A 57671-nucleotide genomic window follows, 5' to 3' on the forward strand; every position below is an offset into this window, starting at 1 on the left:
CGGAAGGAAAAAGTCTTCCGCTTTATTTATGAAGGCAATGACAGAAGTCCTTTGATTAGAAGTGACAAAAGTGGCTCTTGGAAAATTATAGATAGTTTTTGGGATTTGTCTGCAAATTCATGAAAATAAAAACAGTACCTAACCACACCTAAAATATGGCTTAGCCAAGTATCTTACTTTCCAATGTCTCGCAAATATCAAATCATGGTCTCGCAGCAGCTGTATAAAAAACCTACAAGCCTTCCATACTTTCTTTAAGAAGCGTTAAATCATACTTAGGCCCAAAAAAAGGGCCGCTACTGATGCAGTTGCGGCCCTATTCTGTGAATAATCTTGACCTTACGCGGTCACATCCTGTTTTTGGATTTGCAAATGCGACAGGATCACATCAAACACCTCTACCGCCTGTAGCTCCTGAGGCAGCGCCTGTTTGTTTTTAGTGAGCAGCACCGGCCATTCGGTTTTGTCTTCCTGAATGCGGCCGTGCGAACCTTTGATGAGCGTGGCGTCCAGCGGGATAATGTCCATCACCATCCGGAAGCCCAGTTTCTTCTTTAGCACCTTTCCGATCACTTTCGGCATCAGGAATTTGATCTTGGGGTCGGCAAACATTTCCACCGGGTCGTAGCCTGGCTTTTTATGGATATCCACCATGCGTGCGTAGTCCGGGGCGCGGCTGTCGTCGAGCCAGAAGTAGTAGGTAAACCACGATTTGGCATCGGCCATCACTACCAATTCCCCGCAACGTTCATGGGCTAGGTGGTACTTGTCGCGCTCCGCTCCAGCCAGCACTTCCTGCACACCAGGCACTTGCTGTAACAGCTTTTGTACCGCCGGTATATCGGCTGGGTTCTGGATGTAGACATGCGCGATCTGGTGGTCAGCAACGGCGAAGGCTTTGCTCATGGCCGTGTCAAGCAATTCGGTGCCGCGCTCCTCACGCACGGCAATGTAGCCACTGGTGCGCAGCACGCGGTTCAGGTGCACCGGCTGGCTCACCTCGCTGATGCCATACTCCGACAGCACGATCACCTCGGCGCCTTTGGCCTCATAAAACGTGATCAGGTCGCCCACCACGGCATCTATTTCCCGGAGGTCTTTGGCCACGCGCGCATCATTGGGGCCGTGGCGCTGCAGGTTATAGTCCAGGTGCGGCAGGTAGATAAGCGTGAGCGTCGGGTTATACAGGTCGTCGGCTATCTTGCTGGCATCTGCTATCCATTTGCTCGACTTGATGGAGGTTTTCGGGCCCCAGTAATTGAACAGCGGAAACGTGCCCAATTTAGCCTGCAGCGTGTCGCGCAGGTCGGCGGGCTGGGTATAGCAGTCAGGCATTTTGCGGCCGTCGGCCAGGTATTGCGGGCGTGGGGTGAGGGTATAATCGGCGGTGGTGTTCATGTTATACCACCAGCCCATGTTGGCCACCGTAAAGTTCGGGTCTTTGGCTTTCGCAACCTCCCATACCTTCTGCGCCTGCACCAGCTTGTTCGACTGCCGCCAGAGCTTCACCTCGTCCTCGTCGCGGAAGTACCAGCCGTTGCCCACGATGCCGTGTTCCTCAGGCCACTTTCCGGTGAGGTAGGTGGACTGCGCCGTACAGGTAACGGCAGGCACCACCGGGCGAATAATGCTTTGGTTTGCCTCAGCGGCCCATTTTGAAAGGAACGGTGTGTTTTTGCCGAGAAGGGATTGGGTGAGTCCCACCACGTCCAGCACGACTGTTTTACGCATGTTGCCTGTCGTTTATAGTGGTCAGAACCCACTCCAGCTCGCGCTGAATGGACTCCGAAAGGTCTTTTTTCATGTCTTCGGGCAGCATATCCCAGGTATAGGTTTCTACTTCGAGGTGGGCCGTGTGCGGCGTGTCCCGCACCAGTTGCAGCACGTCCACAATGTCCTGCTGGGTCGATTCGAGTCCGTTGTAGGTTTGCGTAAACAGCGGCACATGGAAGTGCGTGCGCCATTCCACCGCGTTCGGCTTCCGGATGTGCTGCAGCGCAAAGGTCAGGTCGGGGTACTGTGTCAGGGTGCCGTCATCGCCGCGCTCCACCACCTGATGCAAATAAGTATCCTCAGCAAATCCGGCAAGTGCCTCGGCCAGTTCGCCGCGCGTCTCCACATCTTTAGGCAGTTCGGTTTTAAGCGCTGCGCTCAGCTGTATCTTCCCGATCTTGATGCCGACATGCTTGAGTTTGGCGAAAGCTTCGGAAGGTTTTTCGTAGGCCAGCGCAAAGTGGCAGACATCGTAGCAAAGCTGAACGTGCTGTAGTATGGTGGCGCGGGCTTCCTCTTTCTCCATCCCCCGCGACTCCCGCAGCGCCTTTATACCTTCCGGCAGCAGCCATTCCTGGAAGTAGTTAATAACCTCCTTGCTATTCTCCAGCAACCCGTCCGGCTCCGGCTCAATGTCGATGTGGATGGTTTTGCCCGTTTCCGCTTTCAAGGTAACCAGTGCCTCCGCCAGCTTAACAAGGCGTTTGGTGGCGCTGTTAAATACCGATTTTAGCTTCAAGTCGTCTTCCCCCATAAACCAGGGCTTGTAGGAGAGGGGCGAGGTGGATATGCCGCCTTCCATACCGGCTGGCAGCAGTTCCGCCAGGATGCGCGCTAGGCGCAGGGTATAGGCCAGGCGGGCATCCGTTGTCCAATCTGGTTTGTGCACGTTGTCCTTTACCGACTGATGGTGGAAGCCGCCGTAGGGGAAACCGTTCATGGTAAACACATACAGGTCCTGCTCCTGCAGCCACTGCTTAAACTCCTGCAACTGGTTGCCTTCCAGCATTTCTTCGCTGGCCAGGTTAGAGAGGCGCAGCCCAATGCCAAACGGCTTGGAAGGGGAAAGTTTCTGTTTGAGGGGCGGGAAGTAGGCTTTGAGTTGCTGAAAAACCTCGGCCCACGATTCGCCGGGATGAATGTTGGTGCAATAGGTAAGATGATGTCCTGTGTCCAGATACATGTGTCGTTTGTTTTGGTATGAAACAGCGGCCAGCGCTTCGCTGGCCCGGCTGCCTTATAAGTTCGTTGCGGGTTGGCGCTGGTGTCGCTTTTGTAAGAGGTTTACGGCCTCCAGCACAAGCGGTTCCTCCATGTGGTGCACTTCCACGCCCGCCCCGATTCTGGTCAGCAGCATGATGGTGAGTTGCCCCCCGAGGTGCTCCCGGAATTCCTGCAGGCCTTTCCACACACTCAGTTGTTCGGTGCCAGCTTCTGTCTGCGATAGTTCCGGCACATACAGTGCGAAGCCCAGGTCCTCCAAGAGTTCAAGGATGTCCTTATACTCTGCCTCCGAGAGCATTCCTTTCAGGTAAGAGTAAGTCACATCCAGGGCCATGCCGATAGCAACTGCCTCGCCGTGACGGAGGTCATAGTCCGTGAGTTGCTCTAGTTTGTGCGCCGCCCAGTGCCCAAAATCCAGCGGGCGCGACGAGCCTGACTCAAAGGGGTCAGCACCACCAATGTGGTCCACGTGCATTTCGGCGCAGCGGTGTATGAGTTGCTGCATGGCGGGCAAATCACGCTGTGCCAGCTTCGCCGCATCCTGTTTGATCTGCTTGTAAAAGGCGGCATCCTTGATCAGGGCCACTTTGATGGCCTCGGAGATACCGGCGCGCCAGTCGCGGTCGTCCAGCGTCAGCAGGAAATCGCTGTCGTTGATGACGGCAAAGGGCGGGGTAAACGTGCCGAGGAAGTTCTTCTTGCCGAAAAAGTTGAAGCTGTTTTTCACGCCCACCGCCGAGTCGTCCTGCGACAGCACCGTAGTCGGGATGCGGATATGGCGGATGCCCCGATGCGCAATGGCGGCGGCAAAACCGGCCATGTCCAGCACAGCGCCGCCGCCAATAGCCACAAAGTAGGCATGGCGGTCGATGCCGTGGATGTTCACCGCCTCCAGCAGTTGCTGCAGGAGTTCGAGGCTATTCTTCACCTCCTCGCCACCGGTAATGATCATCGGTTCGGCGAGCAGCTTCATCATGCCCTGGTTGGCAGCAGCGTAGTCCTTTATCTCATCAGCCAGGTGCGGGTGTGCCGCAGCCACGCCGCTATCAATCACAAAGAACACCCTGCGTGGCGCAGTGCCCTTGTCCTGTTGCAGTACATCCAGCAGCAGGGTATTGCCGGCCTTGAACAAGCCAGCTGTAAAATAGATACCGTACTGAAACTGCACTGAAAACGACTGCTCAATTGGCTTCATATCAAACTAAAAAAGTAATGCTTTTATAAGGGTATAGGCTGACGCGTTAACCGAAGCAGCCTGTAAGGGTAACAGCGCAAAAGGTGCAACAATTCTCAGGTAACAGCAAATTTGCGGGCAATGTAAATCGAAACCGGTAGCAGCAACAGCACCACCAGGCCATACTGCCAGCCCGCGAACCCGGCGGCCATACTGGCGTTCATCACAATCAGCGCTAAAATGCCCGCCTTCACCGCCTTGATGATGAGCCGGGGCTCTTTAGTGGGCATGGCTTTAAACAGCGGCGGAAAGATGAGGTAGGCGAACAGCAGCAAAAAAGGCAGGCTATACAACAGGTTAAACTGCGGCAAAAAAGCCAGGCTGATGATGCCGCCAAACACCAGCGCATACATCAGCACGGCACCGCGCAGGGCCGCCATGTTGCCGCCGTGCACCTCGCCCCGGCTCACCATCGTGATGGCGGCGATGTAGACAATGGGGATGAGGGCCATGAACCAGAGTTGCTCTATGGCAGCCGGAACGGCACTCATACCCAGCAGCAGATTGCCGCCACGGCACGAGCCCATGTTGATCGGGCCCAGGAAATTATGATGCTTGCCTTTCCAGTCGTACAGCACGGCCAACCCGGCAACCGCCAGTGCAATCAGAGCGCTGATGCCTGATACCTGCCAGGCCGCCAGCACGCCCAACAGCAGCAGGCTTATCCCCAGCGTGGCCGCCCCTGTTACTGTCGCCTTCCCGCTTGGGATGGGCCGCTCGGGGCGCTCCACGCGGTCTAGGTCAGCGTCGAACACATCGTTGAACACCACGCCGCCGCCATACAGGCCAATGGTGGCCAGCACCAGCCAGCCCAGCGGCTGCAGTGTTTCGGCACGCAGGCCGTTTTCCCAGAAGGGTGTAGCCAGCAGCATCCCGGAGGCGGCAAAACCCATCAGGATGTCGGCAATGGCGGTAATGATATTGGCAGGGCGCATCAAGCGCAGGTAAGCTCCGAATCGGGTCATTAACGTACGATGTTTGAGCCCATCTCGCCTTCATCCGCATCCAGGTCGCCGACCACAGGGGTCTGGCCACCGCGCAGGATGGAATTGTCAGAGAACTTCTCGCGCTGGTCTATCGCCTTGTTGTCGAGCCAGTCGGACTCGTGCATCTGGCCGCTCTTACCGAAGGCATCCAGGGCATTCTGGTAGCACACCTTGCGCACGTCCTCCAGCGGAATGCCGCGCTCCAGCATGAGGGAGGCTGTTTTCGGTACAGAAAGCGGGTCGCTGATACCCCAGTCTGCGGCGCTGTTCACGATGATGCGCTCCGAGCCATACTGCTTCACGATCTCCACCATGCGCTCGTTACCCATCTTGGAGTGCGGGTAAATGGTGAAGGCCGTCCAGAAGCCGCGGTCCAGCACGTCCTTCACGGTTTCCTCGTTGTTGTGGTCCACAATCACCATATCCGGCGCGATGCCATGCTCCAGGCTCACTTCCATACTACGGAGGGTACCGGATTTCTTGTCGCGGTGGGGGGTATGGATCTGCACGGGCATGTTGGTTTCCTTGGCCAGCTCCAGTTGCAGGCGGTAGTACTTGTCCTCGGCTGCGGTCTGGTCGTCATACCCGATCTCGCCAACGCCAACCACGCCTTCCTTATATATAAACAGGGGCAAAAGCTCCATGACCTGCTCGGCCAACGCCTCGTTGTTTGCCTCTTTCGAGTTCAGGCCGATGGTGCAGTAGTGCTTGATGCCGAACTGGCTGGCCCGGAAACGCTCCCAACCCACCAGGCTGCTGTAATAGTCCTTGAAAGAGCCGACCTCGGTGCGGGGCTGGCCCAGCCAGAAAGCAGGCTCAATGATGGCCACGATCCCGGCTTTCCGCATGCGCTCGTAATCGTCGGTGGTGCGCGAGGTCATGTGAATGTGCGGGTCGATCAGCATCAGGTTTTGCGTATTCATAGAGTCTTATTTTCAGTGATGTAAGGTATGTGATTTCGTTTGTTGTTTAGGAGATGGCTTTGCTACCGATCATTTCCCAGCTGATCTCTCCGCTTACTGCTTTCTGCTTCAGGTCGGGGTGCGCTGCCAACAGTTCCTGCGCCGGCTGGTAGGTGCTCATGGTGCAGGCCAGGGCAGCAGCCTCGCGCTCGGTTTCATCCGGCTGAGAGAATAGCTTTTGGATATCTGGCAAAATGTGCTCGTCGATAAAAGGGCCCACCGGGCGCCACAGTTCCGGCGACACCGGCCGACCGGCTGCCCAGCGCTCGTGGGCGTAGTCGGTGAGCATGTGGGTCAGATGCTGGTTGCTGCGCTCCTCGATGCCATAGATGCGGTAGAGCGGCTTTCCCACAAACAGGGTTTTCAGCACCATCTGGTTCCATTGGTCCTCTTCCATGTAATCGGTAGGGTAGGGGTTATCCAGCGCCACTGCCTCATACACGTCGCCCATGTTGGTGCGCACGCCCTCAGCGGCCCGTTTCACGAAGCGCTCGGGGTATGGCAATAAAGGAAGGCTGCCGTACAAAGCCACTTGCTCGCCCATGTCGGCGGTGCCAAAAAGTGTTTCTATTTGCTTCACAAAAGCGTCGGCATCCTGGGTTGGCAGCGAAAGCAGCAGCAGCGTGCGTGCGGCTTGGTCTGCCGTCCAGCGGCGGGGGTTAAAACCAGCCCGTAAGCTGTTGGCCTGCGCTACCTCGGCATCGGTCAGCTGAAGTTTCTCCTTCCCGACAAAGCGGGGTGCGGCGCTGAAAGCAAGGTAGAGGTCTTTGGCCTTTGCATCGCTGCCGCTAACCTGCTCCATCTTTTGCCGGAGCCACGTGAAGCCTTGCGGGGTGGTGCTGCGCTGTAAAACGCTGGTCAGAAAAGCGCTGGTTTCGGAAATGTCTGCCTGGTACACAATCACAATTAGGGTATAGTTTAAAGATAATCAAAATCAGTCTGCTACACTATTTTTGGTACTGCTACCAAAGCTTCGCTGTGCGAAGGGCTATTAAGAAGTTTAAACACCTATAAACAAGGCCGCAGCAAAAACATGCCATGGCAAGGTGCAGTGTGTTGCATCCCTTATGGCTCATTTAGGCAATAGGCCCACAGGTAAAGGTAAAAATAATGATGAATATATATAAACCTTGGTCATAGGAAATGTTCTGGGGCTATCCCCTTTTTGATTCGCCATTGCGAACTAAGTAGTCGGGTACCTTGCTTCACAAAGGCTTTATATTTTTAGTATTTGCACGCGCCGGAATTGACCTGTTTACAGAAGAGATAATTGCACTCATAAAATGTATAACTGATCCTGAGGCTGCAGTAGCGATTTCACTTGCTCCAACTGGCTAAGTACTCTCTTAGGCTAATCGTGAATTAAAAAATGGCGCAAATAGAGGAAAAGAGCATTTTAAGAAAAATATTTCATCACTAACGAAACCCTGCAAATGATCCAGCAGTAGATACAAAAAAAGCTTAATATATAAATAGATATATGTCATGATCTTTAACAAGGAACCCTGATAAATTTCACTCAGCAATCACTGTAAATTACGTGTTGTGACATATAATTTATATTTACCCTTAAAATAGTGCCTTTTACTTATTAACGTGCTGCTATAGAAGTAATTTGCTAAATACTTGAACTATATTTGCACATCAGTTGTCAACTTGATATCACTGTAAAAAACCAAAAATTCACTATGAAGGAGTTAGAAAGAATCGAGAGCGGATTAAACAAAAGTAAAACCCTATTGTACAAGCCTGAGCAACAAGGACTAGCCTGTTCTTTTGTGAATGGAGGTTTGGTGATTGATTCTTTCGTGATAGAAGACAACATTCTGGCAGACGCACTCTCCAGAAAAGGTATGAATGGCATTGTGGAAGGAGCAAACTTCGAAATGCTGAAAACGAACTATTCGTGGTTTTCTGTTCATGTAAAAACAAAGAAGCTTTTTCTGGAATTGGAAAGCCAGGTAGTTCAATAATGATCATGTAGATTTTATACTAGTGCCTCCCGGCTTGCCTGCTCTGGCGGCTGAGCTTTGAAATTTTCCACTTCAACCAAAAAGGCCTCCTCTGTACAGAGGAGGCCTTTTTGGTTGCCTCTTTTACTGATGCATGAGCACAAATCCAGGTTCGGTACCCAATAAATTAGAGAAAAGCCCCTTGGTAAGCCGTGCCAAGCACAGGTAATTGATTGCTATACCTAAACATCTTCCTGCATGAGCCGTTGCTTTTAGAACAGCCAGGGATCAAGACTGTGAAGTAGAGGCCTGAACATGATTTTTTCAAATCATAAGTGATACGCAGGCTTTTATTAAATACTTAAACGAAAATACGACATGAAAATATTAGTTGCGGGTGCCCATGGCACTACCGGAAAACAAATTATTGAGATCTTAGCCCGATCAGAGGAGCATGAAGCTTATGCAATGGTTCGAGAAGCCGGGCAGGCAGATGAAATGAAGAAGATTGGCGCAGACCAGGTGGTCGTCGCAGATTTAGAGAAAGATGTGTCTGATACCGCTAAAGGAATGGATGCCGTAATATTTGCAGCAGGGTCGAAAGGCAAAAACGTGATAGGAGTTGACCAGAAAGGTGCTGAGAAGATGGTGGATGCCGCCAAGGCCGCAGGTGTTAACCGGTTTGTGATGCTTAGCTCTTACGGCGCGGATAACCCCCAAGGCGAACTGAAAGAATACCTGATCGCGAAGGGCAAAGCCGACGAACACCTTCTGGAAAGTGGCCTTGCCTATACCATTGTGCGCCCAGGACACTTAGGGAATGATGCCCCTACAGGCAAAGTGAAGACCGCCTCGCATTTCGAGAGTTCCGGCAATACTAAAATCCCCAGGGCAGATGTGGCTGAGGTGCTGGTAAAAGTACTGGAGACGGATCGCGCCAAAAATAAAACATTTGAAGTACTGACCGGAGACACGCCTATAGGCGAAGCCATAGAAAAACTGTAAATGACTTCAAACACCCGGCAGCGGAAAATCCGGCCTACGATCTGTAAGCCGGATTTTCCGCTGCCGGGTTATAACCTATTTTGAGCGGCTGCATAGTAAGCGGCATATGCACCTTAATACTTTTCAGACAGAGCAGCATTTTATATCCCTGGTATCACTCTCTTGTATGGTGTTTATTATAAAGTGAAGCGGTTGGATGCTAAAGGGAAGTAATAGAAGTTGAAAATTCCTATTAATTTATTAGAGAATATTGAATCTGTTTGCTACTTTTGCAAAGAATACTATTGCTGCTGCAAGAAATTTATAGACGAAGAGGCGAGAGAACAGGCTCTGTAACCCTCTGGCAACCATCCGAACGGAAAGGTGCCAAATCCTGCCCAACGTTGGGGAAATATAAATTATTAGAACCATGACCAAACCATCAGGCATAGCTAGTTTTACCGGGATTTTACCCCACCACCTCGTTGCCAAGGCACCTTTATTCCGAGGTTGCTGTTGTTGCTGTTAAGTGCACTCATCTGTTTGCCGGTAGCGTTTTAGCGCAAATCCATTAGTTAAGCCACCTCACCGGTTTCCTTTATCCTTATTTTAATTCAGGCAGAAGCAATATGACACAGCGTATGGTGCAATTGCATACTGTAAAGCAATAACTCATGGCTATACTAGCTTACCACCTTCAGCAGCAACATACCCTGGCCTTGGCCGCCTTTTTTTGGCGCGTAGTAGTTAGGTATCGCCTTCAAACGGCACCGACGCTTGTCTGTTGCTAGCGCCCTACTCTATGCCGGAGCAGCCTGCTGCCATACGGTCCGTTACTTGTTCATCCTAGAAAACACACAATACACAGGCTTTAAACAGCTTGCCCATAAACAAAATTGTATGCATAGCTTCAGAACCGAACTTGAGAACCCTATCGTCGAAAGAGATATAATTGAACTGGAAAAGAAAATCCGGCTTTACCGCGAGGGAAAATTACAGGAAGATAAATTTAAGAGCCTGCGCCTGGCCCGTGGCGTATATGGCCAGCGCCAATTAGGCGTGCAGATGGTGCGCATCAAGTTGCCATTTGGCAGATTAACGACACAGCAGTTGCTGCGTATTGCCGCCATCTCGGATGAGTACTCAACCGGAAACCTGCACCTGACCACGCGCCAGGACATACAAATCCATTACGTAAGCCTGGACCGCACCCCGGAGTTGTGGGCAAAATTAGAGCAGGACGATATTACGCTGCGTGAAGCCTGTGGAAATACCGTGCGTAACGTAACGGCATCGCCGGAGGCGGGTATAGACCCGGATGAGCCGTTTGATGTGTCGCCGTACGCCGATGCTACTTTCCGCTACTTCTTGCGCAACCCGATTTGCCAGGACATGGGGCGCAAGTTCAAGATGTCGTTCTCGTCAAGCGAATCCGATACAGCCTTGTCCTACATGCATGACCTAGGATTTATACCTAAGGTAAAGGAAGAGAACGGTGAAACTGTGCGCGGCTTCAAAGTGATGATTGGCGGCGGCTTGGGTGCGCAGCCAGCCCTTGCGCATACTGCCTACGAGTTTTTGCCCGAAAATCAGGTAATCCCTTTCATTGAGGGAGTGCTGCGCATTTTCGACCGCCATGGCGAGCGCAACAACCGTAACAAGGCACGCTTTAAATACCTCATCGCGAAGCTTGGCTTTGAGGAAGTGATGCGCCTGGTAGCCGAGGAGCACACAGCGTTAAAGTCAAAGTCATTTGAGATAGACAAAACAGTGCTGGAAGCGCCTGTTATACCGGCAGCGAAGGAAGTGCCGGATTACGTCATCGAAGACACCGACAAGTACAATACCTGGCTGAAGACCAACGTGTTCCAGCAGAAGCAGCAGGGCTTCTACGGTGTGTACATCAAGGTGCAGATCGGTGACATTAGCTCAGACACAGCCAGAGCGCTGGCACCGCTGGTGCGCGACTTTTCCGCAGACGACCTGCGCGTGACCCAGGGACAAAACCTGTTGATGAAGTACGTGCGCGAAGAGGCATTGCCATACGTGTTCGCAACCCTGGACGAGCTGGGACTGGCAGAGCCGGGCTACAACAGCGTAGCCGATATCACGACTTGCCCTGGCACGGATACTTGTAACCTGGGTATCTCAAACAGCATGACGACTGCCAAGGTATTGGAAAACGTAATCGTTACAGAGTATCCGGAGCTGCTGTTCAACCGAGATATCAAGATTAAGATCAGTGGGTGTATGAACTCTTGCGGACAGCACGGAATGGCCAACCTCGGCTTTCATGGTTCCTCGCTGAAGAGCGGCAAGAGCGTGGTGCCAGCCTTGCAGGTGTTGCTGGGAGGTGGCACGGTGTCGAACGGCGAAGGCCGCATTGCACAGAAAGTACTAAAGGTGCCTAGCAAGCGCGGTCCGGAGGTGGTGCGCTACGTCATCAACGACTTCCAGGCGAACAAGCAGGAGGGAGAGCACTTCAACCAGTACTTCGACAGAAATGGCAAAGACCATTTTTACCAGTTGCTGAAGCCGCTGGCCGACCTGACCAACCTGACGCCTGATGATTATATTGACTGGGGGCACCAGGACCAGTTTGAGACGGCAATTGGTGTAGGGGAGTGTGCCGGTGTGATGATAGACCTGGTCGCCACGCTTTTGTATGAGGCGGACGAGAAGCTGGAGTGGGCCGGAGAGGCACTGGAGGCAAACCGCTATGCCGATGCTGTATACTATGGCTATAGTGCCTATGTAAGCACAGCCAAGGCCCTGTTGCTGGACAAAGATGTGAAATGCAACACGCAGGCCGGCATTATCCAGGACTTTGATACGCATTATGTAGCTACGGGCATCTTTAACTTCGAGCCTGATTTTAAGGCGGAGGTGCTGCAACTGAATGAGCAGGAGCCTACCAAGGAGTTTGCCGAAGCGTACTTGGAAAAGGCGCTGTTGTTCCTGCAACAAGCTACTACCTACCGTCAGCAGCAGCGTGAAAAGCCTTCTGTGGAAGCGATAAAATAATTGTGAAGACCGCAGGGGGTATACACCCAGTCGAAATAAGGACGGGTGCATACTTCCAGGTATACGTCACATATTCTGAATACCGGCTTCCGGTTATTCATACATTAAAAACTGAGAGAGATGGCAGCACGAAACAAAACAACAAAGTCTACTGTGAAGGGAGAGATAGTAGAGAAGCAGCCTCGGTTGACGCTTGTTGGCGCTGGACCGGGGGATGTGGAACTGATCACACTGAAAGCCATTAAGGCCCTGCAGCAGGCTGATGTGATCTTGTACGATGCGCTCGTGAACCCGGAGTTGCTGGAGCATGCCGCTGCGGATACCCCCAAATTATTCGTGGGCAAGCGCAGCGGCGCGCATAGCCTGACGCAGGACGAAATCAACGAGCTGATCGTAACCTCTGCCCAAACCTATGGCCATGTGGTCCGCCTCAAAGGCGGCGACCCTTTTGTGTTCGGGCGTGGGTATGAGGAGCTGGCATACGCCGATAAGTTTGGCATCAGCACACAGGTGGTGCCAGGCATCTCCAGCGCCATCGCCGTACCGGAGCTGCAGCAGATCCCGCTGACGATCCGTGGCGTGAGTGAAAGCTTTTGGGTGATCACGGGCACTACCAGGTCCGGGGAGATCTCCCGCGACATTCCGTTGGCGGCGCAGTCCGGTGCCAGTGTCATCATTTTGATGGGACTTGGCAAACTGCATCAGATTGTGGAGGTGTTCATGGCCGCCGGTAAAGCAGAAACACCTGTGGCAGTGATACAGAACGGCTCATTGCCGGACGAGAAAATCGTGCTGGGCAATGTGCACAACATCCTGGAGCGTGCCGAAACCAAAGGGGTTCGTGCCCCAGCCATCATCATGATCGGGGAGGTAGTAGCATACCATCCTTCACTGCGCTACAGCCTGCGCCTGAACAAGGTAGAGGAGCTGGCGCAAGCCTAGCCAACGGATAGCGTATAAAATCCAAAGCATGAGTAGTCTCCAGAGCACAACTTTAAACTCGCCGTCATCCGCTGCGCAGCCAGTTATCAATCCCCTGTTTCCGGTTTTCCTGAAGCTGGAGCAGTTGCAGACACTGGTTGTAGGGGGAGGGGCCGTAGGGCTAGAAAAGCTCTCGGCCATACTAGCCAACAGTCCGCAGGCGCAGGTGCTGCTGGTTGCCCCCCAGATACTGCCCGAGCTGGTGGATCTTGCTAAAAAACACACGTTCGTGAAGCTAGTGGAGCGGGAGTTTGAGGAAAGCGACCTAGACGACCGTGACCTGGTGCTGGTGGCTACCGACGACCATGTGCTGAACGTGACGATCCGTGACCTGGCCAAATCAAGAAAAATACTGACGAATGTGGCGGACACGCCGCTGCAATGTGATTTTTACCTGGGTTCTATTGTGCAGAAGGGGAGCCTGAAACTGGCCATTTCCACAAACGGTAAATCCCCCACCATCGCCAAGCGCCTCAAGCAGGTGCTCAACGAGTCGTTGCCCGACGAAATGGAGCAGGTGCTGGACAAGATGACGCGCCTCCGGGCGCAGCTTACCGGCGATTTTGCCTACAAGGTAAAGCGCCTGAACGAGGCAACGGAGGTGCTGGTGGAACCGACCCCGGCGAATGTGGCCGTGCAAAAGCAGTCGAAATACAGCCTGAAGTATGTGCTGATGCTGGGCTTCGCGGCCCTCTCGTTGATGGTAACAGGCCACATTCTTTTCAGCTATATTCCCTTTGCCACAATCGGCAACCTGGCGCTGGATGTAGCCTCACAGGTAGACTCCGAGATCCTGATCTTTATACTGGCGGGCTTTGTCGCGCAGCTCATTGACGGAGCCCTGGGGATGGCCTATGGCGTGAGCGCCACCACGTTTCTGCTCAGCTTCGGAGTAACGCCGCTGGCGGCAAGTGCCAGCGTGCACGCCTCCGAGATTTTTACGTCCGGCGTATCCGGCTGGATGCATCTGAAGTTCGGGAACGTAAACAGCAAGCTGTTTAAAACCATTGTGGTGCCGGGCGTGTTGGGAGCCATTGCCGGGGCCTACCTGCTGTTCACCCTGGAGGATTATGTTTACCTGATCAAGCCGGTTGTGGCATTCTATACCCTCTTCCTTGGTATTCTCATCATCCGGAAAGTACTGAAGAAGCATGTGAAGAAAAGCCCGGTAAAGCGGCTAGGGATGCTGGGTGCCATGGGCGGCTTTCTGGATGCGATTGGCGGCGGCGGTTGGGGACCCATCGTGTCGTCCACGCTGATTGCCAAAGGGCGCCACCCGATGTATACGATTGGCTCGGTGAACCTGGCAGAGTTCTTTGTTTCCTTTGCCAGTTCGGCGGCCTTCATTTCGCTGGCAGGTATCTCGCATTGGCAGATCATTATCGGGCTGATACTGGGAGGGACAATCTCTGCTCCTCTGGGAGCTTTCCTGGCGCGCAAACTGCCTGTTAAAACTATGATGATCATTGTCGGGATCGTGGTGATCATTGTCAGCCTGCGCCTGATTTATATGGCTTTCGTATAAAGCGCACATACCGAATACCCGTTGATAACCTGAGGGAAGGCACCCTTTTGCTGCTTTACCCTCAGGTTATTTTGTTAACTTGTGGGATGATTGTGGCACAGGCGGCTGCTTGTGCCGAAGCATTTATAATTACCTGCGATCACACGTTTACTATGTCCGAAAAAGAAACCAACGCCATACGGCTGCAGGCGAAACGCAGCCATAACCGGGAGCACTCGGTACCATTATACCTTACCTCCAGCTTCACTTTCGAGAATGCCGAGCAGGCCCGCGCCGTGTTTGCCGACGAAGAAGCTGGCAGTATCTATTCCCGTTTCTCTAACCCGAATGTAGATGAACTGGTGGAGAAAATGTGTTACCTGGAGAATGCGGAGGATGGCTTTGCCTTTGCCACCGGTATGTCGGCGGTGTTTACCAGCATGGCCTCATTGCTGAAGTCCGGTGACCATATCCTGGCGGGCCGCGCTGTTTTTGGCTCCACGCACCAGCTGCTTACCAGCATCCTGCCGCGTTGGGGCATCACCCATTCATATGCCGATGCCAGCAGCCCCGAGGAGTGGGAGAGCCTGATCACGCCGCAGACGAAAATGATATTGGTGGAAACGCCATCTAACCCCGGCCTCGAACTCATCGACCTGGAGTGGCTGGGCGAGCTGAAGCGCAAGCACAACCTGCTGCTGGTGGTGGACAACTGCTTTGCCACGCCAATTCTGCAAAATCCCATCGATTTCGGTGCTGACCTGGTGGTGCACTCCGCCACGAAGTACACCGATGGCCAAGGGCGTGTGCTGGGTGGCCTGATCGTGGGCAGGGCGGATCTGATCAAGGAAGTACGCTTTTTCTCGCGCCATACCGGCCCGGCCATGTCGCCGTTCAACGCCTGGGTGCTTTCCAAGAGTCTGGAAACCCTCTCGCTCCGCATCGACAAGCACTGCGCCAATGCCCTGAAGCTGGCGGAGACGCTGGAGCAAAACCCAAAGCTGGAAGTAGTAAACTATCCGTTCCTGCCTTCCTTTAAGCAGTATGAATTAGCCAAAAAGCAAATGCGCCAAGGCGGTGGTATTGTTACCTTTGAGGTAAAGGGGGGGTATGATGCGGCCAAGCGCTTTATGGATAACCTACAAATGGCCACGATCAGCGCCAACCTGGGAGATACCCGCACCATTGCCACGCATCCGGCCTCTACCACGCACTCCAAACTGTCTGCGGAGGAAAAAGCGGCTACGGGCATCACCGATGGCCTGATCCGGGCTTCGGTTGGTCTGGAGGGAATCGAGGACATTATCGGCGATATTGAGCAAGCACTGGCGAAGGTATAGCGCTATGCCTCTAATGTCATTTCGACCATCGGGAGAAATCTGTAGTATTTCAGACAAAGTATTTCAATCCAGATTTCTCACGCTGTTCGAAATGACAAATTTTATAGCCGAGTAGCATTTAAAAAGCAAAACGGAGCACTTTAAACAGAAGCAGTAAAAATAGATATGGAAGTTAATTTAACACGCGTAGACCAGGATTTTCATTTCACGGGGGTAGGTGCCTCTGGAGTAGAGGTACACATCGACGGCTCTCCCGAGATTGGGGGACATAATGCCGGTGCCCGCCCGATGGAGTTGCTGTTAATGGGCTTGGGTGGCTGCAGTGCCATCGACATCATCCAGATCTTAAAGAAGCAGCGCCAGCAGATAGATGCCTATAGCATTAAGGTGACGGCAGAGCGGGAGGCTGGAGCAGTGCCTTCGCTTTTCAAGTCCATACATGTGCACTTTGAGTTTCGCGGACCTCTGGAAAAGGAAAAAGTAGGCAAAGCCATTAACCTGTCGATGGACAAGTATTGTTCTGTGGCGGCTATCCTGTATAAAACCACCACCATTACGAACAGTTTTGACGTAGTGGCTGGCTAAATAAAATTAAGCCAAAGGCAAAAAGGCCGCTGCGGGGTATACCTGCAGCGGCCTTTTGTATGCATGGCCCTGCACGCGGTATGGTAACCGGTGCAGGGTGGGTATGCCCTAATGCTTAAATCATGTAGTTCAGCTCACTCTCATGCGACACAGTGGCTACCATACCGGCGCCCACCGTGGTGAAGGAAGTCTCGTCGATGAGGATGAAGCCGCCGTTGGCCCGGTTCTTTAGGTAAGGGTCCACCAGCAGCGGAGTTGCCACACGCACCTGCACACGGCAGATGTCGTTTAGCTGCACCTGGTCTACATCTTCTATTTTGTCGAGCGAGTTTACATCTACTTTGTACTGTATCTCACGGATCACGGCACGGGTTTCGGTGGAGTTATGGCGGAGCAACAGTTTAGCGCCCGGCTTCAGGGCCTTGCTGTTCATCCAGCATACCAGCGCCTCAAACTCTTTGGTTACATCCAGGTCTTCTTCCTGCTTCACAATCACGTCGCCACGGCTGATGTCCACGTCGTCCTCGAGCTGCAGTACCACCGATTGCGGCGCAAAAGCTTCCTCGATCTCCTTGCCCCCCAGTTCAACAGATTTCACCGTAGAGGTCTGGCCTGAAGGCAATACCACCACTTTGTCGCCTTTGCGGTAGATGCCGCTGATCACTTTGCCCGCATAGCCACGGTAGTCGTGGTGCTCGTGGGTATGAGGCCGGATAACGTACTGTACCGGGAAGCGGGAATCCTCCAGGTTAAAGTCCTGCGACACGGGCACCTGCTCCAGGTGCTCCAGCAGGCTCGGGCCCTGGTACCAGTCCATCGAGCCGGAACGGTCCACGATGTTGTCGCCTTTCAGGGCGCTCACCGGTATAAACGTGATGTCCTTAGACGTCAGCTTCTTCGAGAACTGCTTATAATCCTCTACAATGCGGTTGTATACTTCCTCATCAAAGCCCACCAGGTCCATTTTATTGATGCAGATCACCAGGTGCGGGATGCCCAGCAGCGAGGAGATGATGGAGTGGCGGCGCGTCTGCTCCTGCACCCCGTGGCGGGCATCCACCAGAATGATGGCCAGGTTGGAGTTGGAGGCACCTGTCACCATGTTGCGGGTATACTGGATATGGCCCGGCGCGTCCGCGATGATGAACTTGCGCTTCGGCGTGTTGAAGTACTTGTACGCTACGTCAATCGTGATGCCCTGCTCGCGCTCGGCCTTCAGGCCATCCGTCAGCAGCGACAGGTCCACCTGCCCGTCCTCGTTCACGCGGCCCGAGCTCTCGATTGCCTCGAGCTGGTCGATGTAAATCTGCTTGGTGTCGTACAGCAAACGGCCTATCAGCGTGCTCTTTCCATCATCTACGCTACCTGCAGTAATAAATCTTAATATATCCATCTTAAAAGTATCCTCCTTTTTTACGGTCTTCCATAGCGGTTTCCGATAGTTTATCATCAATGCGGGTAGCGCCGCGCTCACTTATCTTTGATTCCACGATCTCAGCGATCACACTGTCGATGTCGTAAGCCACCGACTCTACGGCAGCAGTACAGGTCATGTCGCCCACGGTGCGGAAACGTACCTGACGGGTGACAATCTCCTCTTCCGGGTCGCGGTGAATGAAACTGGAGGTAGCCATTAGCTTTCCGTCGCGCACCAGGCACTCGCGCTCGTGCGTGAAGTAGATGTTGGGCAACTCTATTTCTTCGCGCTTGATGTAGTTCCATACATCCAGCTCCGTCCAGTTACTGATCGGGAAGGCGCGTACGTTCTCGCCCAAAGAGATGCGGCCGTTATAGATGTTCCACAGTTCCGGGCGCTGGCGTTTGGGGTCCCACTGGCCAAACTCGTCACGCACCGAGAAGATGCGCTCCTTGGCACGGGCTTTCTCCTCGTCACGGCGTGCGCCACCAATGCAGCAGTCAAAGCCAAACTCCTCGATCGTTTCGAGCAGGGTATAGGTTTGCAGGCCGTTACGGCTGGCATAGCGGCCGGTTGGCTCCGAGAGGTTCTGCTTTTTGATGGTGTCCTCCACGTGGCGCACCACCAGTTTTTCACCCAATTTCTCAGCCAACTGGTCACGGTAACTGATTGCCTCCGGAAAGTTGTGCCCCGTATCGATGTGCACGAGCGGGAATGGGAACTTGCCAGGGCGGAATGCCTTCTCGGCCAGGCGCACCAGGGTAATCGAGTCTTTTCCGCCTGAAAAAAGGAGTGCCGGTTTCTGAAACTGGCCAGCTACCTCGCGCATGATGTGGATGGCTTCTGCCTCCAACTGGTCGAGGTAATCTAGATATCTCTTTGTCATCTTTATAAGTTAGAGAGTTAGAAGGTTAAAGAGTGAACATGCTTCAACTCCTGATTCGTAACTCGGAATTCGTAATTCATAATTATCGTGCGTGCAAGCCGCACTCTTTCTTGCTGTTGCTTTCCCACCACCAGCGGCCAGCCCGGAAGTCCTCGCCCGGGGCCACAGCGCGTGTGCAGGGCGCGCAGCCGATGCTCACAAAGCCTTTGTCGTGCAAGGGGTTATAAGGGATGTGCAGTTCCTTTACCGCTTCGCGCACACCTTCAAAAGTCCAGTCGAGGAGCGGGTTGTATTTAATCATCTGGAAGCCCGGATCATACTCCAGCAGCTTCAGGTCCTGGCGGGCATCAGACTGCTCTGCCCGGATGCCCGTGATCCAAAGCTTTACGCCCTGCAAAGCCCGCTTCAGGGGTTCTACCTTCCGGATGTAGCAGCACTCTTTGCGGTTCTCGACGGAGTTGTAAAAGCTGAGCGTGCCTTTCTCTGATACCAGTTGCTCAACCGCCTCGTGGCGCGGGAAGAAAACCTCAATCTTCTTGCCGTAGTGCTCGTTGGTTTTGTGCAGCAGGTTATACGTCTCGTTGAATAGGCGCCCTGTGTCCAGCGAGAAAACCCGGACCGGGAGGTTGTGCTCAAAAATAAAATGGGTGATGAGTTGGTCCTCGATGCCCAGGCTAGAGGAGAAGGCAATCTGGCCCTCAAACTCGGCAGCTAGCAAGGTAAGGCTCTCTACAATGCTCTTGCCTTCTAACTGGGCAAGCAAAGCCGGCACCTGGGTTTCTAAAGCTACTGTTTGGCTCATGTATTTACTATAAATTCTATAGAGATTATCTTACAAAAAAAACAAGAAAGGCTCCCGAATGCCGCGTGTTTTAATAAGGATTGTTTTAGTTTGTTGAGAACTACGCAAATTAATGATGCGCAATTTACTCAAAAAAATCAGCTTATGAAAAATGAGGGAGAGCCGCAGGGTAGGGCGGAGTGCTTAAGCGCGTTAACTGAAATCTCAGATCGGCTTGTTAGCACTGCATAAAACAGCAACAACAACAATTGGCTTTGGTGAAAGCAGGCATTGACTCGGCAGTAGGGCCGTGTAAAACAAAGGAGGTGGTGTTGATTGTTGTTTGCATTGTCTTATTCAATTTATATGTTCCTGCCGCAGCAGGATAGGATTTGGCACCTTCCCGGTCGGGTGGTTGCCAGAGGGTCACGGAGCCTATTCTCTCGCCTCTTCTTTATAAATTTGACTGACGGTTAAGTCAATTGGTATTAGAATTACAAATTTAGTGTAATATTTTGTTAAATGCCTAATGGGCAGGTGAAAATATATTCACAACCCTTTTTCGGGTTGTCACCGGCTAGTATAACATCCTGCTATGCGGAAAGTTCAACGGAGCCACTTACGGCAGGTATAAACACAACATGCCGGCCCAGCCCAATCAGGTAAAATGAATGTATGCAGGAGAATGGAACTGGCTGAATGATGCCTTAGACTGGCCAGTGCTTCGGTAGCTTTGCCTTGGCTGCCTGGGGTGGTGCGATGCGTTCGTGTAGCTGCTGCAAAATGTAATTAACGTCCTCTGCATACTCAATGTAAAAATCCTCATGTACATTGCTTAGCTTCTGCAGCACAAACTGCATGCGCTTGATCAGGTAATCCTGCAGCGTTTGGGCGCGGTAAAGATGCGCCACGATAAACGCATGGTGGGCTTGCAGGAAACGACGCAGCAGGAGCAGAGTCAGTTGTATTTCCCCTTCCTTGTCCTTTGTGTATTTTACATGGCGTGTAATCTCAGCATTCAGGACGCGCATGTCCATCATCAGGTATCCGGGCGAGTATGGGTCAAATTCCGCCTGCGTGTTGATAGCGGCCATCAGTTGCTCGCGTCGTTCCTGCAACGTATCACCTTGCTCTACCAATTCATACTGTAGCCGTTGGCAGAGGGCATCGTCCTTTTTCAGTAACCGGAAAAGGAGTTTGTCCTTTTCTGTATCCGGCAGGCTGCTGATCGCTTTCTTGAATTCGGGGGACAGTTGCATCGTTTGAATGTTGGTTAGGGGGTTAGCTGGGTATGGTGTCCTCTGCACAATGCGTGAAGAATCAAAAACGGTCTTACGGTGGCAGGGGTTGTATTGTAAGGGCAAGGTTACATGTGCGCGAATAAATAGGGCTCTTGTCTAAAGTAAGTTCTTAAACCTGTGTTTTGCAACAGCTTCGCGTCTGTGACGCATTAACTGGACCTGTGGTACGAATTTACCCTTGCAAAATCTTCAGGTTCGCCCGCACCCAAAGCCCATCAAAGGATAACGCTCTCAAGGGTATTAGCTTGCAAAAACAAGACTGGTCTGGATGTATGCTATGGCCTAAGGTAGGTGTTGGCAGCGACATTAGCCACTTTGCTATGGCAGGGTAAGCGTTTTTAGTGATTTTATATTTTATTTTGTTAAATATTTAAAATTATGTTTTAATAAGCGATATTTTTTGATTATATTTCAAATATAAGATCATTTTGGTGGTGATTTGTTAATCACTTACTGTTCTTCCTGCACAACTTCACAAATAATATAGCATCATGAACCCTAAACCTTTAGTCTATGGCAAGTATATCGCGTCGGGATTTTATTTCAAAGGCATCCGTATTGGCCGGGTCAAGCTATCCGGCCATGATTGCGCTGGGCCTCTTGAAAGCGGCACCTGCCGAAGCATTTAACCTTTCCGGGAAGGGCGACGGCAAGCACGTCATCATACTCGGGGCGGGCCTTGCAGGTATGACAGCCGCCTACGAGTTGAACAAGCTGGGCTACAAATGCACCATTCTGGAAGCGCGCGACAGGGCCGGTGGCCGTGTATGGACGGTGCGCAACAATACCACCGAAACTGAGTTAGGGGGCACCACCCAGCGGGCGCGCTTCGATGAGGGCCAGTATTTTAATGCCGGAGCGGCCCGGATTCCGCACCACCACGAGCTCTCGCTGCACTACTGCCGGGAACTGGGCGTACCGCTCGAAACCTATAACAACATCAACGAGGCCGGGTTTCTGTACAGCGATGGAGAGGGGCCACTGGCAAACAAACGCGTCCGAATCCGGGAGATACACAACGACATGAGGGGGCACACCAGTGAGTTGCTGGCTAAAGCAATCGACCAGGATGCGCTGGACCGGCCCATGACGCTGGAAGACAAGGAGATACTGATTGAGTACTTACGGGCAGAAGGCGAACTGAACCCCGACAAACTTTACAAAGGCACTCCCCGCCGTGGTTATGTGCTACCGCCCGGCGCCGGGGATGCACCCGGCAAGCTGGCCGATCCCTACGAACTTTTCGACATCATGAAATCCGGCCTTATCGGTCACTCCTTCTACAACATCGGCGATTACATTTACGAGCAGCAAATGACCATGCTGCAGCCGGTAGGGGGTATGGATATGATAGCAAAAGCCCTGGAGCGGCAGGTCGTCAAGCAGGTGCAGTACAAGGCAGAGGTGCGGGAGATTCGGAAAACCACGACGGGCACCCGTATTGTGTATGCGGACGCCACCGGCAAAACCAAAGAGATTCAAGGTGACTACTGCATCTGCACGATTCCGTTGCCTGTGCTCTCTGGCATCAGTTCCGACTTTTCCTCCGCTGTGCTGCGGGCCATTGACAACATCACCTACTATGAGGCCGGAAAGATTGGCCTGCAGTTTAAGCGGCGTTTCTGGGAAGAGGACGACCATATATACGGCGGCATCTCCCGCACCAACATGGACATTCACCAGATCTTTTACCCCTCCAACGGCTTCCTTTCCAGGAAAGGCACGTTGGTAGGCTACTACAATTTTGGTGATAAGGCCATTAAGGTAGGCAACCTGTCACATGCCGGGCGCGAAAAGCTGGCGTTGGAGCAGGGCGGCAAGCTGCACCCGCAGTATAGGCAGGAGTTTGAGAGTTCGTTTTCGCTGGCCTGGCACAAGATACAGTATAGCCAGGGGGCCTTTGCTACATACTCCTCGGAACAGCGTAGCCGCTATTACCCGACGCTGTTGCAGCCTGACGGACCCATCTACTTTGCCGGCGAGCATACCACTTACCTGACGGCTTGGATGGCAGGAGCCTTTGAGTCAGCCCGGCGCACGGTCCGCGACCTACACGAGCGGGTGATGCACACGCAGCAGGCCCAGGTGGGGGCAAAAGGGTAACGCCAAACTATTCTATACTGGGTTCGACCAGGAGGAGCGCTTCTTAAAAGCCAGCCGTGTAGCGAACCTGAGATTAGCGAGCTGACTTTTTAGCCGATCATTATACCTTCATTACCCACAGCTTACAGATTTCAATACCAGTGCCCGCAGTGCATTTCCTGGCACGCTGGCATCGGGGTTAACACTTTTGACGGGGCATTGCTGCTGCAGTGGCTTTAGCTGTCTTTATGCTTTAGATGATTTCTCACATTCAAAATCAATTCATACACTTTAAGCTTTACAAACATGGCAACAGAAATGAACAGAAGAAATTGGATCAGGTCTAGTGCGCTGATAACAGCTGGCCTTTATTTGGCTAACTTCCCGCAAACGGCAAAGGCTGCAAAGCGTACCTCCATGCTGATTCCTCCAAAAGCCGACATGCGCAAAATCATGGCTGACCTGCCACGCATGCAAGCTCGGCTCACCTCGAACGAAAACCCCTTCGGGCCCTCTGAGAAAGCTAAAGTAGCCCTGCGTGAGGCAATCGACGAAAGCTGTCGTTATCCGCGGGAGCGTATCATGGCTTTGCGGGCAGCCATCGCCAAAGAAGAGGGCGTAGCAGAGGAAAATGTGCTCCTGGGTGCTGGTTCCAGTGATTTGCTGCTGGCTGCCGCCCTGCGCTACTCCGCCAATGGGGGCACGATTCTGTCTGCAGACCCCACATACGCCTCCCTGATCCGGTCGGCGATGGAGGTGGGGGCCAAATGGGAGAAAGTGCCGCTTACCAAAGACTTTGCCCACGACCTGGACGCCATGCAGCAGAAGGTAAACGACGATGTCAGCCTGGTATACATTGTAAATCCCAACAACCCTACCGCCACCCTTACGCCTGCCAACAAGCTGCGCTCCTTCTGTGAGGCAGTGGCTAGGCAGAAGCCCATTTTCGTGGACGAAGCCTACATTGATTATGTAGAAGACCCTAAGAGCCAGTCGATGGTGGACTGCGTACGAAAAGGGCAGAACGTGATCGTGGCCCGCACTTTCTCCAAGGTGCATGGCTTTGCGGGGCTGCGGGTGGGGTATGTGATCGCGCTGCCTGAGGTGGTGCAGGAACTGGGCAAGTATACCAATGGGGGCTTTAACCTGAGCGCTACGTCTGCCAGCGCTGCGTTGGCCAGCCTCCAGGACAAGGCGTTTGCGAAGTCCTGTATCCAGAAGAACAAGGAAGCACGCGATTATACGTACAGCGTGCTGAAAAAAGAGGGCTATACCTACCTGCCGTCGCATGCCAACTTTGTGATGTTCCCGCTGAAAATGAGCGGCAAGAAATTCACGGAGGAGATGCTGAAGCGCGGGGTAGGCGTGCGCTCCTGGGAATTCTACGACCAGCAGTGGTGCCGCGTGAGCATGGGCACCATGGATGATATGAAGTTGTTTGCAGACGCTTTTAAGCAGCTGTCTTAATTAAGGCCGGTGTGCGAAGCTATTGACCCGGCCAGGTGATATTGTTTGTTTTATTATTTTGGGAATCCTTGCAAAGCCCTTTCCATTTCAATTGGAAAGGGCTTTCTCATGTCCTGATCTCTCTAATATAATAGTCTTGGAGGTCAGTATTTACTCACTCTGTAACACAGGATGTATTTTCCTTATTTTAAGATACCGTTATACTATCAGAGTATGGTTGTGAAGGTATACAGGTAATCAGGCAGAATAAGCAAGGCAGGTATACAGTAAAGAAAAGCTCAATTAGCGGTGGGAGTGGCCTAATACTCTACCGCTGGTTTGAGCGAACTGGGAACTGGAGATAAAGCAGTGCGCCGGTGTAACTGACGGAGCGCGTTTTGTAGCACCCCAGTTGGAGATTATCATTAGGGGGCCCCACCACGAAAGCTTACCAAGTAGTATGCTTAGTTATAGGGGTTTTACCCACAAGTTAAGCGCTGGAGGGAGATAGGAGGGTATAAACGTGCGATACACCAAAACCCAAATGGCCCGAACACGCGTTGTGTCCGGGCCTCTGGTACTATGTTAGGGTGAGGTTTCTGCGTGTGTTTTACTTGTCCAGCACTACGGTGCCGTTAATGAGGTAATTGCCGGTCTTTGTCTCCAGGTTATATACCCGCTTGGTTAATTCCTTTTCCTGGGCAACTTTGGCTGCAACGCGGTACTGCCTGAAGGCCTGGCGGCCATGGTCGTAATGATACAGCACATCGCCGATCTGGACAGCACCCATTTCTTTTTGGCCCTCCGCAGTCAGGATGGGGTGATTTGCTGTGGCTGTCAGCGTTAAGGGGGCTGCCGGAGTCCAAGCCGTGGCAGCAGCGAAAATTTCCTCAGTAGGCAGTAGCACCAGCTGGGTGAGCGCAAAGCCCTCCCCCTTAAAATGCGCTCGAAATGCCGTTACGGTGGTAGGCTCTGCCTGCAGGGTCAGGCGGTTGATGGCCATGACTTCATCGCCGGCAGCTACTCTCTCGATAGGTTTAGTTGTTCCATTGGCTAACTCCACCAAGGCACCCTCCGGAAAGCAGAAGTCATAATCGCCGGCATCTTTGGCTACTGGCGTGGTTTTGCCTGCGTTTGCGTGCGCATGGGCGTATTCTCTTGAGAGTGCAAAGGCCAGTGTGGACAAGAATCCCTGCTCTTTTTCGCCATTATACTTTAGCTCATCTATGTAAAAGTCCCAGGCTTTCTTATCGGCATTGGCCCCCGGCACGCATACTTTAATCAATTTACCGCTTTTAGGTGTACTGTACAGCGCCAGGGTGCCTACTTCTGTCCGGTCTGCACCTTTCATAATCTTGTACAGGTATATTTTACGCTCCACCCCGTCGCTGTAGTTAAAGACGTAAGGCTTCGCTTCGCGGTCCAGCACATAGGTATTGTCAAACTTCATATAGGTGTCCTGCTCTGGATTGCCTAGGTCAACAGCCGCTAGTTTCTTGTAATCCTCCAGCGTGAACGCGGCTGACACATGCTGTCCATGACTTTGAGCAGCTACTGCTAAAGACAATACAGTGGCAATGACACATAGTTTAGATGATACAAATCTGTAAACAGGTGAAAATAGGATAGTTTTAATTTTTGATGCTTCTGGTTTCATGCCGCATTAATTAAGAGGTGAGACAATGGTTAAACTGGAAATTTTATCAATTCTAATTAAAATTTATGTAAAACTCTAAGATTATACCTAAAAAAAATAGGGGTATGTTAAATATATACATAATATTTTAAAATATACCCTGTAAAATTATGGGGGTGACTAATTAATTACCTTAAATACAGTAAAAGTAAGTGGTTGCTTTTAAGTGAAATGGTAAATTGATAATGATATAGCAACAAAACCCTTAATACATTTAATTATTTTAAATAATATATTGCATTTGTTAACAATATTTTAAAAATAATTTGCTTTTGTGAATTCTTCCTTCTAATATTGATACAGCATTTCTAGCAGTCGAAGCAATCACAAAGTTGCATAATTTATATAGCGTGCTTTTTTGAATAGCGCTTTTGAGGTACTGCGGCTATACCCTTTTCTAGCATTTCCACTTTAAATTTTACCATATATGAACAAATCTTTACTAACAGTAATGGTTATTTGGCTCTTGCATAGCAGCTATGCGATGGCTCAAAGCAGAATGGTTTCCGGAACAGTTACCTCACAGGAAGACGGCTCGCCGCTCCCCGGCGTAAGCGTCGTGCTGAAAGGCACCACCAAAGGAACTGTCACCGGTATAGAGGGCGGGTATAGCCTGGCTTTGCCGTCGGAGAGTGGTGCGCTGCTTTTCACCTTCATCGGAATGCTGCAGCAGGAAATCCCGATCGGTAACAAGGCGGTTATCAATGTGGTGATGGCGCCCGATTCCAGGCAACTGTCAGAGGTAGTGGTCACGGCCTTTGGTATAGAGCGTGAGAAAAAGGCGCTGGGCTATACCATGCAGGAAGTGAGTGGCGAGTCGTTGGCCGAAGTGAAGACGTCGAACGTGGTGAACAACCTGTCGGGCCGAGTAGCGGGCGTGCAGGTTAGCAGCAACGGCGGGCCGGGCAGCAGCTCCAACATCGTGATCCGGGGGATGGGCTCAGTGAGCCGCAACAACCAGCCGCTCGTCGTGATCGACGGGGTACCCATCCAGCAGGCCAGCAACAACCGGTATGGCGGCGGCATCTCAGAGGTCAACCCCGACAACATCGCCTCCATGTCTATCCTGAAAGGGCCTAACGCAGCGGCGCTCTATGGCTCGCGGGCAGCGAACGGGGTGATCCTGATCACAACCAAAAACGGGTCGAAAACAAAAGGCATCGGAGTTGAGGTAAGTACCAGCACCACCTTTGAGCGTCCGCTAGTGGAGCCCGATTTCCAGAACATCTACGGCGGCGGAAACGGTTACCGCACCTGGTATAGCAATGGCCGCAGTGGTGCCATCACAGATCCGCTGGAGATAGAGCAGTACCGTGCAGCCTATGGCCCGAATGCCCCGCTTAACGGCACGGCTGGAACCGACGAAAGCTGGGGTGCCCCCCTGGACGGACGCTTGGTGCGCCAGTGGTGGTCGGGCACCGAGGTGGCACCGCTCACCCCGCAACCCGACAACTGGGATGAGTTCTGGGAGACGGGCAAAACCTTCTTCAACTCGGTGGCGCTCTCGGGGGGCACCGACAAAGGCAGCTTTCGCTTGTCGGTGGGCCGCCTCGACCAGACTGGCATCATGTATAACAACGACTTCAGGCGAAACAACATCAGCCTGAACTCCGCCTACAACCTGACACCAAAACTGAAGGCCGTGGTGAGCGGGGAATATATACAGTCGGAGTCGGATAACCGCTCCTACCAGTCAGGGCAGCAGTTTATCTGGTCGCACCGGCATGTGTCGTGGGAAAAGCTGAAGAACTGGCAGGAATATGCAGACGCGCACATCCAGAAAACAGGCGACAACCTGCCGCCAAACTGGCAGCACACGTACTTCACGAACCCTTTCTTTCTGCAGGATGCCCTGCCGAACGGCAATAACAAGGACCGCCTGCGCGGCAACGCCTCCCTGAGCTACGACTTTGCCGACAACCTGAGCCTGATGATGCGTAGCGGAACAGACCTGTGGACGGATACCCGCATCAACGTGAATGGCTGGGAGCGTACTTCCAACGGCAACCAGTTATTTGGGGCCTACAGTGAGGAGGTGCTCCACAACCAGGAGACGAACCACGATGCCATACTGTCTTATAAACAGGACCTGAACAGCGATCTGTCCTTTAACGCGCAGGCTGGTGGGGTAGTGCGCAAAAATTACTACAAGCGCAACTACGCAGCCGTGGCACAGCTGGTGATTGACGGACTTTATACCCTGAACAACAATGCTGTGCCGAATACGAACCTGAGCGCCATAGAGGAGTTTACGATGCAGAGCTTGTTCGGTGCAGCCCAGTTCAGTTTCCGCGATGCCCTGTTCCTGGACGTAACAGGCCGCAACGACTGGTCCAGCACGCTGCCAACCTCCAGCAACTCGTTTTTCTACCCGTCGGTGTCGTTGAGCGCCGTAGTTACTGACCTGCTGCCGATCAGCAGCAATGTGCTTTCGTTTGCCAAGGTGAGAGGCAGCTGGGCGCAGGTGGGCAACGATGCCGACCCATACCAACTCTACCAGCTGTATGACGCCCGCACACCCTGGGACGGCACCCTGCCCGAGTTCAGCGAGAGCACCGACATCAACAACAGCAACCTGAAGCCCGAGATAACCACGGGTACGGAGTTTGGTATTGACATGCGCTTTCTGGGTGGCCGGGTAGGTGTAGACGCGACGTATTACGAGCAGAGCACCAAAGACCAGATCTTGGGCGTGGAGATATCCAAAGCCAGCGGCTACAACCGGCGTTTCCTGAATGCGGGCGAGGTAGTTAACAAAGGGGTGGAAGTAATGCTGAGCGGTACGCCGCTGCAGCTGGCCAACGGCTTGCAGTGGGATGTGGCTGTGAACTATGCCCGCAACCGCAGCAGAGTGGTGGAATTGGCGGAGGGCCTGACCACCTATACCCTGCATGCTACCCGGGGCATGTCGTCGGAGGCGCGGGTAGGCCAGGCCTACGGCACCTTCTATGGCACCGCCTTCAAGCGCTCACCAGACGGACAGGTGGTATACAAAGACGGGCGGCCGCAGGTGGCAACGGGGCAGCAGGTGCTGGGCAACATTCAGCCAGACTGGATCGGCGGTCTGTCGAACTCCTTCACTTACAAAGGCATCACGCTGAGCGCCCTGATAGACGTGCGCAAAGGCGGGGATATTTTTGACGAGGGTACCGGCACTGCCCGCTGGACCGGCCAGTATGCCGAGACAGCCGTGGGCCGTGAGGAAGGCGTAATCGGCAAAGGCGTGAAGAACATTGGCTCTGAAGAAGCGCCTGTTTACGTGCCAAACGACGTGATTGTGGATGCCAAGCTTTTCTACAGCTACAACAACCCCCGCACTTACCATGAGTCGGCGGTGATTGACGCCAGCTACGTGAAGCTGCGCGAGGTAAGCCTGGGGTATGAGATTCCGGCTTTCCTGACCGGCAGGATCAGGGCGCAGTCGGCACGGATAGCGTTTGTGGGCCGCAACCTGGCGATCCTCTTCAAAAATAACCTGCACATCGACCCGGAGGTAGACTCGCAGGGCGGCAACGCGCAGGGCTTTACCTATGGGCAGTTGCCTAACAGCCGCAGCCTGGGCGTGAACCTGGATATCAGATTCTAGGCAATCATCTTTCATAATTTCTTAAAAGGATAATCGATATGAAGCTATACACCAAGAGAATTTTGAAGGCGCTTTGCGTGGCGGCAGGGGTGGCAGGCGCAGTCGCCTGTACCGAAGACTTCGAGCAAATGAACATCAGTCCCAACCAGCCCACGGCAGTAAACGCGTCGGTGCTGCTGCCGGCCGGCATCGAGTCGAGCGTGGACCGCTACTGGGGCCACCGCAACCGCTTTGAGCGCCTGAACCTGGATGGGGGCATGCTGTGGGTGCAGTACCTGGCCCGCAACATCTACTCCGATGAAGGGGACAACTACAACATGAGCCCGGCCTACTACGTGAACAACTGGAAAGGCTTTTACAACGACGCCCTGTTGAATTTTCAGCGGATCATTATCCAGTCGGCGCCAGAAGGAGCCAGGCCCAACACCAACTATGAGGGCGTTGGGCTGGTGATGCGCTCGTGGGTGTTCTCGCTGCTGACGGATATGTATGGCCCGATCCCATACTCCGAGGCACTGAAAGGCACGGCTGCTGCGCCCATTTATACCCCCAGGTACGACTCGCAGGAGGCGGTGTATGCGGGCTTGCTCGCCGACCTGAAACTGGCTAACGAAAAACTGGTGGTGGGCGGCCCGAAGGTGAGCGGCGACATCCTGTTCGGCGGTGACATCCTGCGCTGGAAAAAGTTTGCCAACTCGCTGCGCCTGAAACTGGCCAACCGCCAGGCAGCCAGGAAACCGGGCGAGTCGCGGGCCATTATGCAGGAGATCCTGAGCGACCCGGCTACCTACCCGGTTTTTGGCAGCAACACCGACTATGCCGTGCTGAAGCACTCCAGCGTGCGGCCGAGCAACAACGAATGGCACGAGGTGATGATACAGGGCGGCCGCACCGACTGGAACCTGAGCAAGACACTGGTAGACAAGCTGAAAGCCTATAACGACCCGCGCCTGGCTGTGTATGGAGAGGCCGTGAACGGCGAGTTTGTGGGCGTTCCGAACGGTTTGCCCGATGCCATTGCCACCACCTACCTTGCCAGCAGTGCCAAACTCGGCACCTATTTTACGCAGGCTACCACGCCAAGCCCCATCATGACCTACTCGGAACTGCTATTTACCCTGGCCGAGGCCGCCGTGGATGGCGACATTGCAGGCGACGCGCAAGCCTATTACGAGCAGGGTATAGCTGCTTCGTTCGGGCAATATGGCCTTGCCATGCCCGCCGGATACCTGGCGGCGGCGGGCCCGGCCACTAAAGAGAACATCCTGACACAGAAATGGATCGCCTTGTTTGGGCAGGGGATAGAGGCCTGGACCGAATACCGCAGGACAGGTTACCCGGTGCTGCCAGCGCCTGATGCGCGTGCTTTGTTCATGAACGATGGCGTGTTGCCTACGCGCCTGCAGTACCCTTCCACAGAGTACTCGCTCAACGCCACGCAGCTGCAGGCCGGTATTACACTGATCGGCGGCACCGACGACAAAAAAGCCGCGCTATGGTGGGCGGAGTAAGCCCCGGATTCCTGAATCATTTATAACAATTCAAAACTCAACGAACATGAACCTACTGCATACCAGAAAATTACTGACCGCACTCTTTGCGATGTGCTTTTTGCTGACGGGTTGCGAGAAAGAAGACGCCATGGTGGTTGACCGGGTGGCTTCCCCTGTCCTGATCACTATTGCCGGTACATCCTTTGCGGCCAGCGAAACCGTGAAAGTAACCGCCACGGTGTATCAACTCGACAAGAGCGGCATCCTGGACCATACTGTCGGCATCGACTCCCTGCCCGTGGCGAATCTGGCCCTCCGAATTGTTGGCAACGGTATACCGTTGGGCGACTTTACCACGGATGCCGCCGGCAAAGTGAACCTGACCAAAACCTGGAGCGAACTGGGCTATGCCAGTCCGCAAAAAGGCAATGCGGTGCAGTTGGAGTGGTCGGGCAGCTATAAAGGGCAGCCCTTCTCTAAACTCTCGCAGGTGCAGGTAAAGTAAGCCCAAGCCGCAATGTTAATTTATTTACTTTTTAGCCAAAGTGAATGCTTGCCGCTGCCCCTTACCTGTGGGTGGTGGCAAGTTTCTTTTTAGGGGGGAGGTAGGGATGGGGGAGATAAGATGGGATTGATTCAGGTGGATGAACAAGGTCTTGTATTTTAAAAAGAAAATATTTATACTTGTTTAAACTTACGCTCTTTGACCTGCTGAGATTGATTTCAAAGATTTAAAAGATACATTTACTGTTACTTCCTATAGCCACACCGGGCTGTTGTAGATTGATTTCAAAGATTTAAAAGATACATTAAGAACGTGGGTAACGATTACTCCAAGGTGGTTGTAGATTGATTTCAAAGATTTAAAAGATACATTATAGCGGATGCACATTCCTGGCTATGTCGGGTTGTAGATTGATTTCAAAGATTTAAAAGATACATTTAGGAAATCCTTTTCCGGCACGAGGGCAAAGTTGTAGATTGATTTCAAAGATTTAAAAGATACATTACAGGCACTATCCGCAAGGTCGGAGCGGTGGTTGTAGATTGATTTTAAAGATTTAAAAGATACATTGACGAACCCGGCCCAGTGGCACTGGCTTTTGTTGTAGATTGATTTCAAAGATACATTCCCCAAGATCAGAGCCATCAACTGGTGAAGGTTGTAGATTGATTTCAAAGATTTAAAAGATACATTAAGTCTGTAAATACTTCGTTTCTCTTTCTAGTTGTAGATTGATTTCAAAGATACATTGCAGTTAAGCTGCTTTTATCTGCATCAGGAGTTGTAGATTGATTTCAAAGATTTAAAAGATACATTGAAGGGGGGTGTGCGATGAGAAAGAAACTAGTTGTAGATTGATTTAAAAGATACATTCCTGAACCGGATGATACAGGCCAATGAGCAGTTGTAGATTGATTTCAAAGATTTAAAAGATACATTGCTTATGGTTGCGGGAGTTCGCGGCCCATAGTTGTAGATTGATTTCAAAGATTTAAAAGATACATTAGAGGATGGTTTAATGTATTGTTATTTAATGGGTTATATTGCTTTTACTGGCGATAAAAACAGTTCTTGCTATACCCTGTTCTACTACGTTGCTATCTTTTAATTAAAAAATCCTGCCGATTACTGACACATCGGCAGGATTTTTTGTTTAGAACATTTCGAGTTGTTTGGGCGCGGCACTTACTTTTTTACGGCCAGTTCCCCAGTAGTTGATAATGCGCCCATACTGCTTATCCGTGAACTGCGCAATGCTGATCTGGCCTTTTGGTGGAAGCATCTGCCTGATACGCCTGGTATGCACATCGGCACTTTCTCGGCTTGCACAATGCCGGATGTATACCGAGTACTGCATCATGCTAAAACCGTCTTTTTGCAGGCGTTTCCGGAACTGCGTGTATTCGTACCGGTCTTGCTTGGTCGAGGTCGGGAGGTCGAAAAATACAATTAGCCACATGTTTCGATAGACACTTAGTCTTTCTTGCATAACTCAGGGTACAGAATATCCTCACGGTCACCGGCAAAGCAAGCGGCCAGCGATGAAGTGGTTTGAGATAAGGCCACCAGCAGCGGGCGCCTATTTCCATCCAGCCGGACATCATGTGCCAGCACTTCCAGCAATGCTGCTTTGTGTACTTTGGTCAGTGCTGTCGGGGGCCCTTCAGTTAAAGTTATTTGTTGTACTACCCTGTCTACCAAAGGGCGATAAGGCTCCATGATATCATCGGCAAGGCAGTAGGCGTTGTAGCGGTTATGGTGATGGATACCAAGTATTGGCAGTAAACCAGAACTGACCAAAGCCCTGGCAACTCCTGCCCTTAATATCGCATAGCCATAATTCAACAAATTGTTAGGAGCATCCCCAAAGCGATCACGCAGGAAAGGCAAGGGTGTGAACAGGTGCTTCCAGTAATGGCGGGCAGCACGAGCTTCCAGGTTGGTGCTGTCGTTGCTGCGCACATCGCGCCAGAACCGGAGCATCGGCTCGTGAGGTAGCTGCAACTGGTGAAGGAGCAGTGCCTGGTTTCTGATTTTTGCCTGCACAGTTTGCTGCCAGAGCTGTTTTATCAACGGCTTTTTAGCAGAAAGCTGTTGCCGGAAGCGCTCATTTTGCACCGAGTGGCTGCATAAGGGTAGGAGCAATCCACTCGGGTGGTGTTTTTCGTCGCAATAAACCACTGCTACATTGTTTGCTAGTAGCTTTTGGATGACCGCTTGCGAATAGATCAACTCCGGATGATCCATGACCAACATACCGATGTCCTCCACAGGAACATTGTTTAGTTCCCCGCTGTCACGGTTCACGATCACAAGTTGCTCCAACCGGATGTTCAAATCCAATTGTGAGCCAAGGTAAATGGTTCGCTTCAACATGAACTTATACCTTTAGAAATTTACCAGTTGTTGAGATGTTTACCTTTATCGGATTTATAGCTTCCCAACCTTTCATACTTCTAATAGCAAATTCTTCATCTTGTATGTTTATAGTAGCAGCGTTATGTTTTCTAAAAGTATAATAAGATGCTGATAGCTTTTGAACCCGGTATAAATTGCCTTTGAGTTGTTCGTGCAGGTCAGCGGCGCTCCAGTCTATGCTATCTTCAGGTATCCCGAGCAGGAACATATCATTTATCTGTAGCGTGGCATATAAGCGATGCCCCTCTTTATGCACTGGCTGCACCGCAGTTAAACCCTGTTTTTTTCGCTCTACTGCTTCATAAAAAGTAACTACCTCCTCATACTTTCGCCCGGCCTCATCTATATAGATTGCAACATGGTGGTTGTTGCCCGGCTCTACCCATTGGTTCATATCCTGCTTCAACTGTACCATACCCGTTGAGTTCTCCTTGATGCGCACTTTTTTGATCGGGTTCTGTCTTCCGGTTTTGCCCTTAATGTTAGGCATGTACAGCGGCTCTGTAAAAGCTGTCTTAGGAATCGTGAATTTCTTTCCTTCCGGGTTTTCATCATGTTTCCTGATGCGATCCTTTACCAGTTCCCGCACTGCAGGGTCTACTATTTTATGCACCATAGCGGGTGTCAGGTCCTGCAAATTTTTGCGAACCACATAAAATTCGTTATTCAACAAGTCGCGGCGTTTGCCATACACGGTTTCTTTGTGCAGTTGCCCACGCGGCGACACATGCCGCTGCACCGTCTGGTTGCCATTTTTGTCTGTCTCCTTTTTGTTCCAGGTACTTATGGTGCGGCTGCTTTGCTTCTGCGATACCAGTATATTCTCGATCGCGGAGCGGGCATCACGGTAAAAGCTTTCCCAGGGCATCGGGTAGTTGTGCAGTGGCAAGGCACGGCCCAGGCTGTTCCATCGGCTCATTTCGTTCAGCATGGCAGGCGTAGTGAGGGCTACCACCAACGCATCCACGGCATGGTGGCGATGGTCGTCGCGGCTCTTGTAATTGCCTTGCTGGTTCAGGATGGAGTTAAGGCCCCAATAGTGGCGTAGCGGGGCAGTGGTATTGCCCGTGGCTACCTGCACTTTTATCCCCAGGCTTTTTAAGTAAGCCTGTGCTTCGCGGCTGATGTAGCGGGTATCATTCAGTTGTTTCTGGGCAAAATCCTCATCCAGTTTTTCCTGCATAAACTTCTTTAGCTTACTGTCCTTCTGCCTGAAGTTGTGGATGCTGAAACCCCGCACACGGTCCAATACCTGCTGGTAGGCGAGTGCATTACCAGACAGGCACTCGAATGGTGTTTTGTTGCCTTTGTTATTGTTAAATCCTCGTTCACAGAGCGTTTTGTTGGCAAGGCTGTCGTCGAGGGTGCGGCTGTAGGGTAATATATGCTCTATCTCAAACCTGCCATACTCAAACAGGTCTGTAAAGCTGATCTGTGCGCCTGTATAAGGGCAAATCTGGTTGCACTCTTTCCATAAATGATACTTGTTGATGGCCTCTTTACTGGGCCTGCCAATGCCCTTGCTTTTCAGGTATTCGTAAGCTCCCTGGTTGCGGCTCCGGTTGCGCTGTTGCTCCGCCCGTATCTGAGCACGTTTATCAGCCGATACTTTCATGTCGCGGGACAACTCTACCCGTACAACCTCGGGTTTTCCGTGTTCCTGAATGATCTGGTTCACGAGGGTGCGCAGCTCGTAAAGTGCCTGCTGCACAATGGGGTTTCGGAGATTTTTGGGCGCGCCAAGCTTCTCCAGGTTTTCGTCGTAGTCACTTATCTGGCTGTGGTGGTAGCCTGCCAATCGGGCAGCCTCGTCGTATTTATACCCCTGGCGCAAGTGAGGGAGCATCTTTTGGATGGCCTTGTGGCTAAGGCTACCGTACCCTTCACGGAGGTGCGTTTTGCGCAGTTGCTGTAGTTGCTTTTCGGTAAAGTCCCACTTCTCTTGCGCATAGTTTTGCAGCCAGTCGGTGTCCTCCGCAAAAAAGAGCGTATGCCATACCTCCAGTTTGCCTAATTGTTTCTCGGCTGCATTTTCGGGTAAGGTTTTATCTAAGTCCGATAGTTGCTGCCATACATCCTTGCCAAATAATTTGCCTAGCTTAATACTGGTTTCATTGCCCCGGAAAGTCTCGTCTTCATAGTTAAGGGTATAGTCTTCTGTCAGCTTCAGTTTTTTCCTGATGTCGGTGGCCTTAATGCTTTCTTTGGTATAGAACAGTTCTACCAGTTTCGATTTTTCTTCGTCATCCAGTGGTTCTTTTAGCCGGTCGGGCCCGGTGATCTCCAGGTTGTTCAGTATCTGCCACATCCTGAATTCCTCAAATGCCTGGTGGCTAAGCGGTATGCGCGTTTTCTTTGGCTCAAGCGTGCACTTGCCAACCAAGTGCTTTTGAGATTTGAGGGGGCGCTGGTAAAAGACTATTCCAGCATCCGGGCTGCCTAACTTCTGCTTCAGGTCATCTGTCAGCACAGTGGGGTGGTAGCGCTGCTGCTCCTGCCACAGCAGGTCGAACTCCTGCTGGTACCACTGCCGCAGCGTATAGCGGTTGCGGAGCCTTTGTTCGTGCGGGTCGAGGCTGGCCAGGTATTCTCCAAAAGTCCTGAAGCCGCCCTTTTGCCATTCTTCCTCCGTTTGGTTAATGCCTGTTTTACCATTCCCGCCCTTCTGCATAGCCCCCACTTCGGCATTGCCTGATTTTCGATTGCTTTTAAAGCCTCGTCGCTGGTTTAGGTGAAAGATGGCACGGCCAAACTCATGTAGTGTAAGTTCTGCGGACAAGCCTTTGCTTCGGAATTGGTAGGGGCAGGTTTGCCAGAATTCAGGTTGCTCCGTTTTTGCAGGCATCATGCCAACCTGTTGCAGGGCTTTTCGGAGCAGGTTATTGCGAAAACGGCGCCGGGCCAGTTGTCTGCGTTTTTGCCTGTACTCGCGTCGTGCAGCATTTTTTGGGGTTTCTTTACCTCCGTCAATGTTTACACCAGCCTGAAAGATGTGAGCACCGGCAGCAGCCACTTTTTTATCGGCAGTATACACCAAAGCCCAACCAATTGAATTGGTGCCAATATCAAGTCCTAAAGTTTTCATAGTAGATTATTTGCTTATTCTAATATGAATATATACTTTAGCATTGAATTTGAGAAATCAAATCTTTGAAATCTTTTTACAATAAGGGTGCAAAATCCCGAAGACGAAAGTCTGTAGCGCTGCGTACTCCGTAGCGCTTTTTTTTTATGCCCTATAATTATGCCCTATAATAAGGAGTAAGAAAATACGCTATTAAAAGTACATGCACTGCAATGGCAGCCACAACACATGTTTCCGTTATGCCGGCACATCAACAATAAGTTGAGCTACAGCCCAAGCGCGTGGTAAAGATGAGGTGGGAAATATTGCGCATTTGAATGAAAAGAGGGCATCAGATGTTAAAAGTATTGCGCAGGGTGAATTCTCTGTTGTCACTACGAAAAAAAATATTTAAACTTATAGCTTCTAAGTGCCATCGTTGGCTTTGTGTTGCGCTCGAAAGCGAGTGATTAATCAACTCTGGCAGGCGTAACACTCCTCAAACTGCTACTTACAGCCACCGTGCTGACTATGAAACAAACCAGTACAAGTTTTCTCATTATATAACATTCATACTTATATCAGCCCAAGCGAACCAACATGATAACCAAAGTTTCCTTTAAAAGCGTCTTCAGCCTTTACCTGCTGAGCGTGCTCACCTTATTTTCCTGTAGCGACAAACGCTCCGGAGACCCTAAAGTGCTTGTGTTCAGTAAAACAGCAGGCTACCACCATAACTCCATTGCAGCGGGCAATGCCGCGCTGCTGAAAATGGGGCAGGAGAACGGCTTTGTGGTAGACACAACCACCAATGCCAGTGTGTTCAACGAAGACTCGCTGGCCCAGTATGCGGCTGTGGTGTTCCTGAATACCACGGGCGATGTGCTTGACAATTACCAGGAGGCGGACTTTGAACGCTACATCCAATCGGGTGGGGGCTTTGTGGGGATACACTCGGCCACCGATACGGAATATGGTTGGGGATGGTATGGCCGCTTGGTAGGCGCTTACTTCGACAGCCACCCAGAACAGCAGGAAGCTGTTTTGCACGTGGTGGATGGCGACAACCCGGCAACGGAACACCTGCCAAAGGATTGGAAGCGCTACGATGAGTGGTATAATTTCAAAAATATAAACCCGGAAAACAAAGTGCTCATCAAACTGGATGAGTCTTCGTACCAGGGCGGCAAGAACGGCGACAACCACCCTATGGCGTGGTATAAGGAGTATGACGGCGGCCGTACCTTTTACACAGGCCTGGGCCATACCGACGAGTCATACCAGGATCCGATGTTTTTGAAGCATGTGCTGGGCGGTATCAAGTACGCCATCGGCGACAACAAAAACCTGGACTACGAGCAGACCAAGACACAGCGTGTGCCGTCAAGCGATCGCTTTGTGGCGACCAAACTAACGCAGGGGGCATTTTTTGAGCCAACGGAAATGGCAGTTTTGCCGAACCTCGATATCCTGGTGGCACAGCGCCGCGGGGAACTGATGCTATACGACCAGAAAACAGGTGATGTGAAGCAGGTGGGTGCCCTGAATGTATACCATAAGACACAGGTAGAAGGGGTGAATGCCGAGGAAGGACTGATGGGACTTGCCGCAGACCCTGACTTCAGCAAGAACAATTACATCTACATGTTTTACAGCCCCGTGGACACTTCGGTGAATCGCTTGTCGCGGTTTGTGTACAAGAACGGTAAGCTGGATGAGAAATCAGAGAAAGTGATCCTGCAGTTTTACTCGCAGCGCGACATCTGCTGCCACACAGGAGGCTCTATTGCCTTTGGCCCGGACAAGATCCTGTACCTATCAACAGGCGACAACTCAACTCCTTTCAACGAGAAGGGCCAGCCTTACGTGAACCATGGCTTCGCACCGCTCGACGCTCGCGAAGGGCATGAGCAGTATGATGCCCGCAGGTCATCGGCTAACACCAACGATCTGCGTGGTAAGGTCCTCCGCATTAAGCTGAACGATGACGGAACCTACACCATACCGGAAGGCAACCTGTTTAAAGGCAACAACCCGAAGGCACGGCCTGAGATCTATACCATGGGCCACCGTAACCCGTACCGCATCTCGGTAGACCAGAAGAACAGCGCCCTGTACTGGGGCGAGGTTGGCCCGGATGCCGCTGCCGACAGCATGGGCGTGCGCGGACCAAGAGGGTATGACGAGGTAAACCAGGCGCGTAAAGCCGGTAACTACGGCTGGCCTCTGTTCATCGGCGACAACTACGCATATCACCGTTACGACTATGCCAAAGGCAAGCCAGGCGAGACGTTTGACCCGGCCAAGCCTATCAACGAATCACCAAACAACACCGGCTTGCAGGAGCTTCCGAAAGCACAGCCAGCCTTCATCTGGTACCCTTATGCCGAGTCCCCGGAATTCCCGCAGGTAGGCACCGGAGGGCGTAATGCCATGGCGGGCCCTGTTTACTATTCGGATATGTTCCCGAAAGAAACCCGCTATTCCTCTTACTACGATGGGAAACTGCTGATCTATGACTGGATGCGCGGCTGGATCAAGGCTGTGACGATGACACCGGAAGGCGATTTCGACAAGATGGAGCCGTTCATGCCGGAGTTAAAACTGTCGGGGGCCATTGACATGGAAGTGGGCCCGGATGGCCGCCTGTACATTCTGGAATACGGTTCCGGTTGGTTCTCCAAAAACGATGACTCAGGCTTGACCCGCATTGATTACCTGGCAGGTAACCGCCCTCCTAAGATCGCTGATGTAACGGTAGACCGCCAGTATGGCAAAGCCCCCCTGAAGATAGTAGCCAAAGTAGAGGCGAAGGATCCTGAGAACGACAAGATGCGCTATGTTTGGAGCATCGACGGGAAAACGAAGGAGACGACTGAGCCTACGCTGACCCATACTTTCGGCGCGAAGGGCGATCACGAGATCAGTGTAAAGGTGTTTGATAGCAATAACGCTTCCTCCACCAGCCAGACGCTGGCGCTGTATGCCGGTAACGAGCAGCCTGCCGTGCAGGTAGCCGTGCAGGGCAACCGCAGCTTCTACTTCCAGGGCGAGCCTGTTAACTACGAGGTGAAGGTAAAGGACGCAGACAGCCAGGTGGATATGAACAACCTGTTTGTGTCAGTGGATTATGTTGAAGGTACCGACCTGGCAGGCGCTTCGATGGGCCACCAGGTAGTGTCGGCGGAGATGCTGGGCAAGAACCTGATGATGACCCTGGATTGCAAGGCCTGCCACGCTATCGACGAGAAGTCTATCGGACCATCTTATATGCAGGTGGCTGAGCGCTACAAGAAAGAGCGTGGTGCCACGCTGCAGTTGGCGGAGAAGATCATCAAAGGCGGCAGCGGGGTATGGGGAGAGGCAGCTATGCCAGCCCATCCGAACCTAAAGACGTCCGATGCCAAGCAGATTGTGCAGTGGATCATGTCGCTTAACAAAACTGGCGGTGCGCCCAAGTCATTGCCGGCAAGCGGCCAGGTGGTAGCCAACCCTGATGCTAAAAACAAAGACAATACCGTGCTGAAACTGGTGGCCACTTATACCGATCAGGGAGGTGCAGGCATCAAGCCTTTGTCTGGTGGTGATGCCGTATACCTGCGCAGCAATGCAGTAGATGCCAAAGAGATGAGCGTGCAGGGGTTCAACAAAGTGGAGTTTGGCGGTGCCACATACCTTATCTTCCCGGGTAACCAGGGGTGGGCAAAGGTTTCTCAGGTAGACCTTACCAATATCGGCGCTTTAGAGATTACCGGCATTGGTAACGGTGAAGAGACCCAATACCAGCTCGAGGCACGCCTGGATACACCAGAAGGCCGCAAGATTGGTGAAGGTCAGCTAGCCTTAGCCGGGGAGCGCAAGCCTGCTACCAGCACGCTGGTGCTACAGCAGGTAACAGATGGTAAAATGCACGATGTGTACCTGGTCGTTAAGCCAGCAGGTGGTGCTACTGGCCAGAACCACGTCCTTAAAACCGTAAAGTTTATGCCAGGTACCGCTAAGGGTATGGCCAAAAGCAAATAACTAGCCTGGTCCACAATGAATTTTAAAAGCGGCTTCTCTGGCAAAGAGAAGCCGCTTTTTTTGCTATAGGGCGGACAGCTTGTTGGTATCCTTTCCTACAAGCCCCAGCGAACTGTGGTGGCAGCAATTTACGGATTAGGGCAAGTTGGGCTTGAAGTCTACATTTTCTAACCTGCCAATTACTAACAAGAAGGCTGGTACAAACAAAGACGCACTCGTGTACCCTCGTAACTGCCGCGCGCCCGGTATCCGTACATAACAATCAAAAAAGGAAAGCTGATGAACGAATATTATAAAGACAAAGTCGTGCTTGTAACCGGCGGGGCCCAAGGTATAGGGCTTGGCATTTCAGAGGTATTTGCCCAAAACGGCGCTAGTGTGGTAATGGCTGACGTGGACGAAGAGGCTGGGGCGGAAGCACTGCAGCGGTTGCAACAGCATGGGCTACAAGCCAGGTTTATACCCTGCGACGTGGCCGAAGAGGCACAGGTACAGGACCTGATGGCAAAAGTGCAGGAGGCATATGGGCACTTGGATGCACTCATTAACAATGCCGGCATCGCGGATCCGTTTACGGGGCCGCTGCAGGAACTGTCGATAACGGAATATGACCGGGTGCTGGCAGTCAACTTACGAGGCCCTTTGCTTTGCGCAAAATATGCCTTGCCCTTGCTGCAGCGGGCCGCTCACCCTGCCATTCTCAACATCTCCAGCACCCGTGCTTCCATGTCTGAGCCAAACACCTTTGCCTACTCCGCCTCAAAGGGAGGTATTGAGGCCCTGACGCATGCTTTGGCCGTAAGCCTCACCGACGAGCACGTGCGGGTAAACGCACTTGCCCCTGGCTGGATTGAAGTAGGGGAGTGGCAGAAGCAAGCCAGGCGGTATACCCCGAATCACTCGGAAGAGGACAAACGGCAGCACCCGGTTGGCCGCGTCGGTATTCCGCAAGACATTGCGGAAGCGGCACTTTTTCTTTGCTCCCCGGCGGCGGGATTTATCACCGGGCAAAGCCTGGCTATTGATGGTGGCATGACCGTGAAGATGATCTACAAGTAAGCCAAGTCTTTGGAAGGGTATGGCTATCGGCACGGTTGGGTTCAACTTTAAAACCTGAGGTGCCGTGCTGCGGTAAAACAATCAAAATCTGCAAACAAATGATACACGCTCCCCAATCCCCCACTTTGCTATACATTACCAACCCCATGTGCGCATGGTGCTATGGGTTTACGCCTGTGGTACGGCGCTTGCGTGCGCTTTGGCATGGGAGGCTAAAGGTGCAGGTGCTTTTCGGCGACCTGCACGCCCATGCGCAGGCAGCCATCAGCCAGGACGACAAAAATCACCTGGCAGGCAGTTGGCACCGGGTGCAGGCAGAAACCTTCCTGCCTTTTAATTACCGTTTTTTCACGCAGCGAGGCTTTGTGTATAACACAGAGCCGGCGTGCCGGGCGTTGCTGTGCGTGCGCCTGCTGCGCCCGGTCTTGGTGCTGGAGGTGTTGCGGGCTTTTCACTCAGCCTTTTATGTCGATAACCTCGACTTGAAGGATACTACCGTGCTGGTGCGCCTGGTAGGGATGTTTGGCATCCGAGAGAACCTGTTCCTGGCGCTTTTCGAGTCTGAAGAGATCATGCAGCAGGTAGAGGACGAGTTTAACTACGTGGAGGACATCGGGGCTACGACGTTCCCGAGCACTTACGTGCAGGTGGGGCAGGACCTGCAGCAGATTGAGCACGGGTATATACCCTTAGATGACCTCGAACAAAATCTGTTAAGCGTGCTGGAGTATGGCGACATGTCTAAATAACGTTTAAACATATATTTGATAAACGTAAATATATGGCAAGTCAATAGTAATTATTTTTTAGTTAATAGCAAAAAAGACGTAATATAGGGTAACCAGACAAGGTTGTTTTTAGTATATATATCTATTATTGTATATACACGCTTAAAGCCTGACTTTCTACACAGACCCTATATTATGAGAAGCAAAGCATCTACCAATCAAGTGGGAGAATATATCCAATCACTGGCACCCGAAAAGCAAAAGCTGGCGCAGGAAGTTCGGCGCATCATCAATGCTTCTGTGGCTCATTTAGAGGAAACGGTACGGTGGGATTGTGCCTGCTATTTCTTTTACGGGCCTGTATGCTACTTCGCCTCTTCGCGTAGCGGCATCCATTTCGGCTTTTTCAGAGGCAAGGAACTCTCTGACCCGAAGCGCCGCCTTGTAAGTCGCAACGGCCAATACCCACACGTGAAAGTGCGCTCACTGGCAGACATCGACGAACTTTATTTCTCCGATATGATCCGGGAGGCGGTGCACCTGAACCAGAACTAACACCCTGCTGTCGGCAGCCTGCCACGATCAGATTCGGTCCGGATGGCTGCACTCCACCTCGGCAGACTCGATCTCTACGGTCACATGCTGGATGTCGATCTCGGCCATAGCCTGGCGAAGGCGCTTCTTTACCTCCTCCGTCTGCTGCAGGCCCAGTTGCGGTGTCACCACGGCGTGCAAGGTAAGCACGTTGTAGGTTCCGTCCATCGTCCAGATGTGCAGGTCGTGCACCGATTGTATGTGAGGCAGTTGCACCAACCTGGTCTCTATATCTTCGGGGCTGAGGTTATGTGGGGTGCCCTGCAGCATAATGGCCATGCTCTGGCGCAGGTTGCGCACCACATTAAAGAGCACATAACCCGTAATAGCCACTGACAGGAGCGGGTCGATGATCGGGATATCGAAAAAGTAAAGGACTATACCGCCCACCAGCACCGCTACCCAGCCCAACACGTCCTCCATCAGGTGCAGCTTCACGACCCGCTCGTTGATAGACGCTCCTTTCTTGAGTCGGAGCACGGCAGCCCCGTTCACTACAATGCCGAGGATGGCAAAGCCAATCATACCGGTGGCGTTAACCTGCTCAGGGTGCAGGGTGCGCGGAATGGCCTCCGAGAGGATGATGATGGACCCCACCAGCAACACGACGGAGTTGATGACAGCCCCTAAAAGCGAAAAGCGTTTGTAGCCGAATGTATAATGCTGGTCCCGACCGCGCTTGGCCACTTTTTCGAAGTACCAGGCCAGCCCCAGCGAGAGCGAATCGCCCAGGTCGTGCAGCGCATCCGAGAGTATAGCCACGCTGTTGATCCACAGCCCACCGATAATCTCCAGGATCGTGAAGCCTAAATTCAGAAAAAAGGCTACTTTAATGTTATCGCCGGCCCCGTGCTGATGTCCGGCATGGTCGTGATGTGCATGTGCCATAGCTTCCTAAACGGAAAAGGCCAGTATAGGATATTTAAGACGCTTTTGCTGCGTATCTTTGCTATATATCATTGTTGCGGCTGCAGCACTTAACCCCGGTATAGCGTTACATGAGAATACTGCTGATAGAAGACGAACCCAAAGTAGCCTCTTTCATTAAAAAGGGCCTCGAAGAGCAATCTTATGAGGTGGAGCAGGCCTATGACGGTGTGTTCGGGGTGAAGATGGCGCTGCAGCACGAGTATGACCTGGTGATTCTGGACGTGATCCTGCCCAACATGAGCGGACTGGAGGTGTGCCGGCAGATTCGGCAGCAGAATACCACCGTCTCTATCCTGATGCTGACAGCCCTTGGCAGCACCGATGACAAGATCACTGGCCTCGATGCCGGTGCCGACGATTACCTGACCAAGCCCTTCGAGTTTAAAGAATTGCTGGCGCGCATCCGTGCCCTGTACAGGCGCGGGGCGGACACCCCAATAAGCGAAGTGCTGCAGATAGACGACCTCGAAATGGACCTGACGCGGAAAAAAGTGCAGCGGGCTGGCAAACCCGTTTCCCTCACTGCCCGCGAATTTGCGCTGCTGCACTACCTGCTGCGCAACCGGGGGCGGGTAGTGTCGCGGGTAGATATAACGGAGCAGGTATGGGAAACATCCTTCGACACGGGCAGCAACGTGATTGACGTCTACATCAATTTCCTGCGGAAGAAAGTAGACAAGGGGCACCCTGTTAAACTCATCCATACCCTGGTGGGGATGGGGTATGTGATGAAGGAGCAGGACGACTAATGAAGATCAGGACAAGATTAACCATACAGTTTACCAGCATTTTGGGGGTTATCCTGCTGCTCTTCTCGCTGCTGGTCTATTTTTTCACCTCCTTTTACCGCCAGGACGATTTCTACTCGCGCATTCAACGGCGGGCCACCATTGCCGCCAGGCACATCCTGGAGGCCGACGAGGTGGGGCAGCGGGATCGAAGGCAGAACGAGATCAGCTATTTTCAGGAGTTGCCCTACGAGGCGGTCCGGATCTACAGAACCGACGGCACCCTGGTTTTCTCGGAAGGGGAGGGCGACCTGGGCATCACCCCTGGCTTGCTGGAACAGATCCGGAAACGAAAATCCATACAGTATAGCGAGGGCGTGCGCCAGGTGGTCGGGATCTACTACCCCGATAATCAGGGGGATTTTGCGGTGTTCTCATCCTCTATAGACGCCTACAGCTTGCGCAAACTCGAGCATCTGCAGGTTATCCTGATAGGCGGGTTTCTGGCTGCGATGGTAGTGGTGGCGGTGGCGGGCTGGGCTTTTGCCAAGCAGGCCATGCGACCCATCACCAAGGTGGTGCAGGAGGTAGAGAAGATCAGCGTAAAGGACTTGGGCCGCAGGCTCAGCAATGCCGATGGCAAGGACGAGGTATCGGTGCTGGCGCAGACCTTCAACAAACTGCTATACCGCCTCGAGCAGGCGTTTGAGATGCAGAGCACCTTTGTGTCGAATGCCTCGCATGAGTTGCGCACCCCGCTCACCGCCATAATCGGGGAATTAGAGGTGGCCCTGATGAAGCCGCGCGAGCCGGAAGAGTACCAGCGGGTGCTCCATTCGATCCTGGAAGACGCGCGCCTGTTAACGGAACTTTCGAACGGGCTCTTGCAGATTGCGCAGGCCAGTATCGACCCGGCCAAGATCAGCTATACCTACCTGCGCTTCGACGAACTGGTCTGGATGGCCCGCGATCAGGCCCTCAAACGGCAGCCAAATGCCCAGATCATGATTGATTTCGCCGAGCTGCCCAGTGACGAGGACCGGCTGATTGTGCAGGGCAACGAGGCGCTGCTGCTGATTGCCGTGCTGAACGTACTGGAGAATGCCATTAAGTTCTCGCCCTCCGGTAAGGTGGCGATCGGGCGCATTGTGGTAGGCAAAGAGGATGTTGCACTGCAGGTGCAGGATAGGGGTATGGGCATCTCGAAGGAAGACCTCAAGCATGTGTTCGTGCCTTTCTTCAGGGCAGACAATGCCCGCTATATTACCGGGCATGGAATCGGCTTGCCACTGGCCGACAGGATCTTGAAACTGCACAACGGTGCTATCAGCGTCAACTCCATCATCCACGAAGGCACGGAGGTAATCATCCGGTTGCCCCAAGCTTACCGGTTTATACCCAATTACAGCTGATTTTAATCTGATTTTAATCTCGCTTTAATATTGCCTTAATGTGGCAACATTACATTGCAACAATGGTCTGACTACGATAGCGCAAATCGTTTTTTTGCTGCACCGCAATGGCCAAGACGAAATTAGATGTATGAAAGATAAACAGTACAACCCTTCTTATTTAGCCCACTTATCACAAGACATTCCAGCCGGTCTGGTTGTCTTCTTCGTGGCGTTGCCCCTTTGCTTAGGTATCTCGCTGGCCTCCGGTGCCCCGCTGTTTGCCGGTATCGTTACCGGTGTAGTGGGTGGCGTGCTGGTATCCTGGCTGAGCGGTTCGCAGCTGAGCGTGAGCGGACCTGCCGCCGGCCTAACAGTTATCGTGCTCAACGGTATCGAGACGCTGGGCTCCTATGAGTCGTTCCTGCTGGCCGTCGTGATCGCGGGTTTCCTGCAACTGGTGCTGGGATTCCTCAAGGCTGGTGTGATCGGTTTGTACTTCCCCTCCTCTGTGATCAAGGGTATGCTGGCGGCAATCGGCCTGATCCTGATCCTGAAGCAGATTCCGCACTTCTTGGGTGCAGACGACGATTTCTTCGGGGAGTTTAGCTTCTTCCAACCTGATGGGCGCAACACCTTCTCAGAACTGGCTTACAGCCTTTCCAACATACAGTTGGGCGCGCTGATCATCGGTGTCGTCTCACTGGCAATCCTGCTGATATGGGACAGGCCTTTTTTCAAGCAGAACAAGGTATTGAAATTGATACCGGGTGCCCTGGTGGCGGTGCTGCTCTCAGTTCTGATCAATTATCTGTTCATTAACTTTATGCCGGAGATGGCGGTGGCATCATCGCACTTGGTCACCCTGCCGGTGATCGACGGCTTTAGCGGCCTGACGGAGCAACTGGACTTTTTGAGCATGGAACAGATTGCCAATCCGCAACTGTACCTTGTGGCTTTCACCATTGCCATCGTAGCCAGCCTCGAGACGCTGCTGAGCGTGGAGGCTATTGACAAACTGGACCCGCACAAGCGCCGCACGCCCACTAACCGTGAGTTGAAGGCGCAAGGTGTCGGCAACATGGTGGCTGGCTTACTGGGCGGCTTGCCGATGACGGGTGTGATTGTGCGAGGTTCCACAAACGTGGCTACTGGGGCACAAACCAAAATGTCTGCCTTTGTACATGGTATCTTCCTGGCCGCATCGGTACTGTTGCTGGCCGAGTTCATGAACTTAATCCCGCTTTCGGCGCTGGCGGCAGTATTATTGGTGGTAGGTTTCAAGCTTACCCGCCCTGCGCTTTATAAGTCACAGATCAAACTGGGCTTTGAGCAGTTTATACCGTTTATTGTGACCATTCTGGCTATCTTGTTCACCGACTTGCTGGTTGGTATCAGTGTGGGACTGGCAGTAGGGATTTTCTTTATCCTGAAGGCGAACTACAAGTCGCCATACTTCTATCACCGGGAGGATAATAAGGAGAAAGAAATTATCCGCATCAAGCTGAGCGAGCATGTCTCTTTCCTCAACAAAGCCAGCATTATCATGACGCTGGACAAACTACCGCATCATAGCCACGTGATCATAGATGGCGAGAATTCAGAGTATATAGACTACGATGTGGTGGAGGCGATCCATGAGTTCCGTAAAACGGCGCATGAGCGTGACATTGTAGTGGAGGTGCTGAACGTGCCGGAGGTAGAAGTGATGGACATGCACTAAGTTGCTTTAGGCTGTAAATTGAATTGGAAAGAATCTATATTTGAGTTTTACAATAAAAGAAACGATGCAAGAGATATTTGAGAACAATAAGAAGTGGGCAGAAAATAAAAAGTCTGAAAACAAGGAGTTCTTCGCAGACCTGGCAAAAGGACAATCGCCGAAATACCTATACATCGGCTGCTCTGATAGCCGTGTGCCAGTAGAGCAGGTGACAGGCATGGGCCCAGGGGAGATTTTTGTGCACCGTAACATCGCTAACGTAGTAGTGCATTCTGACCTGAATCTGCTTTCTGTACTGCAGTATGCCGTGGAGGTATTAAAGGTGAAGGACATCATCGTTTGTGGCCACTATGGCTGCGGTGGTGTGGCGGCGGCTGCCAGCAACAAGCAGTTCGGCCTGATCGACAACTGGCTTCGCAACATTAAGGATGTGATTCGCCTGCATGATGATGAGGTGCACAACATCGAGAACGAGGAGCAGCGCCTGCGCCGCCTGGTGGAGCTGAATGTGATAGAGCAGGTATACAACCTGTCTAAAACATCCATCATCCAGAACGCCATGCAAACAGACAACCCGCCAAAGCTGCACGGCCTGGTATACGATATTGCAGAAGGGCTGCTGCACGACTTGAACGTGGACTTAGACAACTTTAAGCAATATGAGCGCATCTACTCCCTGAACACCAAATAAAGAGCTGGGCAAGGAGAAGAAGTAAGCCATAGCCTTCTTGGTGAAGCAAAAAAAACAAAAATCCCCGCTGCGTTGGCAGCGGGGATTTTTTATTGGAGTGGCGATAAGGCCACTAGCTTAGGTGGGGTTACCAATGGTAGCCATAGTTATATGGCCGCATGCTGGTATACCTACCACTCATAGTCTCTTCGCGAAGATGACCCGTAAGAGTAGGGAGGTCCGCTATAGGAGTTTCCCTGCGTGCTCCCACTCCCATAGCGGTTGTGGTCGCTGTCGTGATGGCGGCGCTCATGCATTTCGTCCTCTCTTCTTCTGCGCTCTGCTTCATCATCCCCAAACCAAGACTTGATCTCGTCGCCGGCTCTATCGAAGAATCCGCGGTCATGGTCGTGATCATGGTCTCTGTGGTGGCGGTTTCTATCCCAGTCAGAAGAGTTGCCTGCATGGCGGTTTGAATAGGATGTGCCATAGTTAGAGCCTGAGTAGCCCGTGCCGTATGTGCCTGAACCGTAACCTGTAGCGCCAGTGCCTAAAGAACCAGAGCCATACCCAGAATTTGAGCTTGAACCTGATCCATAATTGCCGGAACCGTAACTGCGGTTAGAATCACGGTCTGAGTCGTAGCGGCCAGAATAGCTTGATCCACTGCGGTTAAAGGAGCTGCCAGAGCCGTAGTTACGGTTTCTGTAGTCGTTGTCATGGTCATGGTCATCGGTGGCTCTGTCCCAGGCATTAGAAGCCTTGTTCTTGGTTCTTTCCCAGGTGTTCTCTATGCGATCGCCCCAGCTGTCATGGTCGTTGTCGTGGCCATATCGATTCCTGTCGCTGCCGTAGCGGTTGCCGGAGCCATAGTTGGAATTAGAGCTGTACCGGTCGTTGTCGTAGCGGCTGCCGGACATGCCAGAGCCATAGTTACTACCAGAGCCTGAGGAACGGCCATAGCTGGATGTTCCGCCGTAGTTATAGTTGTTATCGGAGTTTCCGTAGCCTCCTGAGCGGCCAAAATCAGATGAGGAACCTGAGTTTGAATAAGCGCCACGGCTGGGGCTGTTGCCAAAGCTGCTACCGCCAGTGCGGGCCTGGCGACGCTCTCTGTCTGCCGAACCGAAATCTCCGGAATAATAATTTCCGCCAGAGCCAGCGGTCTGGCCCCTGTCGTTGCTGTTATATGGGTTGGTGGATGATGTGCCGTAGCCACCAGTATTATCGTTGCTTCTCATAGTTAAATAGTTTTAGGTTTAGAAATATCGTATCACCCAACACCGGTAAACCAACGTTGGATGTGTTTTTTTACGGGTATAAGGCCTATAAGTTACCGTATAAATACAGCTTCCTGTATACCCCCGCCCGCTCACCCTTTCCCTGATTCAGCATATTTCTTCCCTGTAAAAGCCCCAGCTTCAGTCGAAGATGTACCAGCAGGTGTAAAAAAGAAGCAGCACAATTAGTGAAATTGCACACAAAAGCAGCAGATAATAATGGCCTTGCTTATAACTATATATGTTGTAATCTGGATATAATAGGGATATGAGCGTATAAGGGAAGTTTCTTTGCTACAATATTTCGGAAGCGTAATATTAAAATTGGATGTTTTTACCCGATTTCTAAGATAATAGCCTTAATATTGTCGGTAGAAGAAAGTGATAATGAATGGCTTGACCGGTTTATAGATGTCATCAGCTGTTCCGCTTTCCTTTGCCATTGCTTTACTTTTAGCCAAAGAACATGAAGATTAAAATGCTAGTGGCCACGCTGGCCGTAATAAGCACACTTAGTTCGTGCGCGGAATTGTTGGGGGAGGACTCTATGGGGCCAGACGGCTCCAAGCCAAACGTGACGGTTAAAAAGCCAACGACAAACCAGGTATTCACGGCAACACAAGGCTTGCCAGTTGCCGCCACCATCATCGACAAAGATGCCATCAAGCAACTGCATGTGTATGTGGCCGGTGGAACAGGAGAGGCACCTCTCGTGGATTTTAGCCTGATGAACCGGAAGACGGTGATCGAAATGGATACGCTTGTGTCGTTGAGCAAGGCAAAGGCAGGAAACTATACCCTTAAGATCACGGCTACTGACAACCGGACTAACGTAACCGAAAAGCAGGTACAGTTTAGCGTACGCTAACAAACGTAATGCAAAACAGCGTCGGCCATACCCTCCGGAGGGTATGGCCGACGCTGTTTTAAAATATCATACAGACTTCAGAATTTATAAACCACCTGCCACTGCTCGTTCAGCACTAGGGCGGCATCGAAGGGCTCTCCGGTTTTTTCTGATACAAAGCCTTTAATTCTCGGCGTTTTGCCCTTTAGCAGCAAGCTTTCGATCTGCTTATCAGACAGCTGCTTGCCGCCCATCTCAAACGGTACTAAAAACCGGCACCCTTCCCGGAAGCGGCTGCAGCCATAGGCCGCCTTCCCCTTCAGCAGTTTGCCCTGCTTGCAACGCGGGCATTGCTCAAACGGATCGGCTGCAGGGGCTTTCTCCGCTTTTTCAAATACAAGCTGGTTCGCATGGCCCAGTTTCAGGACGGCATCAAAGCTTTCGCCCTGCGCATCTTTAAATCCTTTGATCGTGGGCGTCTTGCCTTTGCTGAGCAAGGCTTGCACTTGTTTGTCTGTTAGCTCCTTGCCGTGCTGCGCAATGGGGATCAAAAAGCGGCAACCCTCTTTATACCGGCTACAGCCATAGGCTTTGGAGCCTTTCAGGATATAGCCTTCTTGGCAGGCAGGGCAGGCGCCCAGCCCTTGGTCCGGCTTGGCGGCTTCTTTTGGCACTGTGGCTTTCTTTTTGGCCTTGGCTGGCGTACCTTTTTCCTGCTGCGGCTCCAGCGTTACAGTGGCGGCGTGGTCGTACTTCACTTCCTGTACCAGGCTGACCACGAACTCCTGCAGCTCCTGCAAAAACGCCTCCGCCTTAAACTCCCCGCCCTCAATCTGGCGCAACTTGCGTTCCCATTGCCCGGTCATTTCCGCCGACTTCAGCGTTTGGTTTTTTATCACCCCAATTAAGTCAATGCCCATTTGGGTAGGTATGATCTTCTTTTTCTCCTTGCGGATGTACTGGCGTTTAAAGAGCGTTTCGATGATGGCGGCACGCGTAGAGGGGCGCCCGATGCCGTTTTCCTTCAAGGCCTCTTTTAGCTCGTCATCCTCTATCTGCCTGCCTGCCGTTTCCATGGCGCGGAGCAGGGTGGCTTCGGTATACTCCTTGGGCGGGTTGGTCATTTTCTTGTCCAGCAGGGGCTCGTGTGGGCCGTGCTCGCCTTTCTCGAAGTTAGGAAGCACGCCGCTGGCTTCCTCCTCGTCTTTGTTCTCGCCCTCCTTGCCAACCGGCGCGTCAGAAGATTTTACATCATCGGCCCCATAGAGCACACGCCAACCCGGCTCCAGGATCTGCTTGCCCCGCACCCGGAAGGTATAGCCCGCCGACTCCGCCATCACGGTGGTGTTGCTCACGATACAGTCGGGGTAAAAGGCGGCAATGAAACGGCGCGTGATGATGTCGTATACGTCTGCTTCCCGGCCGTACACGCTGCCTGCCGATGCGCCAGTCGGGATGATGGCGTGGTGATCGGTTACTTTGTTATTATTAAAGACTTTCTTTGTTTTCCTGATCTTGCTTTGCAGCAGCGGGGCGACTTCCTGGCTATAACTGCTGAGCCCCTGCAAAATGCCCGGAATCTTCGGGTAGATATCATCCGGGAGGAAGGTGGTATCGACACGCGGATAGGAAACCACCTTTTTCTCATACAGGCTTTGCACCGTCTTCAGGGTTTCGTCTGCCGAGAGGCCCAGCTTGTTGTTGCACTCAATCTGTAGCGAGGTCAGGTCGAAGAGGCGGGGAGGGGACTCAGTGCCCTTCTTGATCTCTACGTCCGTAATGGTAAGTTCCGCCTGCCGGATGGCATCCATGATTTTCTGCGCCTCCTCTTCCTTCTGAAAGCGACCGTTGGTGCTGGAGAAGGTGGTGTCGCGGTATACAGTCTTGAGCTCCCAGAAAGGCTGCGGCACGAAGTTGGCGATCTCGTGGTGCCGGTTTACCAGCATCGCCAATGTAGGCGTTTGCACCCGCCCGATCGAGAGGGTTTGCCGGCTGCCGTTGGCAAACTTCAGCGTAAAAAGGCGTGTGGCGTTCAGGCCCAACAACCAGTCGCCGATGGCCCGGCTCTTGCCTGCCTGGTACAGCGAGTCGAACTCGGAGCCCTCGCGCAGCTTGGCAAAGCCCTGCCGGATGGCGTCTTCGGTGAGCGACGAGATCCAGAGGCGTTTGAAGGGCTTGCGGTAGTTGGCCTCCGTCAGTACCCAGCGCTGGATTACCTCCCCCTCCTGCCCGGCATCCCCGCAGTTGATCACCTCGTCGGCATTGGCCAGGAGTTGCTTGATAATGCCAAACTGCTTCTGCACGCCGCTGTCCTTCATGAGTTTTATCCCATATCGCTCCGGGAGCATCGGCAGGTCATAGAGGCTCCAGCGCTTCCACTCGGGGCGGTAATCGTCCGGCTCACGCAGCGTGCAGAAGTGGCCAAAGGTCCAGGTTACCTGATAGCCGTTGCCTTCATAATAGCCATCCTTCCTCGACTTGGCACCAATTACCATGGCTATCTCGCGGGCGACACTAGGTTTTTCAGCAATACAAACTTTCAAGTACTTCGGGGTTTAATGTGTCTGAACAGAAATCAAATTTACGATTTTCAGGCCGCATTTGCGAGGAACCTTCCCGTATATCTGGTATAAAGCCGGGTGTGAGCCTGACGTGTATCTTGCGTTTTAGAGAGTTATATATCCTTTAATAAATATAAAATGATACAAATGCCATTATTTTGAGGGATGCCCCGGCTGCCGGCTGCCGAAGCCGAAACATTCCCGAACACTATATGGTATGAGCACATGTAAAGAAGGAGAAACAAGCATGACGCTTTCAAAAATAAACAGAGCCGGGCGCACACTTGCGCTGCTGGCCGCAAGCCTCGGTCTGGCGCTGGTAGGGCAAGCCTGCGAGGAGTTTGAGTACAGCCCCTACGAGATCAGGCTGGCCGAGGACGAGAAAAACATTAACGGGCGCAACATCGCTCAGATCGAGAAGCTCAACATCTCGCCGGACGATACGCTGCGTTTTATCCTGACGGCGGACCTGCAGGGATTTTATACCGAGAACGAGATCATGGCCAAAAGCATACGGCAGCGCAACGACATCGACTTTGTGCTGGTGGGCGGCGACCTGACTGATTTCGGCCTTGCCAAAGAGCTCAAACTCATCCACCAGGATTTCAAGACCATCGGGGTGCCTTATGTGGCGGTGATCGGCAACCACGATGCCGTGAACAATGGGCAGCAGGCCTTTCAGGCTATGTATGGTGATTTTGACACCAGCTTTACCGTGGGAAACAGCAAGTTTATTATGCTGAACACTAATTATATCGAGTTCCAGAAGCAAGTACCGAACCTGGATTGGCTGGAAAAGGAACTGAAAGCCGCTGCCGCGTTTGAGAATATTTTCGTGCTCTCGCACATTCCGCCACAGAACTACGAGTTCGGCCCGGAGAAAACGGACCGGTACTACCAACTGATGAGCCGGTATGGCGCACGTTTCTCGCTGCATGGCCACAACCACAGCTTTAAGGAATACTTTCCGCACGATGGCAAGGTGCCCTATGTGCAGACAGCCGCTGCCGAAGACCGGGAGTACCTGGTGTTTACCGTGATCGGGCAGCAAGCAACCTATGAGCGTGTTACGTTTTAACCTTGCCCTTATGAAACCCAATTCTATCCTTAGCGTCCTTTTTCTAGTCCTCATGCCACTGTGCTCGTTTGGGCAGGGTGTGGAAGTAGGCGCGCAAGCAGCCCGGAAATGGTATGCACCGGATGCGGTAAGCCTACAGTTTGCAGGAAACCTCGGCATGTTTTCGGTTGCCCCCAGTTACAGTTTTGCACAGGATAAACTCAACGCGGAGTTTTTCTATGGCTATGTGCCTAAATTTGATGCAGCGGAGGCACTGCATGTGCTCACGCTGAAGGGTATATACAAGCCGTTCAAAAAAGTATGCCTCAAAGAAAACCTGTCAGTAACGCCTGTGCGCCTGGGCCTGGGGCTTAGCTATTACTTCCGGAGCCAGTTCTCTACCAACTGGTCTAACGCATACCCCACCAACGATTATTACTGGTGGACCAGCAGCCTGCGCCTAACAGGCAGCCTGGGCCCAGCGCTGAACCTGGCATTGCCGCACAGCGACGGTTTCCGGGAGATAAGCTTTTATGGCGACGTGAACACGTATGATTTGATTGTGACCTCTGCCGTAAAGGACAAGTCCCTGACCGCCTGGGACATTATGAGCTTCAGCCTGGGCCTGCGCGCGAGTTTTCGGTAAAGGAGCCCCACGTACAACCTCAACCAAGCCAACAGACAGATGCCAGCTTTCGGAAAAACGATCGTATTACTCGGGATTGTACTGGTAGTGGTAGGGCTGGTGGTTTGGCTTGCTGGCGACAAGTTTAGCTGGTTCGGAAACCTGCCCGGCGATATCCGGGTGGAGAAGAAGAACATGCGTTTCTATGCACCTATCACCAGTATGATACTGCTGAGCATCCTGTTCTCGCTGGTGATGTGGCTTGTCCGGAAATTCTTTTGATTACTGACAGTTTTATGCTCCATGCATAATAACTAAATTGCCGCCGCCAAAGGAATAAGAGGATTTTAGATTAACATCACGCCATGCTTGCTGTTGTGGTGAGGCTGCTGTAGCTTCTTTTGCTTTGGCCGTTGTATTAAACGCTGGGCAATGTTCTTTATCCTTTCCAAAACGCTACATTTCTTCCTGATGCCCTTTATCTGGGTGTTGGCGCTTCTACTGCTGGCCGTATTCCTGAAGTCTGCTAAATGGCGGCGCACGTCTTTGTTGGCTGCATTGGCAGTGCTCCTGGTTTTCTCAAATCCCTTTCTGGCGAATGAGGCCTGGCGGGCCTGGGAGGTGGAGGCCACTCCCATACAAGACCTTCCGCACCACGACGTGGCTGTTGTCCTGACGGGTGTTACGGCCTACCGCGAGGACATCCCGGACAGAATCCATACCCACAAAGGGGCGGATCGTTTTCTGCACCCGTTGCAATTATACCGGATGGGGAAGGTAGATAAGTTTCTGATTACAGGCGGAAGTGGGCTAGTGCTGGCTACAGCCGTGCCGGAGTCGGAGCAGATAGAGAAGGTGTTGCTGATGGCAGGGGTGCCGGAGGAGGACATTCTCACGGAAGGCAATAGCCGCAATACGCACGAGAATGCCACCAATACGGCTGCCGTGATGCAGCAGCACCCAGAGTGGCAGAAGCTGCTGCTGGTGACGTCGGCTTTTCACATGCGCCGTTCTGCAGGCTGCTTCCAGAAGGCAGGGCTGGAGGCGACTCCGTTCAGCACGGACTTTTACGCCTCCGAGCGCCGTTTCACACCCGACGAAACCATCATCCCGAGCATCGCCGCTTTTAGCAACTGGCAGCTTCTCATCCACGAGATGACCGGCTATATCGTTTATAAGGTTCTCGGATACTGTTAGCGTCTGCTTGCGGATCATAAATTAAAAGGGCTGATGCGGAGGCTAAGCACAATGCCTCTGGACCCCACATCAGCCCGCCCAAAAAGCCAGGTTGCTTAACCGACCCAGATGCTTTTCTGGTTCACGAACTCGCGGATACCCAGGTACGACAACTCACGGCCATACCCTGATTTTTTGATACCGCCGAAAGGCATCTCAGGGGAGGAGTGTACGATGGCGTTGACGAATACAGCGCCTGTCTCGATTTGCCGGGCTACTTGCAGGCCCCTGTCTGTGTCCTTTGTCCAGACGGCACCGCCTAAACCATAGCGCGAATCGTTGGCGACTTTAATAGCCTCTGCCTCGTCTTTCACGATGATTACGGCAGCCACAGGGCCAAACATCTCTTCCTCGTAGGCAGGCATGCCGGGTTGCACGTTGGACAGGATCATGGGCTTGAAGTAGGCGCTGTTACCGCCTTCCCAACCGCCGTCGAGCACTACTTCAGCCCCTTGCTGTATGGATTGCGCTACCTGTTGCGCCAACTCCTCAGCCAGGTCTTTGCGCGCCATTGGGCCGTAGTCGCAGTCATCTGCCAGCGGGTCTCCGGTTTTCAGGTCTCCCATGATCGTGGCCATACGCCCCAGGAACTCGTCGGCTACGCTTTCCACCACGATAAAGCGCTTGGCGGCAATGCAGCTTTGCCCGCTGTTCACCATCCGTGACTGCACTGCTACTTGCGCGGCCTGCTCCAGGTCAGCATCCTCCAGCACTACAAAGGCATCGCTCCCGCCTAGTTCCAGCACGGTTTTCTTGATCTGCTGGCCGGCCTTCTCGCCCACTTTTGAGCCGGCCCCCTCACTGCCTGTTAGCGTCACTGCTTTCACCAAAGGGTTTTCGATCACAGCACTCACTTCCCCCGATTCGATCAGCAGTGTCTGAAACACACTGTCAGGGAAACCTGCTTTCTGAACAATCTCCTCAATGGCCAGGGCACATTGCGGCACGTTAGAAGCGTGTTTGAGGATGCCGACGTTGCCCGCCATAAGGGCAGG

44 protein-coding genes and 2 riboswitches (2 of these 46 running past the window's edge) are annotated in these 57671 nt (G+C 52.4%); of the genes, 26 read left to right on the plus strand and 18 right to left on the minus strand.

Going from position 1 to position 57671, the window contains the following annotated elements:
• A protein-coding gene (locus ACXYMU_RS06150; RefSeq protein WP_458985483.1) for a hypothetical protein crosses the window boundary here: on the plus strand, positions 1–123 show its final stretch. Its footprint begins 1194 nt before the window's first position; only the last 123 of its 1317 coding nucleotides appear in the window; its start codon lies beyond the left edge, outside the window; its stop codon occupies positions 121–123.
• A gap of 216 nt (positions 124–339) precedes the next feature.
• On the opposite strand, the gene ACXYMU_RS06155 is transcribed toward ACXYMU_RS06150, so the two are convergent.
• The 6 genes from ACXYMU_RS06155 to ACXYMU_RS06180 form a co-directional block, all read right to left on the minus strand.
• Complete coding sequence (locus ACXYMU_RS06155) at positions 340–1731, minus strand: alkaline phosphatase family protein (RefSeq protein WP_458985484.1); 1392 nt, start codon at positions 1729–1731, stop codon at positions 340–342.
• The gene (gene eboE, locus ACXYMU_RS06160) at positions 1724–2956 is read right to left on the minus strand and encodes a metabolite traffic protein EboE (protein WP_458985485.1); all 1233 of its coding nucleotides are present in this window, start codon (positions 2954–2956) and stop codon (positions 1724–1726) included. The genes ACXYMU_RS06155 and eboE overlap by 8 nt, the downstream gene beginning before the upstream one ends.
• A 54-nt stretch (positions 2957–3010) precedes the next feature.
• Complete coding sequence (locus tag ACXYMU_RS06165) at positions 3011–4192, minus strand: 3-dehydroquinate synthase (RefSeq protein ID WP_458985486.1); 1182 nt, start codon at positions 4190–4192, stop codon at positions 3011–3013.
• Between the two features lie 95 nt (positions 4193–4287).
• Positions 4288–5196, minus strand: a complete 909-nt coding sequence (gene eboC, locus ACXYMU_RS06170) for a UbiA-like protein EboC (protein WP_458985487.1) — start codon at positions 5194–5196, stop codon at positions 4288–4290.
• Positions 5196–6140 (minus strand): TatD family hydrolase, encoded by a 945-nt coding sequence (locus ACXYMU_RS06175; protein ID WP_458985488.1) that lies wholly within the window; start codon positions 6138–6140, stop codon positions 5196–5198. The genes eboC and ACXYMU_RS06175 overlap by 1 nt, the downstream gene beginning before the upstream one ends.
• 46 nt (positions 6141–6186) lie before the next feature.
• Positions 6187–7083 (minus strand): EboA domain-containing protein, encoded by an 897-nt coding sequence (locus ACXYMU_RS06180; protein ID WP_458985489.1) that lies wholly within the window; start codon positions 7081–7083, stop codon positions 6187–6189.
• 784 nt (positions 7084–7867) lie between these two features.
• Here ACXYMU_RS06180 and ACXYMU_RS06185 point away from each other — a divergent pair.
• The 7 genes from ACXYMU_RS06185 (at position 7868) to ACXYMU_RS06215 (ending at position 16549) form a co-directional block, all read left to right on the plus strand.
• On the plus strand, positions 7868–8152 hold the full coding sequence (locus ACXYMU_RS06185; RefSeq protein WP_458985490.1) for a hypothetical protein: 285 nt from the start codon (positions 7868–7870) through the stop codon (positions 8150–8152).
• A 357-nt stretch (positions 8153–8509) separates the two neighbouring features.
• Positions 8510–9136: an SDR family oxidoreductase gene (locus ACXYMU_RS06190; protein ID WP_458985491.1), complete on the plus strand. Its 627-nt coding sequence runs from the start codon at positions 8510–8512 to the stop codon at positions 9134–9136.
• Positions 9137–9434: 298 nt separating this feature from the next.
• Positions 9435–9536, plus strand: a riboswitch (SAM riboswitch).
• A gap of 479 nt (positions 9537–10015) precedes the next feature.
• Positions 10016–12139: a nitrite reductase gene (locus ACXYMU_RS06195; RefSeq protein ID WP_458985492.1), complete on the plus strand. Its 2124-nt coding sequence runs from the start codon at positions 10016–10018 to the stop codon at positions 12137–12139.
• Positions 12140–12259: 120 nt separating this feature from the next.
• The gene (gene cobA / locus ACXYMU_RS06200) at positions 12260–13081 is read left to right on the plus strand and encodes a uroporphyrinogen-III C-methyltransferase (RefSeq protein WP_458985493.1); all 822 of its coding nucleotides are present in this window, start codon (positions 12260–12262) and stop codon (positions 13079–13081) included.
• A 28-nt stretch (positions 13082–13109) separates the two neighbouring features.
• Positions 13110–14645, plus strand: coding sequence for a TSUP family transporter (locus ACXYMU_RS06205; protein WP_458985494.1), 1536 nt, complete (start codon positions 13110–13112; stop codon positions 14643–14645).
• Between the two features lie 152 nt (positions 14646–14797).
• Positions 14798–15964: a trans-sulfuration enzyme family protein gene (locus ACXYMU_RS06210; RefSeq protein ID WP_458985495.1), complete on the plus strand. Its 1167-nt coding sequence runs from the start codon at positions 14798–14800 to the stop codon at positions 15962–15964.
• Between the two features lie 165 nt (positions 15965–16129).
• A complete protein-coding gene (locus ACXYMU_RS06215; RefSeq protein ID WP_458985496.1) occupies positions 16130–16549 on the plus strand; it encodes an OsmC family protein in 420 nt (139 codons plus the stop codon).
• A gap of 115 nt (positions 16550–16664) precedes the next feature.
• Here the strand turns inward: ACXYMU_RS06215 and ACXYMU_RS06220 are convergent, their stop codons facing one another.
• The 4 genes from ACXYMU_RS06220 to ACXYMU_RS06235 all read right to left on the minus strand — a co-directional run bounded on the left by ACXYMU_RS06220 (position 16665) and on the right by ACXYMU_RS06235 (position 20892).
• Complete coding sequence (locus ACXYMU_RS06220; protein WP_458985497.1) at positions 16665–17942, minus strand: sulfate adenylyltransferase subunit 1; 1278 nt, start codon at positions 17940–17942, stop codon at positions 16665–16667.
• Between the two features lies 1 nt (position 17943).
• Positions 17944–18852 carry a sulfate adenylyltransferase subunit CysD gene (cysD, locus tag ACXYMU_RS06225; RefSeq protein WP_458985498.1) on the minus strand — a complete coding sequence of 303 codons (909 nt, stop codon included), beginning with the start codon at positions 18850–18852 and terminating at the stop codon, positions 17944–17946.
• Positions 18853–18934: 82 nt separating this feature from the next.
• A complete protein-coding gene (locus ACXYMU_RS06230) occupies positions 18935–19654 on the minus strand; it encodes a phosphoadenylyl-sulfate reductase (RefSeq protein ID WP_458985499.1) in 720 nt (239 codons plus the stop codon).
• Between the two features lie 338 nt (positions 19655–19992).
• A riboswitch (SAM riboswitch) is annotated at positions 19993–20096 on the minus strand.
• Positions 20097–20340: 244 nt separating this feature from the next.
• Complete coding sequence (locus ACXYMU_RS06235) at positions 20341–20892, minus strand: hypothetical protein (RefSeq protein WP_458985500.1); 552 nt, start codon at positions 20890–20892, stop codon at positions 20341–20343.
• Between the two features lie 555 nt (positions 20893–21447).
• Here ACXYMU_RS06235 and ACXYMU_RS06240 point away from each other — a divergent pair.
• Positions 21448–23037, plus strand: coding sequence for a flavin monoamine oxidase family protein (locus ACXYMU_RS06240; RefSeq protein ID WP_458985501.1), 1590 nt, complete (start codon positions 21448–21450; stop codon positions 23035–23037).
• Between the two features lie 285 nt (positions 23038–23322).
• Positions 23323–24483 (plus strand): pyridoxal phosphate-dependent aminotransferase, encoded by a 1161-nt coding sequence (locus ACXYMU_RS06245; RefSeq protein WP_458985502.1) that lies wholly within the window; start codon positions 23323–23325, stop codon positions 24481–24483.
• Between the two features lie 589 nt (positions 24484–25072).
• Here ACXYMU_RS06245 and ACXYMU_RS06250 read toward each other — a convergent pair.
• Positions 25073–25990, minus strand: coding sequence for a Hint domain-containing protein (locus tag ACXYMU_RS06250; RefSeq protein WP_458985503.1), 918 nt, complete (start codon positions 25988–25990; stop codon positions 25073–25075).
• Between the two features lie 595 nt (positions 25991–26585).
• Between ACXYMU_RS06250 and ACXYMU_RS06255 the strand changes: the two genes are divergently transcribed.
• Genes ACXYMU_RS06255 through ACXYMU_RS06265 form a run of 3 tightly spaced genes read left to right on the plus strand, consistent with a single transcriptional unit; the run spans position 26586 to position 31742 of the window.
• Entirely contained in the window at positions 26586–29744 is a 3159-nt protein-coding gene (locus ACXYMU_RS06255; protein ID WP_458985504.1) for a SusC/RagA family TonB-linked outer membrane protein, read from the plus strand.
• Between the two features lie 38 nt (positions 29745–29782).
• On the plus strand, positions 29783–31255 hold the full coding sequence (locus ACXYMU_RS06260; protein ID WP_458985505.1) for a SusD/RagB family nutrient-binding outer membrane lipoprotein: 1473 nt from the start codon (positions 29783–29785) through the stop codon (positions 31253–31255).
• Between the two features lie 46 nt (positions 31256–31301).
• Positions 31302–31742: a hypothetical protein gene (locus ACXYMU_RS06265; RefSeq protein WP_458985506.1), complete on the plus strand. Its 441-nt coding sequence runs from the start codon at positions 31302–31304 to the stop codon at positions 31740–31742.
• A gap of 1153 nt (positions 31743–32895) precedes the next feature.
• On the opposite strand, the gene cas2 is transcribed toward ACXYMU_RS06265, so the two are convergent.
• From cas2 to cas9, 3 genes are read right to left on the minus strand one after another with little or no spacing between them, the layout of a single operon-like run.
• The gene (cas2, locus tag ACXYMU_RS06270) at positions 32896–33201 is read right to left on the minus strand and encodes a CRISPR-associated endonuclease Cas2 (protein ID WP_458985507.1); all 306 of its coding nucleotides are present in this window, start codon (positions 33199–33201) and stop codon (positions 32896–32898) included.
• 14 nt (positions 33202–33215) lie between these two features.
• A complete protein-coding gene (gene cas1 / locus ACXYMU_RS06275; protein WP_458985508.1) occupies positions 33216–34118 on the minus strand; it encodes a type II CRISPR-associated endonuclease Cas1 in 903 nt (300 codons plus the stop codon).
• Between the two features lie 4 nt (positions 34119–34122).
• Positions 34123–37245 carry a type II CRISPR RNA-guided endonuclease Cas9 gene (gene cas9, locus ACXYMU_RS06280; RefSeq protein WP_458985509.1) on the minus strand — a complete coding sequence of 1041 codons (3123 nt, stop codon included), beginning with the start codon at positions 37243–37245 and terminating at the stop codon, positions 34123–34125.
• 579 nt (positions 37246–37824) lie between these two features.
• Here cas9 and ACXYMU_RS06285 point away from each other — a divergent pair.
• The 4 genes from ACXYMU_RS06285 to ACXYMU_RS06300 all read left to right on the plus strand — a co-directional run bounded on the left by ACXYMU_RS06285 (position 37825) and on the right by ACXYMU_RS06300 (position 43589).
• The gene (locus ACXYMU_RS06285) at positions 37825–41247 is read left to right on the plus strand and encodes a ThuA domain-containing protein (protein ID WP_458985510.1); all 3423 of its coding nucleotides are present in this window, start codon (positions 37825–37827) and stop codon (positions 41245–41247) included.
• Between the two features lie 279 nt (positions 41248–41526).
• On the plus strand, positions 41527–42306 hold the full coding sequence (locus ACXYMU_RS06290; protein WP_458985511.1) for an SDR family NAD(P)-dependent oxidoreductase: 780 nt from the start codon (positions 41527–41529) through the stop codon (positions 42304–42306).
• Between the two features lie 146 nt (positions 42307–42452).
• Complete coding sequence (locus tag ACXYMU_RS06295) at positions 42453–43055, plus strand: DsbA family protein (protein WP_458985512.1); 603 nt, start codon at positions 42453–42455, stop codon at positions 43053–43055.
• Between the two features lie 174 nt (positions 43056–43229).
• Positions 43230–43589: a DUF1801 domain-containing protein gene (locus ACXYMU_RS06300; protein WP_458985513.1), complete on the plus strand. Its 360-nt coding sequence runs from the start codon at positions 43230–43232 to the stop codon at positions 43587–43589.
• A 27-nt stretch (positions 43590–43616) separates the two neighbouring features.
• Here the strand turns inward: ACXYMU_RS06300 and ACXYMU_RS06305 are convergent, their stop codons facing one another.
• Complete coding sequence (locus ACXYMU_RS06305; RefSeq protein WP_458985514.1) at positions 43617–44516, minus strand: cation diffusion facilitator family transporter; 900 nt, start codon at positions 44514–44516, stop codon at positions 43617–43619.
• A gap of 110 nt (positions 44517–44626) precedes the next feature.
• Between ACXYMU_RS06305 and ACXYMU_RS06310 the strand changes: the two genes are divergently transcribed.
• From ACXYMU_RS06310 to ACXYMU_RS06325, 4 genes are all read left to right on the plus strand, one after another.
• The gene (locus ACXYMU_RS06310) at positions 44627–45307 is read left to right on the plus strand and encodes a response regulator transcription factor (protein ID WP_458985515.1); all 681 of its coding nucleotides are present in this window, start codon (positions 44627–44629) and stop codon (positions 45305–45307) included.
• Entirely contained in the window at positions 45307–46698 is a 1392-nt protein-coding gene (locus ACXYMU_RS06315; protein WP_458985516.1) for a sensor histidine kinase, read from the plus strand. The genes ACXYMU_RS06310 and ACXYMU_RS06315 overlap by 1 nt, the downstream gene beginning before the upstream one ends.
• 130 nt (positions 46699–46828) lie before the next feature.
• On the plus strand, positions 46829–48400 hold the full coding sequence (locus tag ACXYMU_RS06320; RefSeq protein WP_458985517.1) for a SulP family inorganic anion transporter: 1572 nt from the start codon (positions 46829–46831) through the stop codon (positions 48398–48400).
• Positions 48401–48464: 64 nt separating this feature from the next.
• On the plus strand, positions 48465–49091 hold the full coding sequence (locus ACXYMU_RS06325; RefSeq protein WP_458985518.1) for a carbonic anhydrase: 627 nt from the start codon (positions 48465–48467) through the stop codon (positions 49089–49091).
• A 170-nt stretch (positions 49092–49261) separates the two neighbouring features.
• Here ACXYMU_RS06325 and ACXYMU_RS06330 read toward each other — a convergent pair whose 3' ends face one another.
• Entirely contained in the window at positions 49262–50311 is a 1050-nt protein-coding gene (locus ACXYMU_RS06330; RefSeq protein WP_458985519.1) for an SWFGD domain-containing protein, read from the minus strand.
• A 505-nt stretch (positions 50312–50816) separates the two neighbouring features.
• Here ACXYMU_RS06330 and ACXYMU_RS06335 point away from each other — a divergent pair.
• Positions 50817–51218 carry a hypothetical protein gene (locus tag ACXYMU_RS06335; protein ID WP_458985520.1) on the plus strand — a complete coding sequence of 134 codons (402 nt, stop codon included), beginning with the start codon at positions 50817–50819 and terminating at the stop codon, positions 51216–51218.
• Between the two features lie 77 nt (positions 51219–51295).
• On the opposite strand, the gene ACXYMU_RS06340 is transcribed toward ACXYMU_RS06335, so the two are convergent.
• Complete coding sequence (locus tag ACXYMU_RS06340; RefSeq protein ID WP_458985521.1) at positions 51296–53740, minus strand: type IA DNA topoisomerase; 2445 nt, start codon at positions 53738–53740, stop codon at positions 51296–51298.
• Positions 53741–54005: 265 nt separating this feature from the next.
• Here ACXYMU_RS06340 and ACXYMU_RS06345 point away from each other — a divergent pair, with 265 nt between their 5' ends.
• The 4 genes from ACXYMU_RS06345 (at position 54006) to ACXYMU_RS06360 (ending at position 56637) form a co-directional block, all read left to right on the plus strand.
• Positions 54006–54836, plus strand: a complete 831-nt coding sequence (locus ACXYMU_RS06345) for a metallophosphoesterase family protein (RefSeq protein WP_458985522.1) — start codon at positions 54006–54008, stop codon at positions 54834–54836.
• A gap of 10 nt (positions 54837–54846) precedes the next feature.
• Positions 54847–55461 (plus strand): hypothetical protein, encoded by a 615-nt coding sequence (locus ACXYMU_RS06350; protein WP_458985523.1) that lies wholly within the window; start codon positions 54847–54849, stop codon positions 55459–55461.
• Positions 55462–55500: 39 nt separating this feature from the next.
• Positions 55501–55722: a DUF2905 domain-containing protein gene (locus tag ACXYMU_RS06355; RefSeq protein ID WP_458985524.1), complete on the plus strand. Its 222-nt coding sequence runs from the start codon at positions 55501–55503 to the stop codon at positions 55720–55722.
• 150 nt (positions 55723–55872) lie between these two features.
• Positions 55873–56637 carry a YdcF family protein gene (locus ACXYMU_RS06360; protein ID WP_458985525.1) on the plus strand — a complete coding sequence of 255 codons (765 nt, stop codon included), beginning with the start codon at positions 55873–55875 and terminating at the stop codon, positions 56635–56637.
• 95 nt (positions 56638–56732) lie between these two features.
• On the opposite strand, the gene ACXYMU_RS06365 is transcribed toward ACXYMU_RS06360, so the two are convergent.
• On the minus strand, positions 56733–57671 hold the 3' portion of the coding sequence (locus ACXYMU_RS06365) for an NAD-dependent succinate-semialdehyde dehydrogenase (protein ID WP_458985526.1). Its footprint extends 426 nt past the window's final position; the window shows 939 of its 1365 coding nt (coding positions 427–1365); the start codon falls outside the window, past its right edge; it ends in the stop codon at positions 56733–56735.

This window comes from Pontibacter sp. CAU 1760 (assembly GCF_054482735.1).

Coding starts and splice junctions, on each gene's coding strand:
- ACXYMU_RS06155 (WP_458985484.1), bottom strand. CDS start 1,731: ATGCGTAAAACAGTCGTGCTGGACGTGGTGGGACTCACCCAATCCCTT.
- eboE (WP_458985485.1), bottom strand. CDS start 2,956: ATGTATCTGGACACAGGACATCATCTTACCTATTGCACCAACATTCAT.
- ACXYMU_RS06165 (WP_458985486.1), bottom strand. CDS start 4,192: ATGAAGCCAATTGAGCAGTCGTTTTCAGTGCAGTTTCAGTACGGTATC.
- eboC (WP_458985487.1), bottom strand. CDS start 5,196: ATGACCCGATTCGGAGCTTACCTGCGCTTGATGCGCCCTGCCAATATC.
- ACXYMU_RS06175 (WP_458985488.1), bottom strand. CDS start 6,140: ATGAATACGCAAAACCTGATGCTGATCGACCCGCACATTCACATGACC.
- ACXYMU_RS06185 (WP_458985490.1), top strand. CDS start 7,868: ATGAAGGAGTTAGAAAGAATCGAGAGCGGATTAAACAAAAGTAAAACC.
- ACXYMU_RS06190 (WP_458985491.1), top strand. CDS start 8,510: ATGAAAATATTAGTTGCGGGTGCCCATGGCACTACCGGAAAACAAATT.
- ACXYMU_RS06195 (WP_458985492.1), top strand. CDS start 10,016: ATGCATAGCTTCAGAACCGAACTTGAGAACCCTATCGTCGAAAGAGAT.
- cobA (WP_458985493.1), top strand. CDS start 12,260: ATGGCAGCACGAAACAAAACAACAAAGTCTACTGTGAAGGGAGAGATA.
- ACXYMU_RS06205 (WP_458985494.1), top strand. CDS start 13,110: ATGAGTAGTCTCCAGAGCACAACTTTAAACTCGCCGTCATCCGCTGCG.
- ACXYMU_RS06210 (WP_458985495.1), top strand. CDS start 14,798: ATGTCCGAAAAAGAAACCAACGCCATACGGCTGCAGGCGAAACGCAGC.
- ACXYMU_RS06215 (WP_458985496.1), top strand. CDS start 16,130: ATGGAAGTTAATTTAACACGCGTAGACCAGGATTTTCATTTCACGGGG.
- ACXYMU_RS06220 (WP_458985497.1), bottom strand. CDS start 17,942: ATGGATATATTAAGATTTATTACTGCAGGTAGCGTAGATGATGGAAAG.
- cysD (WP_458985498.1), bottom strand. CDS start 18,852: ATGACAAAGAGATATCTAGATTACCTCGACCAGTTGGAGGCAGAAGCC.
- ACXYMU_RS06230 (WP_458985499.1), bottom strand. CDS start 19,654: ATGAGCCAAACAGTAGCTTTAGAAACCCAGGTGCCGGCTTTGCTTGCC.
- ACXYMU_RS06235 (WP_458985500.1), bottom strand. CDS start 20,892: ATGCAACTGTCCCCCGAATTCAAGAAAGCGATCAGCAGCCTGCCGGAT.
- ACXYMU_RS06240 (WP_458985501.1), top strand. CDS start 21,448: ATGGCAAGTATATCGCGTCGGGATTTTATTTCAAAGGCATCCGTATTG.
- ACXYMU_RS06245 (WP_458985502.1), top strand. CDS start 23,323: ATGGCAACAGAAATGAACAGAAGAAATTGGATCAGGTCTAGTGCGCTG.
- ACXYMU_RS06255 (WP_458985504.1), top strand. CDS start 26,586: ATGAACAAATCTTTACTAACAGTAATGGTTATTTGGCTCTTGCATAGC.
- ACXYMU_RS06260 (WP_458985505.1), top strand. CDS start 29,783: ATGAAGCTATACACCAAGAGAATTTTGAAGGCGCTTTGCGTGGCGGCA.
- ACXYMU_RS06265 (WP_458985506.1), top strand. CDS start 31,302: ATGAACCTACTGCATACCAGAAAATTACTGACCGCACTCTTTGCGATG.
- cas2 (WP_458985507.1), bottom strand. CDS start 33,201: ATGTGGCTAATTGTATTTTTCGACCTCCCGACCTCGACCAAGCAAGAC.
- cas1 (WP_458985508.1), bottom strand. CDS start 34,118: ATGTTGAAGCGAACCATTTACCTTGGCTCACAATTGGATTTGAACATC.
- cas9 (WP_458985509.1), bottom strand. CDS start 37,245: ATGAAAACTTTAGGACTTGATATTGGCACCAATTCAATTGGTTGGGCT.
- ACXYMU_RS06285 (WP_458985510.1), top strand. CDS start 37,825: ATGATAACCAAAGTTTCCTTTAAAAGCGTCTTCAGCCTTTACCTGCTG.
- ACXYMU_RS06290 (WP_458985511.1), top strand. CDS start 41,527: ATGAACGAATATTATAAAGACAAAGTCGTGCTTGTAACCGGCGGGGCC.
- ACXYMU_RS06295 (WP_458985512.1), top strand. CDS start 42,453: ATGTGCGCATGGTGCTATGGGTTTACGCCTGTGGTACGGCGCTTGCGT.
- ACXYMU_RS06300 (WP_458985513.1), top strand. CDS start 43,230: ATGAGAAGCAAAGCATCTACCAATCAAGTGGGAGAATATATCCAATCA.
- ACXYMU_RS06305 (WP_458985514.1), bottom strand. CDS start 44,516: ATGGCACATGCACATCACGACCATGCCGGACATCAGCACGGGGCCGGC.
- ACXYMU_RS06310 (WP_458985515.1), top strand. CDS start 44,627: ATGAGAATACTGCTGATAGAAGACGAACCCAAAGTAGCCTCTTTCATT.
- ACXYMU_RS06315 (WP_458985516.1), top strand. CDS start 45,307: ATGAAGATCAGGACAAGATTAACCATACAGTTTACCAGCATTTTGGGG.
- ACXYMU_RS06320 (WP_458985517.1), top strand. CDS start 46,829: ATGAAAGATAAACAGTACAACCCTTCTTATTTAGCCCACTTATCACAA.
- ACXYMU_RS06325 (WP_458985518.1), top strand. CDS start 48,465: ATGCAAGAGATATTTGAGAACAATAAGAAGTGGGCAGAAAATAAAAAG.
- ACXYMU_RS06330 (WP_458985519.1), bottom strand. CDS start 50,311: ATGAGAAGCAACGATAATACTGGTGGCTACGGCACATCATCCACCAAC.
- ACXYMU_RS06335 (WP_458985520.1), top strand. CDS start 50,817: ATGAAGATTAAAATGCTAGTGGCCACGCTGGCCGTAATAAGCACACTT.
- ACXYMU_RS06345 (WP_458985522.1), top strand. CDS start 54,006: ATGACGCTTTCAAAAATAAACAGAGCCGGGCGCACACTTGCGCTGCTG.
- ACXYMU_RS06350 (WP_458985523.1), top strand. CDS start 54,847: ATGAAACCCAATTCTATCCTTAGCGTCCTTTTTCTAGTCCTCATGCCA.
- ACXYMU_RS06355 (WP_458985524.1), top strand. CDS start 55,501: ATGCCAGCTTTCGGAAAAACGATCGTATTACTCGGGATTGTACTGGTA.
- ACXYMU_RS06360 (WP_458985525.1), top strand. CDS start 55,873: ATGTTCTTTATCCTTTCCAAAACGCTACATTTCTTCCTGATGCCCTTT.